Raw genomic sequence first — 56,345 nt, 5'->3', positions numbered from 1 at the left:
AGCGCCTGGGTCAGCAGAACCGTCAGACCAAGCCCGCGCAGCGAGCCTGCGTCCATCACGCGCAGGCTCTGCGCCATGAACATGATGACGCTGGCAACTGCCAGGAGCGCCAGTGCGTCACGGGAAAAAAGCTTGATCAGGTAGAGGTTTAGTCGATTCATGTGTCATTCTGCGGCCGACGCGCGCCGCCGCCCGGTCAGCCCCGGATCGACAACGGGCGGAGATTGCCCGCCCTGACCCTCGCTTGGCAAGGAAAAGCCGGGTGCAACATCTTCCGCACACCAGTTCGGTGCGTCGGTGTTGCGGGATTGACGCGGCATATCAAGCCGGTGTCTCACTGACCCAACCCAAATCCCGCGCCAATCGCTCGAGCGCCAGCTAAGGTTCGCCCCCATATGCCGCAGACCATTGAGATCAAAACCTCGGCGGGCATTCCCGCCAGCACAGGCACGCTCGTCATCTATGTGGCGGAGGGCGCCGCCCCCACTGGTGGCGCTGCCACGATCTGGGCCGCCACTGGCCTCGACTGGGCCCGCGTCACTCGAGCCGCCGGTTTCAAGGGCAAGCAGGGCCAGATGCTCGATCTGCTTGCTCCCACCGGACTCGATGCTGCACGCCTCCTCGTCCTTGGCGCCGGCAAGCCCGATGCCTCCGCGAGTCCCTCTGCCTGGACCGATCGCGGCGGGTCCCTTGCTGGCAAGCTCATGGCGCTCAAGGCCGATCAGGTCGCCGTCCTCCTCGAAGAGGCCGGCGCCACCCCCGACCGCATCGCCGAACTCGCCGCCGGCCTGCGCCTCCGCCACTACCGTTTCGACAAGTACCGCGCCAAGAAAGACGAACCCGGCGAGGCTGCCGTGCTGGCCATCACTCTCCACGTCGCCGACCCGGCAGCCACCGACGCCGCCATCGCCAATCGTGGCGCCACCGTCTCCGGCACACTGCTCGCCCGCGACCTGATCAACGAGCCTGCCAACGTGCTCGGCACCCTCGAATTCGCCGCCGCCGCCCAGCAGCTGACATCGCTCGGTGTCACCGTCGAAGAACTTGACGAGCCCGCCATGCAGGCCCTCGGTATGAACGCGCTGCTCGTCGTCTCGCAAGGCTCTGCCCGCCCGCCGCGCCTCGTCATCATGAGCTGGAACGGCGGCAAGAAAGGCGATGCCCCGCTCGCCTTTGTCGGCAAGGGTGTCGTCTTCGATACCGGCGGCATCTCGATCAAGGGCGCTGCCGGCATGGAAGATATGAAGGGCGATATGGGTGGCGCCGCTGCCGTCACCGGCCTTATGCACGCGCTGGCTGCCCGCAAGGCGCCGGTCAATGCCATCGGCGTCATCGGGCTCGTCGAAAACATGCCCTCCAGCACCGCCATGCGGCCGGGCGATATCGTCAAGGCCATGTCCGGCACCACTATCGAAATCATCAACACCGACGCAGAGGGCCGCCTCGTCCTCTCCGACGCCCTCTGGTACACGCAGCAGCGCTTCAAGCCCCGCTTCATGATCAACCTCGCCACCCTTACTGGCGCCATCGGCGTCGCACTTGGCAACGATCACGCGGGGCTGTTCTCCAACAACGACGAACTCTCAGCCAACCTCCTCGCTGCTGGCCTCGCCACCGGTGAAAAACTCTGGCGCATGCCGATGGGTCCCGCCTACGACAAGCTGATCGAGAGCCGCTTCGCCGATATCAAGAACAGCGCCGGCCGTCCCGCAGGCTCCATCACCGCCGCCCAGTTCCTGCTCCGCTTCGTCAACGACGTACCCTGGGCCCACCTCGATATCGCCGGCACCGCGCTCGGCTCGCCGACGACTGAAACCAACACCTCCTGGACCTCGGGTTTCGGCGTCGCGCTGCTCGACCGTCTCGTCCGCGACAATTACGAACCTGCACCGGCCAAGGCAAAATGACGGAGATCCTGTTCTACCACCTCGAAAACCATCCGCTTGAGCGGGTGCTCCCCGTGCTCGTTGAAAAAAGCCTCGAGCGCGGCTGGAAAGTGGTGGTGGAAACCGGGTCGGAGGAGCGCGCCGAAGTGCTCGATCTCCTGCTCTGGACCTACCGTGACGATAGCTTCCTGCCCCACGCGCGGGCAGAGGGCGACGCGGACGAATTGCAGCCTGTGCTGATCACCAGCCGGCCGCACAATCCTAACAGTGCAAACGTGCGTTTTTTCGTCGATCGGGCGGTCCCGCAAGCGGGCGACGGCTACCAGCGCATCGTCTTCCTGTTCTCCGGGCACGACCCGGATGCGGTCACCGAAGCCCGCGCTGCATGGCGCGCCCTCGGCCCCGGCAACGAGCTCACCTATTGGCAGCAGGACTCGGAGGGTCGCTGGACCAAGCGCGGATAACCGGAAATTCGATCACATCTTGCGCCATAGCTCGAAATATTTCCGGATTTTAACCCTTGCATAAGGCTGGCAGGGACTAACTCAACGCGCGTTTGAGCGAGGTTGAGTATGAGTATCGCGACGATTGACGAAGTTCTCCCCCAGGGCCCATCCCTGAAGCCCTCTTTCTGGGAGGCCTTCGAAGAAATCGCCGGCCGCACGCTGATGCTGCTCTGGCTGTTCTACGTGGTCCAGATCCAGGGCACACACCTCGTGGCGATCCTCGTCGATGGCGAGTCCGGTTCGATGGTCATCGCCGAGTTCTCGAAAACCATTCTGTTGCTGATCTTCAGCCTGATCGCCGTCGGGTTCACTTTGGCCCGCCGTCCGGCCAAGGGCATCGCCACCGGGCTTGAGCCTCGCATCACCGCCTTGCTCGGCACCTACCTGCTGCTGCTGATCCCGCTCATGCCATCAGGTGAAATCGGCGAGTTCTGGTCCCTTGTCGCCGTCGGCATCATGATTGTCGGCCTCGGCTCCTCGGCTTACAGCCTGTCGTGGCTTGGCCGGTCCTACTCGATCATGGCCAGCGCCCGCAAACTGGTCACCGAAGGCCCCTATGGCATCGTCCGGCACCCGCTCTACTTCTGTGAAATCGTGCTGGTGACGGGCGTTACCCTCATCAACTTCTCGGTCTGGGCCCTGCTGATTGCCGCTGCCGTCGTGCTGCTGCTCTGGCGCCGCATGATCAACGAGGAACGCATCCTCACGCAGGTCTTCCCCGAATATACCGCCTACGCCCAGCGCGTCCCGCGGATCATCCCGCGCCTGTCCTTCGGCCGTAAACCTGAAGCCGCAATTTAGCAGGCACCGGTCAGGCCCCAACGGCCTGACCTCACTCCTCCAGCCCTAGCCGCGCCGGATCGAAGATCAGGTCGTAGTAGAACCGGGCATACTCGTAGCAGAACGTGATTTCGCCGACCTCGCCGTTGTAGAACGCGTTTTCCTCGTCGCAAAGCTTGGCCCTGAGTGTTACCGGCGACTTGAGGACAAACTGGCGGCGCACAGTGTCGGCCACCTGCTCAAGCACCGCACGTCCCTTCAGCAGCGCTGCCACCTCGCCAAAGATCGCGCCGGCCGGCTCATAGATCACGTTGATCGCAGCGCCCTCCGGGCCACCACTGCGGAGATGCGCGGCCATCATCGCGTCCCAGCCGCGCTGCGCCGTGGCATATTCCTCGCCGCAGGACTCGATCCGCTCGGCCCCGAGTCCGACATCGTCGGCCAGCCCCTCGAACTCAGCCGGGTTCCCGCCTACGAGCAGGCACGCCATCTCATAGGCGCGCTGCACATCGAGCGCGTGCTCGTCCGCGAAGTCGACATTGCCCGCATCGGCCTCGCCATAGAGGTCTGACGACATGAAGTATCCGTCCACCGTGTCGTAGGACACTTCGGCCGCCTGGTCGTTGTTCTGTTTCAGGAGCAGCAGCGTCGAGATCGCGTCAGCCGCGTCCTCCTCATGGCCAAGGATCGGCAGCTGGAACTGGTCGATGAACAGGTGTCCGAACTCGTGGTAGAGCGCGCTCAGAGTATTGTTGACGGCAAACTGCTCTGCTTCCGCCCGCTTTTCAGGCGAGGGTTCGGGGAGAGGCCCTGCGGTCGGCACGGGGGCAGGTGACGCCCCGGCCGCCTGTGCAAGCCCGAGGCCTGCCACCACCGCCAGTATCGCCCACACCCGCATTGCGATGCCCCCATTTCGCCGAAGCCGGAAGGCAAAGCCGCGCCGCTGTCAATCCGCTGAGGGGCGGGGGAGGGCGCTCAGCTCGGTTCCCAACCCGGTGCCGCCTGCTCGAACTTCGAAAATTGGAACCCCGGCGCCACCGTGCACCCGACCAGCGACCATTCGCCTAGGCATTTCGAGCGCTGCCAGGCATTGCCGGGCACCATCAGTTGCGGCCGCTGGCCCGCTTCCAGATCCGGCCCAAGTATCGTCTCGGTCACCGTCTTGCCGTCACGCGAATAGCGCACCAGCATCGGCGCCCCGGCATACCAGTGCCAGCCCTCGGACGAATCCACCCGGTGCCAGCTGTTCTGCTGCGCATTGGTGAGCATGTAGTAGATCATCGTCGAGTGCGGCCGTCCGCCCAAGCCCGGCCCGTCGGCGAAGGTCTGCTTATAAAAGCCACCCTCGATATGCGGCTCAAGCCCGAGCAGCTTGATGATTTCGGCAGCGGTCAGCGAACTCATGCTTGTGCCTTTTCAGCCTCTTCGAGTGCGGCACTCATTTCCAGCCAGCTTTCCTCGATCTTGGCAATGTCGCCCTCAAAGCGCGCCTTGTCTTTCCCCAGCAGGATCACCCGCTCTGGCGCACCGTCGTAGATCTTGGGGTCGGCGAGGATCGCATCGACCCGCGCCAGTTCGGTCTTCAGCCGCGCAATTTTCTGCTCGGCATCCTTGATGGATTTACGCAAGGGGGCCACCTCGGCGCGCTTGGCCGCCGCGTCCTGCCGTACCAGCTTGCGGTCCTCGACCGGGGCAGGGCCGCCCTTGTCCTTCTTGCCCTTGCCATTGCTGTTCTGGGTGAGAAGCCGCTGGTAGGTATCAAGGTCCTCGTCAAACTCTTCGATCGTGCCGTTCTGCGCGATCCAGAGCTTGTCCACCGTCGCATCGATCAGATGGCGGTCGTGACTGATGATCAGCACTGCGCCCTGATAGTCGTTGAGCGCCGCCACCAGCGCATCGCGGCTGTCGATGTCGAGATGGTTGGTCGGCTCGTCGAGGATCAGCATCGACGGCCCGCCGAAGGTGATCAGCCCGAGCAGCAGCCGGGCCCGCTCGCCGCCGGAAAGGTTCTTCACCTTGGTCTCCATGCGCGATGTCGTCAGCCCCATCTGCGCCACCCGCGAGCGCCGCTTGGCCTCGCTGTCGTAAGGCATCAGCTCGACTATGTGCTCGAACGGCGTCCATTCCGGCTTCAGCTTGTCGAGCTGATGCTGTGCGAAATACGCAATATCGAGCCCCTTGCCCTTGCGCATCTCGCCGCCCATTGGCTTCAGGTCGCCCGCCAGCAGCTTGGCAAACGTGGACTTGCCGTTACCATTGACGCCAATCAGCGCAATCCGGTCGTCGGGGTCGATGCGGTTGGTGATATGCCTGAGGATCACCTTGTCGCCATAGCCCACCGACACCCCATCAAAGGTCAGCATCGGCGACGCCGGCTCCTTCTTGGGGTTGGGGAAGGTGAACGGCGCCGAACTCTCATCGAACATCGCCGCCGGCGGCTTGAGCTTGGCGATCATCTTGACGCGCGCCTGCGCCTGCTTGGCCTTGGATGCCTTGGCCTTGAACCGGTCAACGAACTTCTGCAGGTGCGCGATCTGGTCGATCGTCTTCTCGCGGCTCTTGTTGTTGAGCTCCATCTGCATCCGGCGCGTTTCTTCAAACGTGTCGTAATTGCCTTTGTAGAACGTCAGCTTCTTGTGCTCGAGATGGACGATCGAGTTGACAGATTTGTTGAGGAGGTCACGATCATGGCTGATCATGAACACCGTGTAGGGGTAGGTCGCGAGGTACTTTTCGAGCCACAGCGTGCCTTCGAGGTCGAGATAGTTTGTCGGCTCGTCGAGCAGCAGCAGGTCCGGCTGCGAAAATAGCACGCCTGCCAGCGCCACGCGCATCCGCCAGCCGCCCGATAGCTCCGAAGTCGGCGCCATCTGCCGGTCCTTCTCGAACCCCAGTCCCTTGAGGATCGTCGCTGCTCGCGCCTCTGCAGTATGCGCATCGATCTCAGCGAGCCGCGTATGGATATCCCCGATCCGGTGCGGATCATGCGCCGTCTCAGCCTCAGCGAGCAGCGCCGTACGCTCCTTGTCGGCAGACAGCACCACGTCAAGCACCGAAATGCTGCCCGCCGGCGCTTCCTGAGCCACGGCGCCTATTCGCGCCTTCTTCACCACCTCGATCGATCCGCCCTCGGGCGAAATCTGCTTGAGGATCAGCTGGAACAGCGTCGTCTTGCCCGTCCCATTCTTGCCGACAAACCCGGTCTTGCTCCCCGTAGGCAGCACAACCGAAGCGTTCTCGAACAGGGCCCGTCCCTGAATGCGGTAGGTGAGGTCAGTAATGGTCAACATGGTGCGTCGCCAAATAGCGACTCAGAGCCGCAATGTCCAACGCGCCATGGGATCGGCAGCGATGCATGTCCGGCAGGGTGCGATACGACAAGGGTAAGGTGAAGTAGAACCTGAGGTATCGCCCCGGCTCGGTCGGCTTCCTCCGCAGACGTCGGCGACTGCATCACAACAAGTCCCTTGGAGGCACTAAAGACACGCCGATATTTTCAATCTGAACTTAAGCAGTATTATCGTACCATTCTGGAGTCAGTTCATTGCGGGCAGGGCGGTCGGAACCAGTCCGGGCGACGCTGCTGCCAAAATGCTGCGAGGGTGCATGCGTATGGCCAACGAGATGCCCGCACCTGGCGTGGCAGCGCGACCGCGGTCCGGTCTGGAGGCGGTCGCCTCGTGGCGTTCGCTCGCCCGTCGGCTGCTTGTCAATTTGCTGCTCTTTGTCGTCCCGCTAGCGCTCAGCCTGGGGCTTGCCTATTTCCTCAGCTATCGCGAAATGGAGCAGCGCGCCGAACTCATGGCTGGAGCCGCGCTTGATCGCGCAGGACAGATCACGGAGCAGATTTCGTCGGCGTTCAGGGCCATGCACGTTTATGCGCCGTCGATTGCCTGCTCCGCGGCGGCTGTCGATTTCATGCGGAGCGTTGACCTTGGTTCGAGCCTTTTACAGGGCGTCGGCTACACCGCTCGCAACGCCTTGCAATGCTCGTCTCTGGGAACGGTACCCACTTTCGTCGGGCCGCCCGACTATGTCAGCGCCACCGGTACCGCGTTTCGTCGCGCGCGCACGCTGGCCGAGGCACGTCGCACCCCGTTGCTGTTGATCAGCGATGCCGATGGCTACACCGCGCTTGTTCACCCTTCGCTGCTGTTCTCGCTCGATCTAGCTGAGGACTCTGTCCCCGAGGGAATTGTCGCCTATGCCAGCCGGCAAACCATCATCTCGCGTGGTTTGGTGGCAATCGATTGGCGCGTGGCGCCGCTCGACGGCGCCACCTTCCAAGGCATTATCTCTGCTGAGGGCTATTTCATCGCCTGGAAGCGTTCAACGAAATGGGACCACTTCGCCTATGCTGCGGTGTCACAGGCCGGTCTCGAGGACGTCTTCATCTCGATGAGCCTCATTTTCGGTCCCCTGGGACTGCTCGGAAGCATTCTCAGCCTCGTGGTCGGTCGCCGGCTGGACGTGGCTCGGGCCTCGCTGCCGGTTCTGCTGCGCGAGGGCCTCAAGCGCGGTGAGGTAGATGTCGTCTATCAGCCGATTGTCGATCTGGAGACCGGCCGATGGGTTGGGGCAGAGGTTCTGGCGCGCTGGCGCCGGCCCACCGGCGAGTGGGTCTCGCCCGATGTGTTCATACCAATCGCAGAGCAATACGGCGTCATCCGCCCTCTGACGCGCTTTGTGGTCGATCGGTGCACCGCAGATTTCGCCGCCCATTTCTCCAAGCTGCCGGACTTTTTCCTCAGCATCAACATTTCCTCTTCCGATTTGGCTGCAGAGGAGTTCCCGGCCGAAATGGCGCGCGCCTGCCACGATCGCGGCCTGTCTCCGGGAGCTTTTCACCTCGAGGTAACCGAGCGTGTCGAGGTCAAGCTGGAGACTGAGCTCGAAAGCATCCGCCAGTTGCGCGGGTTGGGATTTGCCATCGGCATTGATGATTTTGGTATCGGTTTTTCTAACCTCGCCTATATCGACCGGCTAACCCTCGACTACCTGAAGATTGACCGGGTCTTTGTGGCCGACGCCACACGCGGCAACCTTGGGGGCGGCATCATCGAGCACATCATCGCCATCGCGAGCAAACGCCGTCTCACAGTCATTGCCGAAGGCATCGAACACACCGAGCAGCGCGTCACCTTGCGGGAACTCGGAGTGCGTTTCGGCCAGGGCTGGTTATTCGGCAAGCCCGTCGCTGTGGGCGAATTCGTCAAGGTGATGGCAGAAAGGGCAGCCGAAGCTCAGGCCAACGAGCCGACCGTTTCAAGCCACGGATCGGCACACTAGCCACCTTGTCGGGCAGCGCAGCATTCGGACAAGTTCACAGCCCCAGCCGCATCACCGTGCCAACCCCAAACCGCGTCTGAAACGTCCCGGACGGTTCAAACCCCACCGAGCGATAGAACCCATCGGCATGCGGATTGGCGATCACGTGCAGCGCTCCTGCGCCCAGGTCCAGCGCCAATTCCCTCGCGCGCTCCACTAGCATCCGGCCGGCCCCGATCCGCCACAACGCCGGCTCAACAAAGAGCCCGTCGAGCTCCGCGTCGCCGTCCTCACGCCGCAGTACCACCGCAAATCCCACCGGCAAGCCGTCGCGCACCGCAACACACGCCGTCGCCGCATCCAGTTGCTCCACCGGCAACTCGAACGCATCGGGGTTAGCCAGCAACGCCTCCCGGTCCCCAGGATTGGCCAACGAAGCCCGCCGCATCACCTCAAGCAATGCGATCTGGTCGGCAGGCACCGCGGCGCGGATCGTCACAGCATGGTTTTCGGATGTCTGCATTATGGGCGGTGGATAGACCTTTGTCCCGCCGCTGTCCAACAACGGTCGTTCACCTCGTTCAGTCCCGCGCCAAACGCCCGTCTTGCGTCCGTCACGGCGCTTGGGTACAAGGCGCCTCCTCCTTAAGCCTTCAAATCGATCAAGGACCATCAAATGGCCATCGAACGCACCTTCTCGATCATCAAGCCCGACGCGACGCGCCGCAACCTCACCGGCAAGATCGTTGCCACCATCGAGGAAGCTGGTCTGCGCGTTGTCGCCTCCAAGCGCATCCACATGTCCAAGAAGCAGGCCGAGGGCTTTTACGCCGTTCACGCCGCGCGCCCCTTCTTCGGTGAACTCACCGAGCAGATGAGCGCCGCTCCGGTCGTCGTCCAGGTGCTCGAAGGCGAAAACGCCATCCTTAAGTACCGTGAAGTGATGGGCGCCACCAACCCGGCAAACGCTGCCGAGGGCACCATCCGCAAGCTGTTCGCCCTGTCGATCGGCGAGAACTCGGTCCACGGTTCCGACGCGCCTGAGACGGCTGCGCAGGAGATCCACTACTTCTTCTCCGACACCGAGATCGTCGGCTGACCTGACAGGTCTCCAACACCGAGCTGTGAGGGCCGCCTCCGGGCGGCCCTTTCGCTTTTGTGATATAAGGCCTGATATGCCCTTCTCGCCGTCCTCGAGAATGTGGCCGAAGGCCGAACCGGGGTCCGCGTCGCTTTCCGATGCGTGATCCAAACGAAGTGAGGAGCGTCTGCGCCTCACGCGCCCGTCGGGCACCCTTTGCCATTTGGCACAGGGACGAAACACCGCCCACCTGAAAGAGCACCATGAGCCTTCCCGAGACCATTCATCCCGCCCTTGCCGAGGCCCTGTTTGCGCGCGGTTACGCGACGCTCACCCCCGTGCAGACCTCCATGCTGGCCGAAGGGATCGAGGAATCGGATCTGCTGGTCTCCGCCCAGACCGGCTCAGGCAAGACCGTCGCCTTCGGCATGGCCATCGCCTCGACGCTCTTGGGTGATGAAGCCGATTTCGGCCGTCCCTCGGCGCCGCTAGGCCTCGTCATCGCCCCAACCCGCGAACTGGCCATGCAGGTGCAGCGCGAACTCGAGTGGCTCTACGCGGCCACCGGCGCCACGATCATCTCCTGCGTCGGCGGCATGGATATCCGCGCCGAGCGCGTTGCACTGGGGAAGGGGGCCCATATCGTCGTCGGCACCCCCGGTCGTCTTCGCGACCACATCACTAAGCGGGCGCTGAACCTTCAGTCGATCCGCGCCGTCGTCCTCGACGAAGCCGATGAGATGCTCGATCTCGGCTTCCGCGAAGATCTCGAGTTCATCCTCGACGCCGCTCCCGATGATCGTCGCACCCTGATGTTCTCGGCCACCGTGCCGCGCGCCATCGCTGAACTCGCCAAGACCTTCCAGCGCGACGCCGTCCGCGTCACTGCCACCGCCGCCAGCGAGCGGCATGCCGATATCGAGTACCAGATCGTCGCCGTCCGCAACGACGAGCGCGAGCATGCCATCATCAATATGCTGCTGCTCCACGATGGCTCCAACACCATCGTCTTCTGTCACACCCGCGAATCCGTAAAGCATCTGACTGCCCGCCTCGCCAATCGCGGCTTCGCCGTCGTGGCGCTTTCGGGCGAACTCACCCAGGCCGAGCGTACCAATGCGCTGCAGGCCATGCGCGATGGCCGCGCCCGCGTCTGCGTCGCCACCGACGTGGCGGCCCGCGGCATCGACCTGCCCAATCTCGATCTCGTCATTCATGCCGACGTGCCGAGCAATCCCGATACGCTGCTGCATCGCTCGGGCCGCACCGGCCGCGCCGGGCGCAAGGGCATCTGCGCGCTAATCGTTCCGCTGCACCGCCGCTCCGTCGCCGCCCGCGTGCTGCGGTCCGCCAACCTCGAAGCGTCCACCCGTGGCGCCCCGACCATGGCCGAGATCGAGGCGCATAACCGCGAACAGATCCTCGCCACCGCCACCGCCATGTCGGCCCCCTCCGAAGCCGAAGCGCCCTTCGTTGCCGAGCTTCTCGCCCGTCTCACCCCGGAGCAGCTCGCCGCCGCCTATCTCCGCCGCGAACTCGCCGCCCGCCCGGCGCCGGAGGAAGTGTCCGACCAGCAGATTGGCGCCTTCACCGAAAAATCACAGCGCCGCGACAAGCGCTTCATTGAGGCCCAGGAAGGCGCCAGCGCCGCCGGCTTTGGCGAACGCGCACCGCCCATGCAGGACGGCGCCTGGTTCTCCATGAATATCGGCCGTAACCGTCGCGCTGACCCCAAGTGGCTGCTGCCGATGATCTGCAAGGCCGGTGATCTCACCAAGCGCGACATCGGCTCGATCAAGATCCTCGACGAGGAAACCCGCTTCGAGATCTCCGCCGACAAGGCCGACGCCTTCGCCGCTGCCATCGCGCGGAACGGCGGCAACATCGAAAACGGCATCTCCATCCGCAGCGCCGACGGCGCTCCGCCCCGCCAGGATCGCAAGCCCTACAAGGCCCGCGAAGATGCCCCACGCAAAGAGTACAAGCCGCGCGACGAATCCCCCCGCAAGCCGTATGCCGCCCGGGACGAGGCGCCACGCAAGGAGTGGAAGCCACGTGAGGCTGCGCCCCAGCAGGATGCGCCGCGTAAAGAGTACCAGCCGCGCGAGGATGCAGCGGCCAGGCCCGCCCGCGACGATGGTCCGCGTTACAAGGTCCGCTCTGATCGCGGCGAAAAGCTGGATACCCGCCCCGCCCGCGACATCACTCCGCCGGTGAACGATGCCCCGCGTCCGCCGCGGGCCGCTCCGGCCGAAGGCTTCAAGCCCAAGAAGAAATTCGAAAAGCCGGCCGGCAATCCAAAGGATAAGGGCAAGCCCAAATACAAGAACCGCGCCAAGATCGATCCGCCTGCAGATGCGGGGATCAAGCCACGCAAAAAACCCAAGGCATCCTACGATCCGCTGAGTTGACGCACGTTCATCAGTATTCCATCCTCATGGCCTTAGAGGAGGAAAACCAATGCCATACGTAAGAGTTGAAATTACCGACGGCGCCACGCGCGAGCAAAAGCTCGCCGTGGTCAAAGGCATCACCGATGTACTGGTGAAAGTGTTGAACAAGAACCCGGAATATACTTTCGTCGTCATCGACGAAGTGGATTCCGACAACTGGGGCCACAAAGGCATCCTGGTGAGTGATATCCGGAAGGCCGAAGCCGAAGAGCGGGCCAAGGCTGCCGCATCGGGCGCCAAGCCGAAGTCCAAACCCAAAAAATAGGGCAGGCCCATGCCCGAGATCATCGTCTACGCCGTCGAAGGCCGCAGCGCCGAAACCAAGAAAGCGCTGATGGCCGACATCACCGCTGCCGTGGTCAAAAACTTCGCCGTGCCGGCCGAAAACGTCGTGGTCCAGATCGTCGAATCACCGCGCGACAGCAAATCGCGCGGTGGAATCCCGTTCAGTGAACGCTAGTGGCGCTCAGGCTCGGTCTACAAACCATCGGCTGATCAAAATCCCCCGCAGTACGTCTCACCATCGTAATCATAGCAGTCATGGTTAGGCTCATCGCCGACAGGGGCACTGTTGGTTACCCCTGGCCCCTCCGGCGTCCCACCGACAAACGGCTTGTTCAGGCACTGTCGCGCCTTCTCGATCCAGAACTCATTCAGCAGCGGCGATTGCGACTGCGCGTACTTGAACTGGTCCTGAAGGTCGCGGCGGTCCTGTCCGGTGACGTTCGAGGTCGGCCCGATGACTTCCGCATCTGTCAGATCGAACGTACCAACCTCGCACGTGCCATCGAGCTTGATGCAGGTGTTGTCGAGGTTACACATGATGACGCCGCCGTGGTACAGCAGCACCTTGGTGCCCTCGGATGTCACGTTGAAATCGAACGCCGTTCCACGCACCCCGATCGTGCCAGTCGGCGTCTTGATCAGATACTTGTCCTTCGGCGCCGAGCCCGTAACGAACCGGAATGTCCCCGCCAGCGCGTTGATGGCCAGCTTTCCGGCTGATCCGTCGCTACGCAGCAGGTAGTCCTCGAGCAGCATCGACGAGTTCGGCCCCACCACCAGTTCGGTGCCGTCATCGAACTTGATCTGCACCTGACCGTACTCAGCCGTGATCACTCTGTCGCCGATGAACAGGTCGGATCCGACCGTCAGCACCTTGGTATCGGTCTTTGTCTGGACATTGGCCGCCGGATTTACCCCCAGCGCCTTGCCACCCGCTGCGAGGGCACCGGTGGTGCCCCCCACGGCGGCCAGCACCGCGCAAACTGCCACAGCTGTGTATAAGCGACCCGTACCCGCAAATAGCTTCATTTTTCCCTCGCCCTGGCAGGCTCATCCAAGCCGACCGTTCCATGCGTCCAAACAGATCGACAGGTTGGCCCACGAGCCAATCCCATCGCAATACGATCAAGCTAATATGACGGCGTCCAAACCATGCACTTGCCCAAAGAATAGAGCAGCGCATAATCTGCATAAATCTCAGGCACACTAGAGTCAACGATATGCAGCTTGCGCCTACGCCGCCCGCGCCCACCGTGTCGCAGGAATTGCCGGTCTGGCAATACCTGGAAGCCCTCTATCAGCGGCATCTGCCAAACACCGACGGCGCCCTCGCGAGCTACATCCCGGAACTGGCCGCCGTTAACCCGGACCAGTTCGGCATCGCCTTCGCCACCACCGACGGCTTCATCTATGAGGTCGGCGACACCAGCACGCGCTTCACCATCCAGTCGATCTCGAAAGCCGTCATCTATGGCCTTGCCCTCGAGGATCACGGGCAGGAGGCAGTGCTCAAGAAGATTGGTGTCGAACCCTCAGGCGACGCGTTCAACTCCATCACGTTCGATGAACGCAACAACCGCCCGTTCAACCCAATGGTCAATGCCGGTGCGATCGCGGCCAGTGCCCTTGTGCGCGGCAAGGACCACGCCGAGCGCATGGATCGCATCATCGATATGTTCCGCCGCTTCACCGGCCGCGTGCTCGATATCGATGACGCCGTGTACCGTTCCGAGAGCGCCACCGGCCACCGCAACCGCGCCATCGCTTATCTGGAACTCAATTCGGGGATGATCGATGGCAACGTCGATGAACATCTTGATCTCTACTTCCGCCAGTGCTCGCTCCTCGTGACCACGCGCGATCTCGCCATGATCGGCGCAACGCTCGCCAATGGTGGCCTCAATCCCTTGACCCGCGAGCGCGCCATGAGTCCGGCGAATGTCCGCTCGGTACTTTCGGTGATGAACACCTGCGGCATGTACGACTATGCCGGCGGCTGGCAGTTCGATGTTGGCCTGCCCGCCAAGAGCGGGGTAGGGGGCGGCATCACCGCCGTGCTCCCCGGCCAACTCGGCATCGGCGTCTTCTCCCCACGCCTTGATGCGGTCGGCAACAGCCTGCGCGGCGTCAAGGTTTGCGAAGATATCTCCGGCGGCTTCGGCCTCCACCTGTTCGAAGACCGCGGCAGTGGCCTCCAGCCGTTCCGCCGCATGTATCGCGGCGACGAGGTGCATTCCAAGCGCGTCCGACGCAAGGAGCAGGCCCGCGTCATCGATCGCTTCGGCCACCTGATCTCGGTCTACGAACTGCAATCCGAACTCGGCTTCATCGAGGCCGAGCGCGTCACCCGGCGCATGATAGAAGACACCTCCAGCGCCTACTATTTCCTTCTCGATATCACCCGCGTGCTTCGCATGGATGCCGTCGCGCTCGATCTGCTCAACACTGCCCGCACCAACCTTCAGGCCGCCGGCAAGGTCTTCGCCATTGTCAGCGTCTCACAGGATATCCCGGCCGCCTTCCAGCAGCACATGCACTTTTCCAATATCGACGCCGCCATGGAGTATTTTGAGGATCGGCTGCTGGAACGCGCCGAGGCGGTGGTCACCGACGCAAAGGTACCGCTTGAGGAGTTCGACCTGCTGGCGGGCCTCGATCAGGGGGCCCTACAAACCCTCGCCAGCCACCTCGAAACCCGCAGCTTTGTTGCCGGCGAAACTCTCATCGCGCAGAACAGCCGCGCCGATGAACTGTTCTTCCTGACCGAAGGGCGCGTCGATGTCGCGGTCCGCATCGGCAATGGCCCGAGCTATCGTGTCAGCACCATTGATTCAGGTACAATGTTTGGCGAGTTGGCCCTGTTCGGCACCGCGCCCCGCACCGCCGACATCATCGCCGCTACGTCTGGCGAAGCTCTGGTGCTGCATCGTGGCGCCGTGGAAGAGCTGAAAGAAAAGCACAGCGCCACCTATACCGCGCTGCTCCATGCCGTCGGCTCCAGCCTCTCCGACCGCCTCCGCCGCGCCAACTCCGAAATCCGTGCCCTGGCGCGCTGAGCCGCGGACGCGCAGTCGTCTCCCTCCCCCTTGAGGGGAGGGATCAAGGGTGGGGGTCCTTCGGCTACACACTGGAGCACTAGAGTCGGGAGCGGAGCCGTGGCGGCTTCGGGGGCTATTGCTCTGCCCCGCTCCCACGGCCTCATCGGCCGCTTCGCACGGTCAGTTGACCGTAAGCGTAAAACTCTTGCCGCTCCCGGCCGCCTGCGGAGTCGAGCCCTTCACTGTGCATGTCCACACCCTGGGCGCATCCTTGACGCACGAGCTCGTCCTGAGCAGCGTCTCGCCATCAGCCGTCTTGATCTTCAGCTGCCGCTCGCATTTCCCATTCGAGCAATGCATCTGGGCGGTTCCCGTCAACACGCCGTTGGCCGTCTGGATCGTGAAGTGCCGCTCAAACGCCGAAGCGCTGCCAATTCCGGCGAGGGCGGTGAACAGCGTCGCGGCCCCCGCAACAATCATCTTGTGCATATTGGGTCCTCCTTGCGGAACCTCGATCAGTTGTGGATCCAGGTGCCGCTATGCGACGCTGAACCACCCTTCGGCCCGACCCACTTGCCCTCGCAGGCCCAGACACCGGGCGAAGTCACGGTGCACTGGCCGCTCTGCTGCAGCGTGTTGCCGTTGATCCCGGTCAACTGCGCCTCGCGGTAGCAGGTGCCTTCAAAGCAGTAGGTGTCAGCCGAACTGGTGATCGTGCCACGGCTGGTCTGCAGGCTGCCATTCCGCTGGAAGGCGGCTGCCTCGCCAATGCTGCCGAAGGCCGCCGTACCGACGAGGATAGAAGCGATGAGAATGTTGCGCATTTGAAGTCTCCTTGCTGGGGTCTCGATGCCCATGAGACTGTGCGCCGTCCTTTGCACCGGTTTTGCAGCAACGCCCTCTCGTGTAACGATTTGTTACAGCGCCGGGGACCACGATTGCCCCTTCCGCCCCCAGCGCCCAAAAAGGTCGGTATGGACGAAACGCGCCTCCTCGTCATCGAAGACGATCCCGACATCCGGGCGCTGCTCAGCGAGTTCCTCTCGCGTGAGGGCTACCTTGTTCGCGCGCTCGACTCCGGCAAGCTCGCCACCCAGACCATCACCAGCTTCGGTCCGGCCCTGATCATCCTCGATCTGATGCTGCCGGGCGAAGACGGCCTCTCCATCTGCCGCCGCATCCGCGCCGAAAGCATGGTGCCCATCATAATGCTCACCGCCAAATCCGGTGATATCGACAAGATCGTCGGCCTCGAACTCGGCGCCGATGACTATCTCGGCAAGCCCTTCAACCCGCGCGAACTGCTCGCCCGCATCCGCGCATTGCTGCGCCGTACCAACCACCGTGAGCCTGCACCACCCAGTACCACCCGGCGCCTCTGCGGCGAGCTGGTCGTCGATCTGGATGGGCGCAGCGTCGCCACTCATTCCGGCGCCACGGTCTCTCTCACCACCGCCGAGTTTGATCTTCTCGCCTGCTTCATCGAGCGTCCGCGCCGCGTTCTCACCCGTGACCAGTTGCTGGATTGGACCCGTGGCCGCCAGGCCGATCCGCTCGACCGTACCATCGACGTCACAGTGTCGCGGTTGCGCTCCAAGCTCGCCGACACCGCCCCCAGCGTCGTCGCCGCCATCACCACCGTGCGCAATGGCGGCTACCTCTTCGCCATCTCCATCGAGACAGCGTGATGGGTCGCATCTCGCTTCCCGTCCGCCTCGTCCTCATCGTTGCCGGAGCGCTCTTCCTTTTGCAGATGGTGGCGCTAGCGGTACAGCTTTCGCGCGACGATGGACTGACTTTGGGGGGAATTCGCCCGTCTTTTGCACGCGAAGTTGCAGGCCTTGTCCGTCTTTTCGATCGCCTTCCACCCCGCCGCCAGGCCCTCGCGCTCGAGTTTCTAAACGCCGGCCGCTTCTCGGTCGAACTGGTGCAGGAGGCGCCTCCGCATCAGGATCGCGGCGTGCTTCTGCGCTTCACCGCCTCATCCATCGCCCGCCGCATCGCCGACGAGGGCATCGCGGCGCGCCGGCTCGATGTCAGCTATCTGCCCAACACCCCCGACACCGCCACCCAGCGCGGCCCCCTCGCCAACCTCTTCGGCAGCCACATGCGCATCACCGTCGCGCTGAAGGACAATGACGGTTACCTCGTCATCGTCCCAGATAGCGAGGTGGACTCCTTCGTTTTCGGCTCAATCCTCACCGTGGCTGGCGGTGTCTTCGGCCTTATCGTGCTGCTGGTTGCTGTCCTCGCCGTCCTTCGCGAAACCCGCCCCCTCAAAACTCTCGCCGCCAGTGTCGACGCCTTTGGCAAAAGCGCTGTGCCGGTTGAGCTCGAAGAGCGGGGTGCCCCCGAACTGCGCACCCTGATCCGCGCCACCAATGCCATGCAGCGCCAGATCGCGGCGCTGCTCAAGAATCGTGCCCTCATCCTCGCTGGCCTGTCGCATGACCTCCGCACCCAGGTCACCCGCCTGCGCCTGCGCCTCGAACTGCTCGATGAGGGTGAGACCCGTAACAAGGCGATCACCGATGTCGAGGCCATGCAGGCGCTCATCGAAGAGACCCTGGCCTTCGCCTCGGCCAGTTCCTCTGCCGACGGCGGCCGCACGGACGTGGCAAAGCTGCTCGACGCCATTGCCGCGCTATCCCCCGACGCCATCGACTGGTCCGGCCACCCGCCGCTGGTCCTCGCTATCGGCGAAACCCCGCTCCGGCGCCTCCTCGACAACCTCGTCCAGAACGCCATCAAGTATGGCCACGCCGCCGATGTTACCGTTTCAGCCAGCGCCGGCACGGCCAGCATCGCCATCGCCGACCGTGGCCCCGGCATCCCCACCGCCGAACGCGAACTGATCTTCGAGCCCTTCTACCGCCTCGAAACCTCCCGCAGCCGCGAGCACGGCGGCACCGGCCTCGGTCTCGCCATCGTCCGCCAGATCCTCGACCGCCACTCAGGCACCATCACCATCACCGACCGGGCAGGGGGCGGCAGTATCTTCACCGTGACCCTGCCGCTGGCAGCATCTGCTTGACGGCGTTTCGTTGATCGCTCCCATCACACCATTTCATCGCCGCACCCACTGACAACGCGTCCCCATGCGCCTAAACTCATCGCCATGAACGCCATCACCACGCCCCGCATCGCCCGCTCCGTCTGCCCGCACGATTGCCCCTCCACCTGCGCGCTCGACGTCGAGATCATTGATTCCAACACCATCGGCCGGGTGCGCGGTGCCAAGGACGATCCCTACACCGCCGGCGTCATCTGCGAAAAAGTTGCCCGTTACGCCGAGCGCGTCCATCATCCCGAACGGCTGCTCTACCCAATGCGCCGCACTGGCCCCAAGGGCTCCGGCAGCTTCTCCCGCATCAGTTGGGACGAGGCTTTGGACGAGATCGTCGCGAAATTCCTCGCCATCGAGGCCGAGGATGGCCCCGAGGCGATCTGGCCCTATTTCTACGCCGGCACCATGGGCCATGTGCACCGCGACGGCATCGAGCGCCTGCGCCTCGCCCGCGGCTACTCGCTGCAATACGATACCATCTGCACCGGCACCGCCTGGCCCGGCTATCTCGCCGGCACCGGCCTCCTCGCCGGCCCCAATCCCGAGCAGATGGCCGAGAGCGATTGCGTCGTCATCTGGGGCACCAATGCCGTGACCACCCAGGTCAACGTCATGACCCACGCCATCCGCGCCCGCAAGGAGCGCGGCGCCAAGCTCGTCGCCATCGATATCTACCGCAACAGCACCATGGAGCAGGCCGACCTCGCCCTCGTCGTTCGCCCCGGCACCGATGGTGCGCTTGCAGTCGCCGTCATGCATATCCTGTTGCGCGACAACCTTGCCGATCGCGCCTACATGGCCACCCACACCGATTTCTCGCCCGAGTTCGAGGCCCACCTCCAAACCCGCACCCCCGAATGGGCAGCCGCCATCACCGGCCTCACGGTCGCCGAAATCGAGGCCTTTGCCCACCTGGTCGGCACCACCTCAAAGACCTTCTTCCGCCTCGGCTATGGCTTCACCCGCCAACGCAACGGTGCTACCGCCATGCACGCCGCGCTGTCGATCCCAGCCATGACTGGTGCCTGGCAGCATCGCGGCGGTGGTGCGTTCCACACCAATTCCGGCGCCTGGAAGCTCGACAAATCCCTCCTCGAAGGCATCTCGCTCAAGCACGGCAACCCGCGCGAGCTCGATATGAGCGAGATTGGCCCCGTCCTCACCGGCGATCCGAAAGCCCTGCGCGGCGGCGGCCCGGTCAAGGCGCTGTTCATCCAGAACACCAACCCCATGAACGTCAGCCCGGAGCAGGGGCTCACCCGCGCCGGCTTCGCTCGCGAAGACCTGTTCACCGTCGTCCACGAACAGTTCATGACCGATACGGCGAAGATGGCGGACATCGTCCTCCCCGCCACCATGTTCCTCGAACACAACGACTACTACCGCCGCGGCGGCCATACCCGCGTGTTGTTCGGCCCCAAGGTCATCGAAGCGCCGGGCGAGGCCCGCTCCAATTTCGAGGTCGTCAACGAGCTGCTCCGCCGCCTCGGCGTCGAGCATCCGTCACTGCATATGACAGACCGCGAAATGGTCGCCGATACCCTCCGCCGCTCCGGCCTCGGCGAGCTCGACACCATCGCCGAAACCGGCTTTGTCGAAAGCAAGGTGTCCGACGCCGACTCCCGCTTTGCCAATGGCTTTGCCTGGCCCGACCGTCGCTACAAGTTCGCCCCCGCCTGGCGTGAGGTCGCGGTCAAAAAGGGCTACAACTGGGTCTGCGATCCCTCGGAAATGCCGCGCTTTGCCGACCATTGGGACGTCACCGAGCGCGTCGATGCCATCACCCCGTTCCGCCTCGCCACCAGCCCGGCACGCGCCTTCCTCAATTCAAGCTTCGCCGAAACCCCCGGCAGCCAGAAGCGCCACCCGACGCCCACACTGATGATCCACCCTGCCGACGCAGCGGAATACAGCATTGGCCAGGATACCCCCGTGCTGGTCGGCAATCACCGTGGCGAAGTCGAACTCACCGCCACCCTGTTCGACGGCATGCAACGCGGCGTCCTCATTGCTGAAGGGCTTCACCCCAACGCCGCCCACCGCAACGGCAACGGCATCAACACCCTCATCGGTTCAGACCCCGTCCGCCCCTTCGGCGGCGCCGCCTTCCACGACACGTCAGTCTGGGTGAAACGGGTCCAGTAACGGCCCCCTCCTGATCCTCCCCCGTTCACGGGGGGAGGGAACCGCCAAAGGCGGTGGAGGGGGACTGTCTACGGTGGAGGGGGTAACACGCTCTCCGCCTGACTCGGTCTCCCGGCCAATCTGGCCGTTACTTGCTGCCCGCAACGCTATTGATGCGCCGCCCGCGCTGTGTGGCGGTCGCTCCACCCCATCACCCGGTCACGGCCCGCGTCCTTGGCGATGTAGAGCGCCTCGTCGGCGCGTGCCACCAGCACCTCACCCGACCGTGCGGGTTCGTTGGCGGAGTACGTGGCGACCCCGAGGCTGATGGTCACGAGACCCTTCTCGCTGTCCGCATGCTCGATCGCCAGCCCCCGCACCGCCAGCCGCAACTGCTCTGCCAGCGCGAAAGCGCCAGCGTCGTCGGTGTCAGGCAGGATCAGGCACATCTCTTCGCCGCCATATCGCGCTGCGAGATCCGCCGGCCGCCTCGCCGCAGTTCGCAGCGTTGTCGCGACTTTCTTGATGCATTCATCGCCGGCGGGGTGGCCATACCGGTCGTTGAACAGCTTGAAGCGATCAATATCCACCATGATCAGTCCGATCGGCATCCCGTTGCGGCGCGTTCGGGCGACTTCCTTGTCCAGTTCCTCATCAAAACTGCGGCGGTTCAGCAGCCCTGTCAGGCCATCGGTGCGCGCCAGCAGTTGTAGCTGGTCCGTAAGTGCCATCAGGCCGGCCTCTGCCCGCTTGATCTCGGTAATGTCGGAAACGATAACCGTCGCGCCACCCGCCTCGATCGGCTTGGTGCGGACATAGAGCCAGCGGCCGTCGTAGAGGTGCACTTCCTCGACTCCGCCTGTCTTCAGCGCGCCCAGAACGCTCTCAATCCAGGGCTGGAGTCCGGCCGGGGGGATACTAAGCTGTTCGCCGCGCCGATAGGCGGCGTCCAAAATGTCACGCAGCTGTGCCCCCGGCACTCGGAGGTCCGACGTCAGCGGGAACAACTTGCGATACTGGTCATTGGCGAAAGCCAACCGGCCTGTGTCCTCAAACAGCGCGATGCCGTCCGACATCTCCGAAAGCACCAGGTTCAACTGATCGCCGCTTCGGATGAACGCCTCTTCGAGCCGCTTTTTCTCGGTGACATCGCGCGTCACGCCCGTCAGCCCGAGCACCTCGCCGTCAATGTTCCGAACAGCAGACTTCGATGTGATAAACCAGCGGTCGACACCGTCGGTTTCGACCATCTCCTCGACATCAAGGGCAGCTCCATCCGATCCCATGACGCGCTGCTCTTCGGCGAACAGCCGGGCGGCGCGCTCTGGTGCCACCAGGTCGAAATCCGTCTTTCCATACAGCTGATCGGGAGAGGTCACGCCGTTGACCCTCGCCACCGCTTCATTGACCGCCACAAACCGGCTCTCGCGGTCCTTCACATAAAGGTAGTCCGGCGCCTGGTGCAGCGCTGCCAGTAGCAGCTTGCGCTCTTCAACATGCCGCCGTGACCGCGCAATGCTCAGTGCCGCAAACAGCGTGGCGGCAAAGCCGACCAGAACCATGGGCAGCACCGCCCCACTCAGCGCGTGGTCTCTCACCACCGGCGACAGCACCGCAAGGCTCACCAACGGCAGCGTGGCTGAACCCGCAGCAAACGCAATGGTTTGAATGAGGGTAGGGGTCTTTCGCCCAATCAGCCGCTGCGCGGCCAAACCGGTCAAAGCCGCAACCGCGACACCGACCAGTCCGCCCGCAAGGCCCGCACCGCCCAGCGTGACCCGATAGGCAATCGCAATGATCGCCGCGACTCCGGCACCAAGCGGTCCACCTAAAAATCCTGCGAGGGCAATGAACGTCGAGCGAAGGTCAAAGAACACGCCAGGCTGGAACTCGATTGCCAGCAACATCGATGCGATCGCGCCGCAACCCATGAACAGTCCAAACAGCAACCGCCGGCCGCGACGCCGCACAGTCCTGAGCCTGTCCTGTGCCTGCAGCCATGCCGACACGAACAGCCCCACTACGGCAAAGTTTGCGAACAGCGTCTGCCACATCGGACGGCCTCTTTTCTTGAGGCACTCTAGACGTCGCAAACTAGTGAGGGGTTAACGGTGATCTATAACCCCGCCCAGGATTTGCCGAAACGCTGCTCGATTACAACTGGACCTGAAAAATAGCGAGCTTTGCCGGATCAGAAATACTCGGGTCCGGCTGTCTTTCTAGATCTGTCATACCGAGGCGAGCAGCCTACAGGACGACCTGCGTTCCGATTTCGACGACCCGACCTGTCGGAATGTGGAAGTACTCCGTGGCATCGGTCGCGTTCTTCGACAGGGCGATAAAGACCCGGTCCATCCAGAGTGGCATGCCACCCTTCGAGGAGGGTTTGAGGGTGCGACGGGACAGGTAGGGGCTCACACTCAACAGAATCTGCGGCTGACCGACGATCTGTGCTAGGCCGAAAAGGCCAAGACAGATGAACCAGAAAGCCATTACCGGACCAAAAACCGCTGAGATACTTGCGTGCCAAAGCGGGCCGGGCACCGGCTCACACACCTGTCACCAACCGCGCCAAAGTGTTGCGGCCAAGCGCAGCCATCGGCGGGTTACTGGTGCAGTAATACCAGGGGAGGCCCATGGCCTGCACAAAGGCCCACGCCGCGCCGCGCTGCCATTCGACATCGTCGGAGCCAAGGTAGTCGCGAATGAGCCTCCGGCGGTCTCCGTCGAAGAGATGCCAGGCCACGACCAGATCAAGCGCCGGGTCAGCCGGCCCGAAACCGCCAGCATCGAGCACGCCCACGAGCCGGCCGTCGCGCACCAGGAGGTTGGCTGGGATCAGGTCCTGGTGGTTCATCCGGTTCGCGCCACCGGCGGGCAGGTCCCGCCAGCGCGCCCACAGCTCGCGCAGCCTCGGCAGGTCGCTGAGGTCGCCGCTGTTGGCAAAGCAGGTTGCCATCCACGTGTCATGTTTCTTGAGGTCGCCGCCGCGACCCACACCGCTGAATGGCCGTCCCCGAACATCAACGCTGCGCAACTTGGCAATCAGCCGGGCAATATCGGTCGCGAACGCATCCGATGCGGCAAGCCTATCCGGCGTTGTCATCTCGCCCTCGATCCAGCTCTGCAGCGTCCAGGGCATCGGATAGCCAGGCCCGGGCCGACCGAGTCCAAGCGATCGCGGTGCCGAAACAGTGGCATTGTCAGCAAACTCGTCGGCCGCCGCGGCCTCAGCCGCCAGCTGAGCTGCCGCTGCTGTCGGCTCTTGCGGCTGCAGCGGAAATCGCGCGGTGACGCTATCTCCCACACGGAAGATCGCGTTGACGGTGCCAAAGCCGCGAAGCTGCACGACAGGTTCGCTCCCGTAGTGCGGAAACTGCGATGCGATCATCTCGCGCGCCATCGCCGCGTCTATGTGAAGCTGATCGTCATGCATCGTTCGAGCACCAATTTGCAGGCAGCCGCCAGCAGCCTCACGGACATAGAGCCATCATAGCTCCGGCCGCCTTCCATCCCAGAGCTGGTCTGGTTCAAGCCGTGCCGCCAGCGCCAGCAGACGGGCCTCGTGGTACCACGGCGCAACGAGTTGAAGCCCGACCGGCAGCCCTTGACCGGTGAACCCGCACGGAACTGACAGGGCCGGATGCCCGGTCAGGTTGAACGGATAGAGCGCCGCCGCCGCAACGGCATATGCGTCGCTGCCGACCGAACTCTCCGCCTCAACGAGAAACGGCGGCGTCGTCGATACGGGCGACGCAAGCACGTCGATGCTCTCGAACAGCGCCTGCATGGCACGAAACAGCCCCGTCCGCCGCTGCTGGGCGACTTCGTAGTCCACCGCCGAGTAGGTCACCCCTTCGGCCACCAGGGCCCGAAAGCTCTCCGTCCAGAGCGCCTGGGCCGCAGCCGGCGTGGTGCGCAGCCGCGTCGCCTGGCCCACTGACGAGATCACCCGGTAGCAGTCGAACGCGCCATCGAGGATGCTGCCATCGAAGTCAACGATCTCCGCCCCGCCGTCCGCCAGCTGGCCGATGGCCGCGTCGGTCGCTCGCCCCACCTCTGCATCGACATTCGCCAACCGCAGCACGCCGATCCTCAACCGCTGGGCAGCGTCGTGCGCCACCACGGTCCGGCCGATGCTTGCTGAGTCGGCCGCTGCCGGTCCCGCCATCACATCGAGCATGGTGCTCAGATCGCGGACATTTCGGGCCATCGGGCCGATCGTCGAGTAATTCGAGAACGTGTTGGAAAAGCTGCCATGCGGCACGCGCCCCATGGTCGGCTTTATCGCCACCGTCGCCGTCCATGCCGCGGGACAGCGGAGCGATCCACCACCATCCGACCCCACCGCCAGCGCGCCAACCCCCGCCGCCAGCGCTGCCGCCGCGCCGCCGCTCGAGCCGCCAGGGCTGTGCGCCAGCGACCAAGGATTGCGCGTCACGCCGTAGAGAGGGGAGTCGGTGGTGATCCTGTGGAAGAACTCGGGCGCCGTCGTCTTGCCGATCAGGATGACGCCAGCCGCTTTCAGCCGCTGCCACACGATGTCGTCTACTGCGGCGATGTCGTTCTGCTTTGACGCCGACCCGAAACTGTTCACATGCCCGGCAGTAGCGACGCCGTCCTTGATGGTGATCGGCACGCCATGCAGCGGCCCGAGCACCTCGCCCCGCGCCTGCCTCGCATCCGCCGCCCTCGCCGCCGCCAACGCCTCGTCATGGAGCGGGATGGCAATGCAGTTGACGCGCGACTGCACCGCTTCGGCGCGTTCGATTGCAGCGGAGACGACCTCCACCGCACTGATCTCACGCGCAGCAATTTGCGACGCGAGCACATGCGCCGATGCATAAACAAGGTCTGTCATGCCAGCTTATTGCCCGGCCGTGACGAACTGAAGTGAGCACGCCATCTTGTAATCCAGTCTCTCTGCAATGTCGTCGAGCCTATGCCGGACCTCGCGCCGACACCACCCGACAAGTGCACTCTACGCCGGGTCAATATGCGTGGGGCAGGGTCCCTTCGCGCCAGCAGCGAACGCCCACACGCCCTTGCATTGCTCTGGTCCCTATTGGCCATTGCCAGTTAGTCCCTAGGGAGCGCAAAATGTCGTTGCGCCTCCCACCGGACGTCCCGCAAGCGACACAATCGTCATGGCAAAGGCTGAACCATGAGCGAACTCACGCCGCCCGAGCCGACGCTCCCCGAGCCGCCAAGGCGTAACTCCTCGACCGTCTGGGGCACGATGGTCTCAGCAATGCTGCATGTGGGGCTGCTGGCGTTCTTTCTCTGGCAGCCGCCGCCTGGCCGCGCCGATGCCGCACCACCGCCGGCCATCGACGTGGAACTGGTGCCGCCGCCCGATCCCGTCAGCGCCAGCGCGCAGCCTGCGGAAAAGCCAAAGGAGGAAGAGTCGGCGGCGACCGCGCCGCCAGCCAAGCCGACTTCGGCCCAACCGCCACCGGCGGAGCAAGCACCGCCTCCAGTTGCATCGGCGGCGGTGATAACTCCAACGGAAACGCCATCCGAAACGGCGGCCCCCAAGCCCGTACCCAAGGCCCCAGCCCCCGAAGCATCGGAGCCGGTGCGGGGTGCGGAGACCCCCACAGCGGAGGTGCCGCCGATCCCGCTAATGCGCCCCAGAGTTAAAGGGCTGACGGCCCCAGCCAGCGTGCCGGATCAAGCCGTCGCCGCGGTCACGGCCGACACCGGCGAGGTGGTGGAAGGAACAGCCTCGCCCGCCCCGTCTGCGGAGCCTGATGTCGCGACCCTTGAACTGGGCGCGCTGCACAGCGCCAAACACTTCTATCTCAAGTCGATGCTGAGTGTGCCCAGCATGGCGCGGGCGCGCGCGATGCTCGAAACGCTGTCGCCCGAAAAGCGGCTCGCGCAAACCTGCAATATTGAGGCCCTGGCCCAAATCGGCAATGCCGGGCAGGGCTTCGCGCCCGACGTGGTGATGGCGGAAGCCTATGCCAGGTCAGAGATCACAAGCACGCGCCTCGCAGCGAGCGGCGCGATCTTCCGCTCCGGAGAAAGGTGGTATGGCCTCGCCTTCGACTGCACGCTCAGCGACGACCTCACGCGTGTCACCGCCTTTTCTTATCGGCTCGGCACCGACGTAACGGACGCGGTGCTCGCTCGACTGAACAAGACCTAGCCGGAACGGCAGGCGCCAGGAACCACGCACGCCGCCGCTCGCTCGTTCGGTACAGACGCGCCGTGTCCGCGTGGACCCGGATATTTGGTTTGGGCGATCGCTACAGGTTCTCGACCGCGTTACGATCGGCGATAGCCTCGGACATAGTGGTGGGTTCTTTCACAAAAAGGATGTCGAGGATGGAGACGACAAGGGCCGCCACAAGCGTACCGGCTATGGTCAGGCCGGCGCGCTGAACGAAGGCGAATGTCGGCTCTGCGGTGGCCAAGGCACTGAAGACCAGCGACAACATGACCGAAGTGGCGTCCTGATAAGCCATCGGCGGCAGGCGCCCGGTCATCATCTTGTGGCCCAGAAAATAGGTTCCGAGGAAAACCAGGCACATCAGCACGCTGAGATGGCCGGCTACCGTCATGATCGTCAGGATGGACAGCCCGATAGTGCCGCCCAGAAACACCGAGAACATCCGTTGCCCGGTCTCGGCCCAGATTGAGCGCCGCGTCGAATGAGCGAGCACGAACATGCCGGCGACGGCCAGCATCATGTTGGAGAAGTCGATGAAGGTGTAGAGAAACACCGAATAGCACAGCAGCACGCCGGTGCGGATGGCGGCACGAGTACCCCAGCCGTAACCAACTGCAGGCTCCGGTTTGTCGACCTTTAGCTCGGCGGTGGTCGGCGGCAACAGCGTATAAAGAATGGGAATAACCACTGCGCTGCAAAGCGCTGCTTTGGTTAGTTCCGCTCGCAGAAAATTCATCGCGGGATAGGACCCTAGCCCCATAACCGACATCAGCACGCCCGCAACAATGATCAGAATGCCCATCGGATTGCCGGTCTTCTGGATCAGATAGAAGGCAAGGAAATAAATTGTCCCGATGACCAGTACCAAGGCGGCAGGAATGGGTTGAAGCAGAACGACAATACCTGACATCAGCCAGATGGTGCCGCCGAAGGCAATCGGTGCGGCAAACACCCTCGTAGGATTAAAGGCGCCGCGATTGCCGGCGATGAGGGAAAACATCATCGCCGGATAGATCATCGGCAGGGGCGAACGCATGAATGCGGCCAGAACCATGCCGATGAGCGGCATGAGAGCTGCGCGTAAGGCAAAATGTGGGTCTTCGTCCAACAACGGCCGTGGCGCGAGAAACATCGCCGGTTAGTACAAGAACGAGAGATAGGACGAGAACTTCTGCATCATGGCGGATGCAGCAGCGACGAAATTGTCACGGCCCTCAGAGAATACCAGCGCGCTGACCTTGGAGCCGACGCGCACATTTGCGGGCCAGATGTGGGGGTCGAGTAATTCAATATGAACCGGAATGGTGCGGGCTGGCTCGAACCAGCGGCTCATGGCCTGGTTCTGGGGCAGACCATTGGCGGCAGTCCGGCCCGGATCGATGCCCCAGGCGACGCTTCGCACCCGGGCCTCGAAGCTTTTGCCGGGCACGCCGTCGAACACCAGATTGGCCTCGTCGCCAACTTCAACATTGGCGAGCTGGTTTTCCCGCATGTCCACGATCACCCACAGGCTGTTGCTTTCGATAAAGGTCAATGCGGGTGTGCCGGCATTCACGAACTGGCCTGGGGCTAGTTTAAGATTGGTGACAACGCCGTCAGCGGGGGCGGCAATGGTAGCAAAAGAGCGGTTCAGCCGCGCCTGCTCCAATTGCACCTGTGCAGTTTCGACCTGAGGATTGGTCGATGCCGTTCCGCCGGCCCGTAACGTGGCACTGCCGAGATCGGCTTCCGCTGCGGCCACCGCCGAAGCCGCCGACACCAGCTGCGCGTTGGCTGCGTCGAGTTGAGCCTGCGAGGTCAGCCCACGATCAAAAAGGCCCTTGGTCCGCTCGGTGGTCACCCGCGTACTTTCAAGGGCTGCCCGCGCCTGATTAACCTTTGCCTCGGTCGATGCCAGTGAGATCACGGACGCGCCGACCGTCTGGTTCACGGATTCCAGATTGGCCTCAGCCTGCCGCACGGCAAGGTCAAAGGGCGCTGGGTCCAAGGCAAACAATGGATCCCCGGCCCTGACGCTTTGGTTGTCTGCAACGAGCACTTCGAGCACTTGGCCCGCAACCCGAGGCGCTACGAGGGCGGTAACGGCCGTGACCGATCCGGTCGAGCTAGTGGGGGCGAGTTGATCCGCAGCGACATGCCAAGCGATCGTGCTAAGCAGCAGCGCGATGATGGTGAGGCCAATTTTTCCAGCCCCACCTTTGCGCTTCTTATCGGATCCGATGGGGGTATCCAACGCGGCGGCATGCGCGACCGCGGAGCCGGCTTGATCCAGAACTGCCGGGGTTGGCATCGGCGGGCTCGTCTGTGGAAGCCTTTCCGTACTATTGTCACCCATGTCGCTACTCTCGCTTGCCACTGAACGTTCGACCGTATTAACTCGGCCGAACATTAACTTGAACACAAAGATAATAGATGAACAAGCCATCGTCAAGGTACCAGTCCGAACACCAGATCATGTTGGAGCGGCTCCAAATTGCGCTGCGTGAGGTCGTTGACATTGCTCAGACAGCCAGAGATCGCGCTGCCAAAGCCTTGGACCTTCATCCCACCGACCTTGCCTGTATCGGGTATCTACAACGAGTGGGGATGCCGGTGAGTCCTAAGCAGATCATCACCCATCTAAACTTGACGTCGGGATCTGGCACGGCACTGCTAGACCGGCTCGAAACAGTCGGCTTCATCCGCCGGCTACCAAACCCGGAAGACCGCAGAAGCCTGCTGATTGAGCTAGATATCGATAAGGCGGCTGAGCCGCTTGAGCGCCTGAAGGCAATCGAACAGAGCTACAACGAAGTTACCCAGTCGTTCTCTGCAGAAAACCTGCATACGATTGCCCGGTTCATGGAAGATATTGCGCGGTTTGCTAAGACTCTTGCAGATTGAATTTCAGCGCTTGGCGTTTCATGATCAGTTCGCACTTCAACTATTAACCTGGCCATTTTGGCTTGTCAGCGCCAGACACAACGTTATTGGCGCAAATGCCGCGTGGTTCAAAATTGGTAGGCAACAGTGCGCGGAACAGACGAGATAGATCGCCTTGTCGGAGCTCGATGAAATGAGATCGCAACACTCGGTTCATGTGCTGAAGGTCGGCAATCTCGACACGAGTAATACCATAGGGGCGTCGTCATCTCGTCGGGACATCAACCAAAATCTCCCAATTGTTACAGTGCCCATCTATGTCTCTTAGGGCGCACCAAAATCTCATTGAAATTCGCAGAATAACTCCGTTCTCGGAAATTCCGAGCTGCTCGATGGCCGTTACCTTTGGCCGCTTGCACGTGATCGCGCATCTGCCTGCCTTCCTCGCACTCAATCCGCAGTTGAGCTCGTAGCTGATGGCCTGCGCTCGGCGGTGCTTGCCGGTCTGGGCTTGGCTGCTAGTTCCGGATGGCTCTTTTCGTCGGAGCTGGCGAGCGGTCAAGTTCGTCGGGTCATGCAGGACTGGGCCCTGCCGCCTCTCGAATTGTCGGCGGTATTCCCGACAGGACGTCTTGCCAGCGCGAAGGCCCGCACTTTCACGACGTACATTGAACAGGTTCTTCAGAATGCCCGCACATCCGAGAAATGACCGCTGCGCCGGAACTGGCATCTAGCTCGATGATCCGAGAAGGGGCGGGCTAGTCCCGCGATGCCAGTCCGAAACGCTTCACGGGGAGATCAAAATGCTTCCCGGACGAAAAGGTTAAATCTTCGCTTGGGGCCGGCAGCCAGAGCCGACTTGGGTACAAGCGCGCCATGAGTGTAGTCCAACGGCTTTGGATCGTGCCAATATCGGCTCGTACACCCCCACACCGTCTGTGGGGGTGATGTCCGCTTCGGGCTAAGAGCGGCCACAGCCGAACTAAGTTCGGCTGCCTTTGCAGTCCAGGGAGTTCCCCTTCACCCTGCATACTCCTTCCAGAAAAACCACGCCGTCAGCCCGGCGCTATACACAATCACCAGCAGCCGGATGTATTGCGTCGGCACCCGGTGGGCGAGGCGGGCGGCTGCGTAGGCGCCCACGGTCACCCCCACCAGCGCGATCGAGCCATGGTACCAGTCGATCGAGCCCGAGACCGCAAATCGGATCACCGCGACGATCGCCACCACCGTCGAGATCCAGAGCTTCATGCCGTTCATGGCGTGGATGTCGCTCATCCCCGCCACCGCAACGAACGCCAGCAGCAGGATGCCGAAGCCGGCATTGAAGAACCCGCCATAGACCGAAAGCGCCGCGAGCAGCAGCAGGATCAGGATTGTCCCGGTCAGCTTCGCACCGCGCATTCCGGCAGATTTCCGCACCACAAACCGGTTGATCGCTCCGCCATAGGCAAACAGCAGCGTCGCAAACAGCATCAACCAGGGGACGATCTTGCTGAACGTCGCATTCGACACGTGCAGCAGCAGTTCGGCACCGAGATAGCCGAAGATCAGCGCCACCACCGAATAGGGCAGTAACCGCTCCTTGTACTTTCTGAGGTCCTTCCAGAACCCCAGCGCCCCACTGGCATAGCCCGGCAGCGCCGCGTAGGTGTTGGACGCATTGGCAATCACCGGCGGCACACCAACCGCGAGCAACGCCGGAAACACCACAAACGAGCCGCCCCCAGCCAGCGTATTCAACACTCCGGCAATCAGCCCGGCGACCAGCAACAGCAGTTCAGACACTTGGGAGCCCTCGGCGAGCCGCCTGTCTAGTGCCCTCGACGCGGCGCGGCCAACTCAAAACATTGATCTCTGCCATCGCCATCGCAAATGGGCCCGGCTTGACAATTGTGGGGCAGGGGCCCATTTACGCCTCGTGCTGCTGGCGCCTGCCGCTCGCCGGGGAAACCCGATGGTGAAGTCCAGCCGCGGAACCCCCGCGTCCCTTTCGTGATCGCTCCCCTTTGTGAGGCGGTTCATGGCAAGGCGAGCCCCATGGATGATCCGCCTCGTCAAAGAGGACTGTCATGAACTTTTCACTCGATACCCCCAGCGCCACCACCCTAAAGGCTGAGGCCAAGCACCTCCGTGCCGAACGGGCTCTCGCTGGCGCGCCGCTCACCCACGGTGCCGCACTCGAAGAAGTCGCCCACAGCCACGGCTACCGCGACTGGAACACTGCGGTCGCGGCTTTGCCTGAGCGGGTAGCCACGCCCGTGCAGGTCGGCCAGCGCGTCAAGGGCACGTACCTGAAGCAACCCTTCACCGGCCTCGTCATCGGCGTGCAGCTGCTCAGCGACATGCAGCACTACAAGGTGACCGTGAAGTTCGACAAACCCGTCGATGTGGTCACTTCCGAGCTGTTCTCCAGCTTCCGCCAGCGCGTCACCGCCACGGTGGATATCCACGGCATCTCGCCCGCCCACACCAGCGATCGCGAGCCGCACATGCGGATCAGCCGGCTGTGATCACCAAGCGTTGACGGCGGCCGCGAGCGGCCGTCAACGATTTTCGGGCCTCAGCGCTTGTCTTTCCATCGGCAAATGCCGATACATGGCGGACAGCGCCTTCCAACCAGCCCGGATTTGTCCATGACCACCCAGACCAAGCCCATCGAGCTCTATTACACCCCGACGCCCAACGGGAAGAAGATCTCCATCATCCTCGAAGAGCTGGGCGTGCCCTATCACATCAACTGGATCGACATCGGCAAGGGCGACCAGTTCAAGCCCGAGTTCCTCGCGATTTCGCCCAACAACAAGATCCCCGCCATCGTCGACCCCGAGGGTCCGGGCGGCGAGCCGATCTCGATCTTCGAGTCCGGCGCCATCCTGAAGTACCTCGCGCTGAAGTTCGGCAAGTTCTACCCCGCCGGCACGCGTGACCAGGTCAAGGTTGACGAGTGGCTCTTCTGGCAGGTCGGCGGCTTCGGCCCCATGCTCGGCCAAAACAACCACTTCTCGGTCTACGCCCCCGAAAAGATTCCCTACGCCATCAAGCGCTACCAGGACGAGACCCACCGCCTGTTCCGCGTCCTCGATGGCCAGCTAGGACGCCAGTTCGCGCTGGGCAAGGACTACATGGCCGGCGACTACTCCATCGCCGACATCGCCACCTTCGATTGGTCCTCGAGCTATCTCCGCTACGAGATCGATCCGGTCGAGTTCGCAAACTTCGCCACGTGGCGCGAACGCATGGCAGCACGCCCCGCCGTGCAGCGTGCACTGGCGATCAAGCGTGACGTTCCGACGTCCGATCTCGCCACCGACAAGGACGCCCAAAAGGTCCTCTTCAACCAGCGCTGAGGCGCTGTTCAACTACCATTCATCGATAGGGCAGAGCTGGGGCAAACCATTCATTTTCCCCAGCTCTGCCCCATCGGCCAAAAACCGCTTGCCCATCGCCGGTTCAACGGCTAGACCGCCCATCGACGGAGAGGTGGCCGAGTGGTCGAAGGCACGCCCCTGCTAAGGGCGCAGACCTCTAAAGGGTCTCGTGGGTTCGAATCCCATCCTCTCCGCCACCCCCACACATCACTGCGTTTCACAGCTTCTCAGCACGTCTCGAAAGCCCAGCATAATCAGGCTTTAGCGTTCTCGGCGCGACTCATTCTGTGTCGACAGAACGCTCCGGATCTCATAACCTGTGTTGGGAGAAGTGTTAGGAGACGGCCGGTTTGGGCAAGCTTACGACAAGGGCCGTCGCGTCACTGACAGCGCCTGGACACCACGTCGACGGCGAGGGACTCGCTCTCGTCATCGGTCCACGTGGTGGGAAGTCGTGGATCCTGCGCACCATGGTCAGGGGCAAACGTCGCGATATCGGACTAGGAGGCGTGTCGTGGGTGTCACTGGCTGAGGCCCGTGAGAAGGCGCGGATTGCTCGCAAAATCGCCAGGGACGGCGGTGATCCTCTCTTTGTGCGCAAGGCCGCGTGCCCGACATTTGAGGAGGCGGCGCGACAGGTCCATGCCGAGCAGGTTATCGGGCAGGCCAAGAACGACAAGCACCGGGCGCAATGGATCAATACGCTCCGCGACTATGCATTTCCTTTGATCGGGTCGATCCCGGTGCGAGATGTTGTGCAGGCGGACGTGCTTAAGGTTCTGGCGCCCATCTGGACCGAGAAGGCCGAGACCGCACGCCGGGTCCGCCAGCGCGTCAGGACCGTTATCGACTGGGCCAGGACGGCTGGGCACTTCGAGGGCGTAAACCCAGTCGAAGGGGTCGAAAAGGGCCTAGCCCGGCAACGTGATCGTGTCACCCATCATGCAGCGATGCCTTGGGGCGAAGTGCCGGCGTTTCTGCCCACTGTCGGTGGAAGCACTGCGGCGCTGGCGCTGCATTTTTTGATTCTGACCGCCGCCCGAACTGGCGAAGTGATCGGCGCTCGATGGTCCGAGATCAACTGGAACGAGAGGCTTTGGATCGTGCCCGCCAATCGAATGAAGGCGAAGCGTGAACATAAGGTTCCGCTGAGCGACGTGGCGATGGCGGTGTTGGAGCAGGTCAGTGACCAAGACCCTGTTTTCGTGTTCCCCGGCGCCCGGCGGGAGAGCGGCCTTTCCAACATGGCGATGACCCAGCTCATGCGGCGCCTAGGGCGCGGCGATGTGACGGTTCACGGATTTCGGTCGAGCTTTCGTGACTGGGCCGAGGAACAGGGCAACGTGGCGCGGGAAATCGCCGAGATGTGCTTGGCGCACGAGGTGGGCAACGCCGTTGAGCGAGCCTACCGACGATCCGACCTCATCGAGAAGCGACGCGACCTAATGGCGCGGTGGGCGGCGTTCTGCGTGACTGACTCGGAACATGCCGTAGTAGGAGACCGTGGGGAATGACCGAAGTACACTTTCTACAGGGGGAGGTACTCGGCAGAAGCTTAGTCGAGTGGCAAGAAAAGGTCAGGCAAGCACTCCAACAGTTGGAGGTGCGCGGCGGGCCCCGGCTCGACGACAAACACCTCCTGGTGTTTGGGCTCGGTAGCGATTTGGCCTTTGAAAGGAGGGGCGATGCCACCGAGGCACTAAGGTCCCTAGAAACTGCGATCGGGCTTACGGGCCAGCTCAGCGTCGAGCTCGGTTCACTTCCACCATCCGTGCTTGAGCGGCTGGATGAACATTTGGGAATCATTGTCGGGGAGTTCGACGAGCGGGGCCAAGCAAGACTGGCAGTAAATGGACGCCAAACGTATCGCGACCTCATGCAGACGGTGAAGGCAGAACTCCAGGCTGAGCGCGATCGGGTGACGCAGGAGAGGAATGAATATTGGTCGGGGTCTGGAAAGAGCCCCCATATGGAGGCTCGGCTGATCGCTGTCCAAGTTGCCGAGATATATGTCGAACTGAGGCCAGGAAAAACACCCAGCATCGGCAAGAACTCATACGAGCCCACGACTCCGTTTACTCGTGCGGTTAGCGCCGTCTTCAAGCTGTTAGGCGTTGAGGTCTCATTCCGTAGCCCGTGCGCCTACGCGATCGAGGAGTTGAAAAGGCGCCAAGGGCCAAGTACCGAGGCCGGGGCATAAACTGCGCCGATTTATTGAGTTCGTGCAGGTACCGCCCGAGCCGCTGACAGCCGATCTTCCCTGATGACGCCGCGCACCTCTGTCCGGCGCAACTCATCTAGGAAGGCATCAAGATGGAAACTGACCGACTTCTGACTTTGCGTGATGTATCGCGATTGCTTGGAGGCACAAGCCGCGCCTCAATCTATCGACTCATAAAAGCCCGTCCGGGCTTCCCCCAACCCGTAAAGTTAGGTGCCTCGACCCGCTTTCGGGAGTCCGACGTTCAGGGCTTCATTGCTGGCCGGAACGCCTCAACCGGCGGGGCGGCCAAATGAACCAGGAAAACGTAACACGAGCGGCAACTTGTGCGAACTGCCGAGCGTTCGAACCGCAGCCTCAACGGGGCGGCCACAACGGCTCCTACGGACGGTGCAGACTCCACCCGCCCAAACCCTGCGATGACTTCGAACGTACGGCTTGGGTTTGGCCAAAAGTCGAGGACTCTGACTGGTGTTGCGACTGGTCCGCAGAGCCCAACAATCGTTGATGCCGACCACATCGACCTTCAAACTTCTCTCCCCCGCGGACATCGAGGCTCTTCCTGACTTGGAGTGGCTGGTCCGCGGGGTGCTGCCTGCGCCCGCGTTCGCTGTGCTGTACGGCGAGCCAGGCTGCGGCAAGTCGTTCGTCGCCCTCTCGATGGCTCTGGCCGTCGCGAGCGGCGGTGAGTGGCTTGGTCGTCCAGTGAAGCAGGCGAAGGTGCTCTATGTCGCCGCAGAGGGCGTGCTCGGTTTGAAAAACCGGCTTCGCGCCAATCGTCGCCTTCGAGGGATAAGTGAAGAGAATCTGCGCTTTGTAGCGGACCCCGTGATGGTCGCTGACTCGACTCAAGTTATTGCTCTAGTCCGCGACCTAGCAGCGGAGGGCTTCGCGCCTGGCCTCATCATCGTCGACACGCTGGCCAGAGTGGCAGTCGGAGTCGATGAAAACAGCGCCAAGGAGATTGGCGTCGTCATCGCCGGCTTTGACGACCTTAAGCGCGCGACTGACGCTACGGTGTTGGTGATCCATCACACCCGTAAGGATGGAGTTTCGGAACGCGGCTCTGGCGCCCTTCGGGGTGCAGCCGACGTCATGATCCAATGTGAAAAGTCTGGCGACGACATGTCGAGGGTAAGTCTCTCATGTTCCAAGATGAAGGACGATGAGCCATTCAAGACAGTTACGGCATTTCTGGAGAAGGTTGACTTGTCGAACGGCGCCAGTTCCCTTGTGCTCGGGGGACTTGCCGAGGCGTTCGGACTGGAGAGCGCCCACGCCGACGCGATCATCTGGATCCTCGAAACCCAATTTGCGGACAAGGGTGCGACGCATGGGGCTCTGAAGAAGGCTTTTGTCGCTGCAGGAAATGGCTCGGAGTCGAAGTTCGATCGGGCTTGGAGGGATCTGAAGGACACCGCCCGCGTGCGCCTCGAACGGGTCGGTGGCAAGGCTCTGATCTTCACGGGCAGTGTCAGTGTCAATCCAGTGTCAAACCAGTATCAGACACCTACTCAAACTAGTGTCATGTCACCCCCCTCTCTAGGGGGTGACACTGACACCAAGAGCGCGACATAGCGGAGGCTCCCTAGACAAGTACCGCTGCTTTTCGAAGCCATATGTGGCGCCATGCGACCGAGAAACACGGCAGGCGCATATAAGCTGGCTGGTAAGAGTTTCGGGCTCTACGGGCTTGCAAGCGAAGTGCATACGCCTAGTTGCAACCTTTCACAGGGCAGCCTTCGCCAAAGCCACTTTAGGGGTGTTGATCAGAGAGCGTAGGCTGTTAGGCTATTTCTAGTTTGGGAGGTCCAGCTACCGTGAACAACAACACCGCTTGGATGGTGATCGCCGTGCTCGCGATCCTCGTTTTTGCCTGGCTATCTAGGTATGAGATATCAACGGGTCAGGCATTTGCAATGCGGCTGGATAAGTGGACAGGCCAAGTAGCCAGTTGCCCTGGCGACGGATGTTGAAGGATGGTCGCTCCAATTCGAACATGACGGCTGGGACTGACTAAATGCGCCCCCAAAATGTACACTTCGAAACTATAGGGGCAACCGGCCGGACCACAAGGTCGCGTTGGCACGCTGCTAGAAGCAAGCCTCGAAAATAGCTACCTAGAGTTTGGACTATCTCGCGAGCAGCGGGCGGGAACTTACGGCGAGCAGGTCACAGCGTAGGAGACGACGCCTGGCACATTGCCATCGAATAACTCGCCGGCCGTCGTCACATCGAGGTGCGCACCGTTTATCTTGTATGCGTAGCTGCAGAAAGCGAAGCCGGTGCCAGAACAGAACACCGCCTCGGTGATACCGAGGTCATGCAAGTCGACCTGCTGGCCAAACTCCTCCCTAGCCTGCGGGACCGGTTCCCATCCCGCCGCCTGCAGTTTGTCTCGAGCTTCTGGGATCGGCAACTCGTAGACGTTTGGCACCACGACTGTGCCCTTACAGAAAGTGTCCTCGGCAGCGACCTTGTCGACAATCAGGCCTATGCTGCCCACCGAGATATCTGCCACCGGGTAGCCAAGATAGTCGCCACTCCAGAGCCGAACGTTGCCTCCCTCAAGCGGAACGAGGGCACCGATGACTGCGTCAGACTTACTTGCGGTGTATAGGATGGCTTTCAGTCGAGATCCGTCAAAGACGCCGATGTTGCCTTGTCGAACGGCGCAGGTCCCGCTGGTGCCGGGAATGAACTCACCGGCAAAGCTCACCAGTTGATATTCGCCGATGTCGACTTCTGACAAGACACCCCAACCGCGTTGCAGCACGTACCGACCGGCATCGGTCGTCGGACTCGACAAGTCGCTTGAGCAGTTGTCGTCGCTCCTAGATGGATGAGGTCCTTCTGGAAGTTTGGAAGCCTTTACTGCCATGATCTCCGGTATCTCAGAGACCACTTCCTGCCCGATCACCGCCTCAGGACCAGAGACAACCAAAAGTCCGACAAAGATGGAAAGGGCACCGACAACCTTGCTGAACTTCATCGAGAGGCTCCTTCTTGTGGTGAACCTCTTAGCATGCCGCTACAAAGCGCGCTGGACACTCGTATCCTTTCTGATCGTCCATCAAACCGGCAGCATCTCAAGAGTCCGTCAGATGGTTGGCAGTCCCGTCGATTTCTAGCAAACCTCGTGCCTGCTCTGCGCGCTTGCGCGCCGCACCAAGCCGGTCAGCAAAGTCAAAGGTGATATCGACTCGACCCTGCACCGCTGACAACACAGGCTTCTCCACCCGCAGTGCACGGCCGGCCGCTAGAATGCGGATCTCGAGGGGAAGCTTCGTGTTCTTGTAGATCGACGAAAGGAAGGCGTGGGCGTCGCCTTCAAAGACGTCAGGCAAGTCGGCGATTGCTTGGGCGGCGGCCGCTTCGAGTTCCAAGGTTCGGTTGTTCTTCCGACCAGGCGGACGGCCTGGTCCGGCGCGGTAGTTGCCGGTGCGTTTTGTCGGTGAAGAGGCCATAGGCGAACCTTTTCCGGGTTTCAACGGTATTATATTACCACATTTTGCGGTGATTCCAAGTGCGCCTTCCTCCTGACGCTCATCATGGTGGCAATTGAGCGCGACAGCTGTTGATAGCGGTGGACTGCATCGACCTTTCCTCGCACGGTGTCTTTGAATGTCACCTTTCCCGATCACCATAGTGCGTCCGTCAAATGAGACGTATCTTCGATGTCGAGCGTCACGCTTGTGGCGGCGCCTTATGGTTTTGCAGCCCTAGATCGATTTGGAATGCCGGATGATGAACCTGGTAGAGACGCTCGTTTGGCCCGTCCACCGGAGGGGCCGTGGCGGCGACGCCCACCTTGGCCCAAAGGCTTGCTATGACTAATGTCAAACTGGGACCACCCTACGGGGACCGACCAACTCTCACTTGTGAAACATAAATTCGAAAGATCGAGCGATGAACAGATATATGGTGAGTGTGCTGTGCGTCCTATTAGTTTGTTGCTTTTCTATCGTCCATTTTCCCGCGATGGCAGGAGATACGAAACTAGATTTCGGTCGCTACGGATCGGATCCAGCCTTGCTAGCTGCTGTCGTATCGGGCCTTTCGTCGGTTACTCCTTGCAGTGGAGACGTTGAATACATTGAAACAAAACTCGAAGATAAGTTAACGCTAAACATAATATGTAACGGTAAGAATGATGACGATTCAAACGTAATAATAACATTTATAGACTATGGAGATTATATCTTGTTATCCGAGTTCAATTACGCTGGATGATATAACTATTGGCGACGCTCCTCCCGTTTGAGGTGCTGATCATTTCTCAGACGGACTGGCGGACACGATGGGAAGTGATGGCGCAGTTGATCCCGGATGCGCCCTCTGGCGGTCGAACTTCGAAAGCGAAATCGCGCGAACTAGTCGACACCACCCTGTATTTCCCTTCGCGCCAAGGTCGCCTGGCGACTGCCCCTTGCCGCTAGACCTTCCACCGCTGCAGACCGTCTACTGCTAGTACCTGCGACGGCGGCAGGCCGCCGCGCACAAGAGCAAAGCCGCCGCTTGGAGACTTATGTGCGCCAGAACACTAGATTTGGTTTGATCTGGCTCTCGCAGAACTCCCGGAAGCCCAGCACGTTGCAGTGGCCTTCGTACTCGGCGAGCTTTGATTTCTTCAGGCTCTCGGGGATAACGAGGTGAACTCCGAGGCTTGCCATGTCCTCGATAGCGTTGCCGGCGATGTTTTCATCTACTGTTGAGAGGAAAAGGCGGCGCTTGCCGCCCATCTCACGCTCTACCTGCTTCCAGCGTTCGCGTAGGGTGGTCTTGGCACTCAGGATCAGGCCGGTTGCGGCGCTATCGCTTTTGCTGCTCAAGAAGGTGAGAGAGGGAAGGATGAAGTCGGGCCGCTTCTTTGCCTCGATGACCACCTGCTTCTCGAAGGGGATGTTGCCCCCGAGGAGCATTGCCTCGATGTGATGTTCGTAGGAGTAGCCGGCGCGTGATTTGCGTTGCTGGCTGGCGGAGAGCATGAGCGCATCAACGCGCGGAAACTCGTCGACGAGAGCTCTTATGATCTCGGAGGGGCTGAGATTGTTAGGCGTATCACCAAAGACAATACGCACCAGCTCGACAGAGCGTTCGCGGCGTTGATATTCACGAAAGAGTTCCCATTCGATGCTGCGGCTGATCTCACGCAGAACATCGCCAGGATTGTGCAGGGCGAAGGGATCCATATTTGGTTGGCCGGTCTTTTCGAGCCAAGCGCCTTGCGCCTTCAACGCGAGCTGCAGTGTAGTAGGCATCGCGGCATGGCCGCTGGCGAAAGAGGCGATTTTCCCATCGAGCCAGGCCGCGATGACCTGATCGGCAAAGTCGAAGACCTTGTCGCGTTCAGCGCCGCGGACGGCGGCAGGATCAAAGACCTGCACCAGAAACTCGGGATCGAGACTAAAACTCTCGGCGAGCAGCTCCGCTTCGTCGCTGCCTGAGTCGATGGTTAGGCACTCATACTCGTGGCCGGTCTTGCCTGTGATGCGTCCTATCACAATGAAAGAAGCGGGAAGGAGATCGCTGAAGTTTTCCTGAGGCAGGCGGGTCAGATGGGTCTCCTGTCCCTTGCTCGTGTAGTGGACGAGCCTTGTCTCGCGAACCTCATTTACCTGCGGCCAGAAGGTTCGAAAGAATGTCTCTCGGATAGTATGGCCATCCGGGTCCCTCAGGGGCTTCTCGGCGAGCTCGGGGAAGAAACCACTGTCACGCTCGCGGTGCGGGATATAGACACCGGCTTGGTGCTTGTTGGCAAAGCGCGCCCAATCTCGATCGTTGTTCGACAACTTTTTAACGAAGACGAGGTCAGCCTTACCAATAAGGGCGACAAGAAGGTCCGCATCGGGGCCTGATTGCTCAAACGCAAATTCGCTCTGCTGGCTCATAAGTAGCCTCTGATCTCGCCAGTCACGGCGTTGCCGCGCAGGAAGGTTTCCGTGCGGTCCACAACCTCCCCAAAAGCAGGCCGTGTCTTTCCTTTGAGAGCGCACTCCCAGATGACTAGGTCGCGCCAGCCTGCGGCATCGAGCTGTCTTCTTACCGTTGCATCGCGGGTTCGGTTGCGCTCGATCTTGGCGCTCCAAAATTCTGGTCTGGTAGAAGGCATCTTGAAGAGGTGGCAATCATGGCCGTGCCAAAAGCAGCCATGGACGAAGATCGCGGTATGCCAGCGTGGCAGTATAAGGTCCGGTTTGCCTGGAATGTCCTTCGCGTGCAATCGAAAACGAAAGCCGCGAGCATGAAGTCCTTTTCGAATCTGCAGCTCGGGCTGCGTGTTCGCGGCCCTGATGCTGGACATCATGCGGCTGCGTGTAAGCTGGTCTACGACATCAGGCAATTTCGTGGGCCTTCTCCTCTTCGACGATGCGCACTTCCGGCGCCAGTACGAAAGGTAGCATGTGTTTTGCAACAGCTTCGACGACGGGGACAACAACCGCGTTGCCGAACTGCCGGTAGGCTTGGGTGTCTGAGACTACGATGTTGAAAGGCCCGCTACCTTGACTCTCAAAGCCCATCAGCTTCGCACACTCGCGTGGCGTGAGCCGGCGCGGATTTCTGAGCGGCTGAGCGATGAGGATTTCCGAGCCGTCCTTGTGATAGCGAGCGGAAAGGGTACGTGCGACATCGCCCTTTCCAAAGAGCCCAAAACCAAAGCCGTTTCCCGCCTTACGGTGTTTCTCGGCATAAGCTTGGAGATAACTCCAGAGGTGATCTGAAAGCGTATAGCGCTCATGCACCTTGCCTTCTGGGCCGAATGTATAACGCTCATCACCTTCGATGCTGCCGTCCTCGGAATGAAGGATGGAGGCCAGCGTTGGCCGTGAATCGGGAAGCTCAAGCTTTGAAAAATCAAACGCATTCTTCTCACGCCAGCCGACAATAAAGATGCGCTCGCGGTGCTGGGGCACGAAGCTGCGGGCATCTATGATCCGCGTCTCGACGTGGTAGCCAAGATCCTCCCTGAGGGTCTTCATAATGATGTCGAACGTGCGGCCCTTGTCGTGGCTCTTCAGGTTCTTGACGTTCTCCAAAAGGAACGCCTTGGGGCGGTGATGCTGGATGATGCGGGCTACATCGAAGAACAGCGTTCCCTGGACGTCGCACTGAAAGCCGTGCGCACGGCCCAGTGAGTTCTTCTTTGATACGCCGGCGAGACTAAAGGGTTGGCAGGGGAAGCCTGCGAGCAGAACGTCGTGCGCGGGGATATCAGCCGCGTCGATTGCCGTGATATCGCCCGCGAGTTCATGATCGAGCTGGTAATTCGCGCGGTAGGTCTCTTGCGAAAAACGGTCCCACTCTGACGTGAAGACGCAACGCCCCCCGAGTGGCTCAAACGCGCGGCGGAATCCGCCGATGCCGGCAAAGAGGTCAACAAAGGTAAAGCTGGAAGAGGGAGGTTGCGGCTGTCCCATGATGCGAAGCAGATCAAGGACACTCTTTCTTGGCTCCTGCTCTCCCGCCTCAAACCGGTAAACTTGGCGCTCCGTGTAGCCAAGTTGGCGCGCTGCCTCCCTAATGGTGAGGCCGGCTTGAAGCCGAAGGTCTGAAAACAACGTCATAGGCCACCCTTTCCTCAGCACGATTCGCTGGGTCGATTTATGACATTGTGTCATAAGAACAAAGAAAGAACAATAGTTAAAAATTGAAAATCCACAACGAATTCAATGGCATCCATTTCATTTTTGGGCGCCTCAGACCGTCACGGATTTGCCGGAAGGGAGAGAGGTCAGACGGTGGTTTCGATACATTATCAAAATGTATGAAGCTGGAATCGTGTCCATATTGAAAATCTTTCTGGAAACAGCTACATTCTTGCAAACAAGGAGAAGATCTGTGCGTGATAAAAGACAAAAGTTTGTGGAACTAGCCGAGGCCCGCGTTGGCAAGGCCTTGAAAGACCTGCAGCTTATTGGCAACCTTTCGAACAAGGCGGCCTACGAATTTACTGACGCTGACGCGAAGAAGATTTTTGCGGCGCTACAGAAAGCGATTGATGGGGCTAGGAGCCGGTTCACAAATGACGGGGAGAGTGGCGGGGGCGGATTCAGACTATGAGCAGCGCGCACGCCTGGCAGTGGCCCGATACGGGTCCGACGCCGGTCAGCTATGGCCTCGATACCGAGATCTATGACTCGGAAAAGTTTCCGCATGCAGAGACGTTTGTGCGCGAGGCGATCCAGAATAGCCTCGATGCACGCGCGGACAAGAAACAGCCGGTGCATGTCCGCTTTGGCTTCTTCGATGGTCCACTCGGCCCCCGCGCGGCGTTTCTGGCGGATCTCCAAGCTCATAAGCATAGCTGCGGTCTGTCATGGCCCGAAGAATGGGCGGAGGGGCGCATGTCGTGGCTTCTCGTCGAGGACAGCAATACGTCCGGATTGAAGGGAAGCTTGACCAGTCGCATCAGCGACTTCTGGAACTACTGGCTCAACTTCGGCATATCAAACAAGACGGGGGCAGGGCGAGGCGGACGCGGTATCGGCCGTGTAACGTTCCTCATCGCGTCCGGCATCAGCACAGTCATTGGCATCACTCGTCGCGCAGATGGCAGTGTTGCCGCGTGTGGCATGAGTGTTCTAAAACCGGTGATGGAAGGAGAGGCTTTCAAGAGCAGCTTCGCCTATCTTGCCAAGCCACCGGCCGGCAGCATTTATCCGCTCTATGACGACCCAAAGTTTTTGCAGGCGCTCATCGAAAGTTTCAAGGTCACCGACTACAGACCTTCGGGGAAGAGCGGCCTTTCACTGATCGTTCCGTATCCGCACCAGAGCCTTACTCCCGATCGTCTGATAGCAGCAGCAATCGCACACTTTGCCCCTGCGATCATTTCCGGAAGCCTGGCTCTTGAAGTCAACGGCCAGGTTGTCGACCACTCCAGCATCGACGTTCAGGCCCAGAGGGTTGCCGCGGAGTTTCCTCCAGGCCCGATGCGCGAAGATGCTGTTCGGTTGTTGGCCCTAATCCGCCATTCGAGTCAGCCCCCCCATCTGGTGATCGCAGTCGCCGGCATGAACCTGGAAAAGTCATTGACGCAGGAGGCGCACGAAAAGCTGCGTGCCGACTTCCAGCAGGCAGATCGACTCTGCCTAGCAATCGACATTCCTGTCACCCGCAATGGAAAGACCACAACCTCGCGGCTGCACGCTGCCATTGGTCATACCCCGATGGCGCGTCGGCCGGCCGACCTGTTTTTCCGGGAGGGTATGTGTCTTCCTGAGGTGTCTGCCCGAAACTCTGCTGATGTTGATCTTGCCATTCAGTCAGATGACGGCGAGATCGTTTCCTATCTCAATTTCTGCGAGGGCAAGGCCCACCTTGGCCTGATGGAGAATAAGGAGGTCCGAGAAAAGCTCATCGAGAACGGATTTGGTGACAATGTTACCATCAAACGTTTCGTGCGCAACCTCATGGACACACTGCGGGCGCTGGTCCTTCCCGATGCAACAAAGCCCGATGCGTCTGTATTCAGCACTTTTTTCTCGCTGCCGAAACTAGATGGCGTGACCAAAAAGGGACAAGGTGGCGTCAAGGGGCCAAAGGGCAATCCGCCACCTCCTCCAACCCCGCCGGTTGTGCCGAAGCAACCGACCATTTTCATCGTCGATGAACTTCCCGACGGATTTCGCGTTCGTGCGAACAAGGAACAGGCCAACTGGCCTGCCAACCTTTGGGCTCAGGTTGCTTACTCTGATGGTTCGCGCAGCCCGGCTTGGAGCGAGTTTGACTTTGACCTGAACAAGCTGCCAACCGAGCAGCAGGGCGCTGCCGGCAAAACCACTATTACCAAGAATGTCTTGATCGTTCGCGATTGTGGCTCCGACTTCCAGATGGAAATTCGGGGCTTTGATGCGCGACGCGAACTCATCACTAACGTGAAAGGGTTCCGCAATGCGTAAGACCATCCGGCTGACCGGGCGAAAGCAACTTGCCCAGTCGGCGTTCGAATTCCGGTTCTCGGAAGTGAACGGCCGGCAGGTCGGGACACTGGCCGTGGCGGACCTGGCTGCACTGAAGAGTTTTCAGGTAGACTCCGAAATCCGCGTCAAGATTTCTGAGAACAAGCTGGTCCGGATTCTCCGCTTCGGGACCGTGGGTCGCCCGGTCACTGTTTGTGATGTCGACAGTGGTACGTTCCGCGCGCCATCGTGTCAGGTACGCATCGTGGACCGGTCCAAGGACAAGGACGGTTTGCTCCTTGGAAGCACTAACACTTGGACACTTTCATCGGCAGGCGATCCAGATGGAATTCTTCTCTTCCAGCCCGCCGCGATCGCGCCGCGTCTATGGAAGCTAGACATTCGTGATCAGGACAAGCCGGTTCTCTACATCGATGAGAAGATCCCTGACGCGGCCCTGTGGGCCAAAACGGACCCGATCTTCGCTGCCTGCGTTCTGCCGGCGGTGATAGCCGAGCTCATGGGCGTGATCCTCGATTCCGACGAGCCGCCGGAATCCGGCTGGGAATCCGACTGGATGAAATGGGCCGATGATTTCATGCCCGGCGGCGTGCCCCCGTACAAGGGATCTGCACAAGAACAAAAAGCTTGGATCGATGAACTGGTGGGCGCCTTTGCCGCTCGTCACAACCTGTCAGGCAACGTACTGCAAAATCTCGCGACTACTGGAGAGAAGGCCCAGCCATGACAACATACCGATCGCTCTATCAACTTACGTCCGAAGGTCTACGGCTCTACGAACTCGTGATGACGCGTCAGATTGCGGAGGAAGTTCTGGAGATCGCCAATCCGCTACACGCAACTCCGGTAGCGGGCACCCGCTCTTTCGAGGTCAAAGACTTCAAGACCGCCAAGGAGATGGCAGTCGCTGTGTGTGCCGCCTTCGACAAACTCGATCCGCAAGAAAGTGCTTCTAATACAGGTCTTTGGGCGTGGCTGACCTTTGTTATGATTGACGTCATTTTCCCTTTGACGAAAGCTGTTCGGGAGTTCAAGGCCTATTATCGCTGGTATCCCAGTCCTCCGAATGAATACGACGTTGCCCAAAGACACCTCGTGCGAATGCCCGTGCTGCTCTACGCGGCGTTCGGTGACGATGCTGATCATATGATTTGCGGAAAGCCATACATCGGCCCGGAGATCCGTGAGCAACTGACCAGTCAGCAGGACATGTTTACGCTGAATTTTCAGCGTGCCTGCCGTGCACTCTACTACGATGAGAAGGCGGCACGGGTGAAACGCGGTGTTTCCTCTAAGAAGCTGCCCGGTACCAGCCGCCGGCTAGCCGCGGTTCGGAAACAACTCGACGTTACCTGGGACATGACAGATCTTTCATCAGAACGAATCCTTGAGCTGCTGCCGGCTGAGTTCTCGCAGTTTCTTGAGAGCAGGGCGGCGCAATGAGTGAACCATATTCAATAGCTCAGCAGGCAATGGCCCAGCTCAAGTCTGCAATCTGGCTTCTGCTCAGCCAGTCACCAAGCGGGCTGACCAATGCCGTGATAGGACGCTCTCTCGGGATCTACTCCGGGCACGTTGGACATGAGGGACATATATCCCGAACGCTGCTCGCGATAATGGAAGCTGAGGGCGTCGTTGAGCAGGCCCCCTCGGACAAGACATGGAAGCTTCGCGACCATTCGGCAGACCCAAAGGACGTGTAGTTTGATTTGACGGCTTCCTAGTCCCTTGCGATGGGCGCGATGGCGCGCATTTGCCAAATCAGGCCCAAAGTTTCTTGCAACCATTTCGCGTCAACTTCACATTTCTTCAGCAGGTCATGGAGCGCGAAGGAGGGGGGTGGGGCCAGCGAAAGGCCTCCTGCCTTGCAAAAGAACATGGGGGTGGGGGGTATGAGAATTTGGCGGTGATAGCTTGGTGCAATCAGCGGCTGCTCGTCGTCTTTGCTCCTTCAACTCGAGCCCCCCGCATTGGCAAGGCAGTTCCGACACGAGGAGAACGAGAGTGTTGGTGCATTTGTTGGTAGAAACCAAACAGTAGGAACAAATAGCTAACAAAAACATATACTTATAGACTATGTACTATTCCCATCCTCTCCGCCACTCCATCCACAGCTTCGACCCACCACCGCCCCTGCCTCTTCGCGAGAGGGTCGACGCGTCGTGAAACAATGCCTGTAGCGCATAAACTATTGATTTAACGGCTAGAATTGGATCAACCAAGATCCCGGTGGTGGCATTGAGTTGAGTCTGATGCAGTGTGGCACCGAGTTTTCGGTCACCACCGAGCTGCTGAACATCCGCCTCAGCGGCTCCAAGGAATCGCGGCGTGGTCCGCGTGGGTGATCTGGCTCGCCCACCAAAAAAATGAAAGGCCCAGCAAGGAGGTGGACTCCCGCTGGGCCTAACCAATTCGAGACGGCGAGGTCTCGAACCGGCAGGCGGACCCCTACGCTCTTCGGGCCCCGTGCGCAAGCACTAAGCGGGCGCTAGAGGTGATGGCACCGCGCCGTGTGTCCATCGCCCACCACCGTGGCCTCGGGCATGGTCTCGCGGCAGATGTCGGTGACCCGGGGACAGCGCGAGGCAAAGGGGCAGCCCCGGCTCTCAGCGGTCCACAGCGGAATATCCGTTGCACGGCGGGCACTTGAGCCGGTGATCTTGTTCTTCGGGTTGGGCACGGACTCGATCAGCAACTGCGTGTAGGGGTGCAGGGGGTTGGCGGTGATCGCCTCGCTTGGTCCTTGTTCGACCACATGCCCGGCATACATTACCGCCGTGTCTTCCGCGAAGTAACGCGCCGTCGCGATATCATGCGTGATGTAGAGGCTCGCGACCTTCCGCTGCTGCTTCAAATCCTCGAGCAGGTTGAGGATCCCCAGCCGCACCGACACATCCAGCATCGAGGTCGGCTCGTCCGCGAGCAGCACCGACGGCTCTACTGACAGCGCCCTTGCAATCGCCACGCGCTGCCGCTGCCCACCCGAAAGCTCATGTGGCCGACGTTTGAGGAACTCCGCCGCGGGCACCAGCCCGACCTGCAAGAGTAGCGCTTCGCTGGCCTCGCGTACTTCCTTGCTGGAGAGCCCGTGCCGGTGGATTTTTAGGGGCCGCTCAAGATGATAGGCGATCGATTGCGTCGGGTTGAGCGAGCCGAACGGATCCTGGAAGATCATCTGCACCTGCGCCCGATAGGCATCCAGCGACTTGCCCCTGAGGGGCGCCACGTCGCCATCGCGAAACAGCACCTGGCCCGCAGCGGGCGAATAGACCCGCGACAACAGCCGCGCGCAGGTGCTCTTGCCCGAACCGGATTCGCCCACCAGCGCTAGCGCTCGTCCTGCCTCCAGCCGCAGCGATACGCCCGACAGCGCGCGCAACGTCGTGCGTTTGCCGACCAGCCCGCCGAGTTGGAACTCCATGTCCACGGCGCGCATCTCGAGCACGGCGCTCACTTCAGCAGATGACATGCCGCTTGCCCTCCCGTGACTGGCGTGGGCTGGAGCAGGGGCACCCGCGTCATGCAGATCGGTATTGCCTCCCCGCAGCGCGGCGAGAACCTGCAGCCCCCGGGCAGCGCGGAAAGGCTCGGCGGCGTCCCTTCAATCCCTTCGAGCCGCACCCGCGGTCCGGTCAATGGCGGAAACGAGCGCCCAAGCGCCCGAGTATAAGGGTGTTGCGGCGCGGTGAGGATGGAACTGGCCGGCGCCACCTCCACCAGTTCGCCAGCATACATCACCCCGATGCGGTCGCAGAATTCGATCATCAGCCCGAGGTCGTGGGTGATGAACAGCACCGAAAAGCCAAACCGCGCCTTGAGATCGCAGATCTGTTCGATGATGTCGCGTTGCACCACCACGTCGAGCGCGGTGGTCGGCTCGTCCATGATGATCAGCTTCGGTTCCAGCGCTAGCGCCATGGCGATGCAGATGCGTTGCCGCATGCCACCCGAGAACTGGTGCGGATAGTCGTCGAGCCGTCGTGGGCTAATGCCGACCAACTCGAACATTTCCGCTGCGCGAGCCCTGACAGCCTCGCGGCCGAGATGCGGGCGGTGGGCGACGATGCCGTCCTCGATCTGCTCGGACACCGGGATCACCGGGTTCAGCGCGTTCATGGCGCTCTGGAACACAAAGCTCACCTCGCCCCAACGATAGCGGCGGAGGCGGTCCTTGCTGAAGGCCAGCACGTTCTCGCCGTTGAAGCGGACCTCTCCACCGGTCACCAGCCCCGGCATCCGCGTCAGGCGCGCCAGAGCAAAGGCGACGGTGGATTTGCCGCAGCCGCTTTCTCCGGCCAGACCGAACGCTTCACCCGCTTTGATGTCAAAGCTGATGCCGTTGACGGCGCGCGCTACGCTATTGTCGCCGACATAGTCGACTGTTAGGTCACGAACTTCTACCAGTGCGGGATCAGACAACGTCCACACTCCTGCCACGGCGCCGGAGGAAGCGGCGCATCGGTCCGGCGCGGCGTGCTGCTCGCAGCTGCGGGCTGGTGATTTCGTCCACTGCGAAGTTGATCAGCACCAGCGCCGCGCCGGTGATCATGATGGCGATCGCCGGTGGCCAGATCTCGTACCACGCGCCGGTCTGCAAAGCCTGCGCCCGCATCGCCCAGTAGAGCATCGTGCCCCACGTCACGGAGTTGGGGCTCCCAAGCCCGATGAACTCCAGCCCGGCTTCCGCGAGGATGCCGTAGATTGTCGCCAGCACGAAGCCGCCGACCACGAACGAGCTCATGTTGGGCAGGAGCTCCATCAGAATAATCCGCCACTTGCTCTCGCCCATCAGCTCGGCCGCCAGCACGAACTCGCGGTTCTTCAGCGCCAGCGTCTGCGTGCGAATGGTGCGGGCACTCCAGCCCCACCCGGTAAAGGCGAGGACGAGGCCGATTATCGTCGGCGACGCCTCCTCGATGAACGAGGCAAACACAATGATCAGCGGTAGCGCTGGCAACACCAGAGACACGTTGACGAAAAACGTCAGGATCTCATCGGCCTTGCCGCCGAAGTAGCCCGCCGATATCCCCACCGCGAGCCCGATCAGCGTTGCGCTGATGCCCGCAACAAATCCCACCGTGAGGCTGGTGCGTCCGCCCTCCAGCAACTGGCTGAACACATCCTTGCCCTGTCGCGACGTGCCCAGAAAGTGCTCCACGCCAGGCTGGATGTGCGGCTTGCCCGAGCGCCTGTAGGGATCGTACGGCGTGATCAGCGGCGCGAGTGCCGCCAGCACGACGAAGATCAGCAGGATCGCCAGGCCGAACAGGCCCTTACGATTGGTCACAAATGTCTGCAGCGGCGCTGGCCAGCGGCTGATCAGGCTGGGTTTGACGTGGATGCCAAGCTCAGCCATCAATGCAGCGGGTTCCGGAGCCCTTGCGGTGCTCATGTGCTCATTCATCACGAACGCCCTCCAGAGCGCAGGCGGGGATCGAAGATGACGTTCAGCACATCCGACGCGAGGTTGGCGACAAGGACGCTTCCGGTGAGGAGGATCAGCTGTGCCTGGATGAAGGTGTAGTCACGCGCCTGGATGGCATTGAGGGTGAACTTTCCCAGCCCCGGATAGTTGAACACCACCTCAGTTATGAACGCGCCGCCAAGCACATAGCCGATCGAGAGGGCCAGCGAGGTGATCTGCGGCAGGATGGCATTCCGCGCCACGTAGCGGTAGCGCACCCTGCGGTCCGAGAGGCCCTTGGCCTTTGCCAGCACCACGAAGTCCTCGTTCAGGAGGTTGATCATGGTGTTGCGCATCCCGAGATGCCACGAGCCGAAATTGACCAGCACGATCGACGCCACCGGCAGCACTGCATGCCACGAGACACTGGCGACCGTCTCCCAGTTGAAGCCAGGCGTGAGGTTGATGTCGTGCGCGCGGCCGAGCGGAAAAATCGCCCATTCGAGCGAGAAGCCGTACCAGAGCAGCAGCGCCACCACTGCGGGCGTGAAGGCATTCATCATCACGTTGATCGGTGTGAACACGGTGTCGAAGAACCCGCCGCGATGCCACGCTGAGTAGATGCCCATGGTGATGCCGATGACGAAGGAAATGGCTGTAGCAATGCCAACCAGCAGCAGCGTCCAGCCGGCAGCGTAGAACAACAGGTCAGACGTCGGCTCCGGAAAATTCACCGTCGAGATGCCGAAATCGAAATGCGCCAGCTTCCAGAGGTAGTTCCAGTACTGGTCCCACAGCGACCCTTCGAAACCATAGGTCTTGCGAATGGCCTCGACCTGGTCGGGACGGAGTTTCCCTCGCAGCGCCAAGAGGATACGCGTCGTCGGATCGCCCGGCATCCAGCGCGGAATGAAGAAGTTGAGGGTCACCGCCACGAAGAACGCTGCGAGATAAAAACCCAGTCGTCGCGCCAGAAATCGCATCTTCGATCAAGCTGCCCGCTACCGGTCCCTCACCTGAGGGATACGAGGAAGATGGCCCTGTCCCCAATGGGGGCAGGGCCGGTTGAAGGCTACTTCGCTACCGGGGTGAGGCTCAGCAGCACCTTGACGCGCTCGTGCACGCCCGACGGGTTGTTCGGCCGTGCCCAGGCGTTCGACGCATCCGGCCAGCCGGTGAAGTTGCGGGTCGAGTACTCGTACCAGGCGGGATTGGAGAACAGCGTGATCAGCGGCAGGTTCTCGGCCACCTGCTTCATGACATCAGTGATCTTGGCCTTCTGCACGGCCACGTCGGCCGTGGCGCTGATATCGGCCAGATCGGTCTCGATCGCGGGGATTTTCATCTGGTGCATGGCCTGCTCATTGAGCGTGCCGGGGTTCATTGAGCGCGGGTTGAACATTGAGTAGTAGGTGAACCACGGCGTCGACGAGAGGTTGGTCCACATGATGTAGACGTCAAAGTTGCCAGTCGGGATGTTGTCGAACCAGGCACCCTCATCGGGCGTCTTCATGTCGGCATTGATGCCGATATCCTGGAGGTTCTCCGAGACGGTCTGGAGGGTGTTCACCCAGTCGTCCCAACCAGCAGGGACTTCCATCGAAAACGCGATGGGCGTGCCGTCGGGCTCGTCGCGCCAGCCGTCGCCGTCCTTGTCGATGAACCCGGCATCGTCGAGCACCTTCTTGGCGGCCTCTGGGTCGTAGTTCATCAGGTACTGGTAGGGGGCCAGCGCCGCATCATCGATCCAGTCCTTGTAGAACATGCCTTCGCCGATCGGGTACTTGGCAGGTGTGGTCAGGCCGAACGTCGCCACATCGACCAGAGTTTGCCGGTCGATTGCCATCGACATGGCCTTGCGGAACTCGAGGTTGTTGAACGGCGCCTTGGTGGTGTTGAGCTGCAGGTTGGTGCCCGCGTCTGGCGGCAGCCAGTAGTGATTGTCCGCGCTCTTGGCGGTGAAGGTCACGTCCGGATCGGTGATGCCGTCAGTGGCCCAATCAAGATCCCCATTGGTGATCGCTGCAATCACCTGCAGATTGTCCGAAAGCTGCGGATACTCGATGCAGTCGATCTTCACGTCGGCTGCTTCCCGATAGAGCGGATTCTTGCACAGTTTGAAGGAGTTGCGGGAGAAGTCGCGCACTTCAGTGAAGGGACCGGTCGCCACGACCTTGGGGTTCGCGTAGTTCGCCGGGTCGGCGATGTCTTTCCAGATATGCTCTGGCAGCGGGAAGACGGGGCCGATGTTCAGCCGTGCCAGGGAATCTGGCTTCTTGAGCTCAAAACGCACCGTGTGATCGTCGACGGCCACCACATTCACCAGGCTGCCGGTGTCTGCTTCCGCGTTGTAGATGTCATATCCGACGGGGAAATCGGGGTGGGCCTTGGCGTACTTGAAGGTGAAAACCACGTCGCTCGCCGAGAACGGCTCGCCGTCGGACCACTTAACCCCTTCCTGGAGGTGATAGGTGACGCTCTTCAGGTCGCTGCCGAGTTCATATGACTTTGCGAGCGCCGGGAAATCGTGGTCGGGGTGCCAGACGTTGTCGATCCACAACGGTTCGTATGCAAAATCCTGAACGTAGGCGTGCGGGCCGGCGAGATTGTACGGGTTGTAGTTCTCAACCATCGCATCGGTGTGCACCGGCGCCATGCGGATGATGACTACCGCGTTTGCAGCGCTGGTCAGCGCGGTTCCGGTCAGTGCCGTGGCAGTGAGGAGTGTCAGAAGGCGCAGTCGGCTCATTTCAGGTCTCCTATGGGATCGATCTCATTAAAGTGTCAGAACGGCAAAGGCGAAGTCACGAGGGGCTATCCAGACAGGCTGGCTGGGGCGGGGCCCACACTGTCACGGATGATCAGTTCGGTGGGAATGCTGAATTCACGTGCCGTAGGGGCCTCACCGTCGAGCAGCGACAGCAACAGCCGTGCCGCCAGCCGCCCAGCCTCATCGACGGGCTGTCGGACGGTGGTCAGCGCCGGCGTCAGGTGCCGGGCATGAAAGTTGTCATCGAAGCCAAGGAGAGAAATATCCTCCGGCACACGCTTGCCGGCGCGCTTCAGCGACAGCAGGGCACCGGCCGAAATGTCATCGTCACCCCCGAATATCGCCGTGATTCCAGGATGCTCGACCAGCAACGTGGCAGTCGCTTCTGCTCCGAACCGTTCCTCGAAATTGCCGTGGATGACGAGGATATCGTCAATCGTCAGCCCATGCCGCGCTAACGCATCTGCCGTCCCCCGAAGCCGTTCGCGCATGTCGCGATAGACCAGCCCGCCCGAGAGGTATGCGATGTTGCGGTGACCGGCGCGGAGCAGAAACTCCATGCCGTCGCGGGCGCCCGAGAAGTTGTCGATGGCAATCGCCGCCCGCGCCGCCGGGCACTCGTCGCCGCCGATGCTGACCACCGGGATGCCTGATTGCTCAATGACCGCCAGCACATCCTCGCCCAGCGGGTTCTCGAGATAGAGGATCAGCCCGTCGCATGAGCGGTCGATCAGCTCGAGGATGGCGCGCGCCTCCTGGTCCGGGTCGGCGTAGCCCGAGGAGACGAGAAAGCTCTTGTTGGCGCTGCGGCAGGTCAGCTGGATGCCGCCGATCATCTGCGCATAAAACGGGCTGCCGACATTGACCACCACGCCACCAATGAGATTGGAGCGGTTGGAGCGCAGGCCGCGCGCCATCGTGTTGGGCCGGTAGCCCAATTCCGCAATCGCTGCTTCGACGGCTTTTCTGGCGCTTTCGGAGACGTAGCCGCTGCCCGCGATCAGACGAGAGACGGTGGAGCGCGAGACCCCTGCCTTTCTCGAAACGTCGGTGATTGTGGGCATGGGCGCCTCGCCATGAGATCGATCCCACATTTGAGCGCGTGGTTTCCCGGCTTGTCAATATCGATACTGCGCAGATGCTCGCCTAGCTGAAAGCAGACGCCCCGACCAAGGCGGCAAAACCGACGAGCACGACCGAGGCCACACGGGGCAGCAGATGCGAGCGCGTGCTCCCAGACAGCGCTCCAATCGACCGTCCCAGGACGATCCAGCAAAAGCCGACCGATGGCACGGCAGTGGCAAAAGCGACGAGGAACCAGGCGACGGAAGGCGAAGCGAGGGGGATAATGCTCAGCGCAAAGATCAGGGCCTTGGGGTTGAGCAGCGTGGCAATAAACACCGTCCTTACGCCCACCACCTGCGTGGCTGCCGTCAGTGTCCCATTTCGCTGCCAGAGCCGGACTGCAGTCCACACGAGGTAGATCGCAACTGCCAGTTTCAGCCCGGCACCCAGCAGCGGAAAACTGTGAAACACCGGCGCAAGAATGAGCCAGATCGCGGCAATCGCAATGAGATAACCGGCCAGTTCACCAATGAGGAGCGGCAGCGATCGCTGCACGCCCGCAAGGGCCCCCGAGGTCGCCAGCAGCGTATTGGTGGGGCCGGGCGTTCCCAGCAGCGTGAGCACCGCCAGGAGAAATAGGACTGGATCCGTCACGAGAAGGCGCCTCCCGAAGTCGCGCCTATCAAGCTGAGATCCATCAATGAGGCAAGCGGTGCATCAGCGCAGGTAGTGGGCACGCATTTGTCGAGGCGTGAGCCCGTAAGCGTTGCGGAACTGCACATAGAACTGGCTCAGCGCGGTGAAGCCCGATTCGAACGCCACGTTCTCGATCGACAGACTGCCCTCGAACAGCAGCGAGCGGGCCCGGATCAGCCGCATCCGGACCACGAACTTGTGCAAGGGCACGCGCATGACTTCGGTGAAGAGGTTCAGCGCGTAGTTCGGATGGAGGCCAACGACCTTGGCGACGTCCTCTGCGCGCAAGGGTTCACTGAGGTTTTCAAGAATGTGCCGGATCATCGCCACAACGTAGCGGAGCGGCGATGCGGCGCGCGCCGCAGTGCCGACGCTCTCGATCCATGGCGCCATCAAGATGTCCCAACCCGTTACTGCCGCTCGGCGCAGCATCAGCGCAATCTCTTCTTTCAGGATGTCCGCGCGCTCAGCGTCGCCACTGCGATAATCCTGATACCAGCGCTGCAGCGTGTCGGCACCGAGCGTTCCAGGATTCAGCGCCACCACACCGCCCCCCATCATGGTTTCGGTGAGTTTGCCCAGATTGTGCATGTGCAGGAAACTGTCGAGCGGCAGGTAGACGTTGCACTGCCGGCTCTCGCCATTTGCCCCGGTATCAAGCGCCACCGTCTGGTGCGGAATGCCCGCCCAGAACATCACCAGCCGCTGCGACGGCACGCGGATCGGGCGCCCGTCGATAACGTAATCCATGCTGCCGTCGGTCAGCCAGTTCAGTTCGATATGACCATGCAGATGCTCATGCGGCATGATCTGCGGATCAAACCAGCGGATGCCGAAGCGGCCGAACGCCTGCGTCTGGGCATAGAACTGCCGGTCGGGGCGGGGAACCGGCGCAGCGGCCTTCTCGCGGGGGCGTGCCGGAGGGAAGTGCTGGAGAGCTTCGTTCATCTTGTCTTTAAAAACCGGAAATACTCATTCAGATAATCGGATTGTTCCTGCCTTGGCAAGGGCTACCATTTTGTAGCGGAGACAATCGTCGGTGGGTGGAGGCCCGCCGCGAGCGCGCGTCGCGCCGTCTCATGCATAGGGAGGAATCATGCGAAAACACCTTATTGCCCTTGGCGGGGCAAGCCTTTTGCTTGGCGTGTCGATGCTCGCCGCGCAGGCTCAGTCGGTGACTCCGGGCGAGTTGCCCGACCCACCGCAGTTTGACGCCCAGGGGACACCGAACTTTGTCGGCGTCTCTGACATCATCGAATACAAGGCGCTGCCCGAGTACCACGAACCCGATTTCGTCAAGGCGTTCGTCGATGCCGGCAAGCTGCCGCCCGTGAAGGACCGCCTGCCCAAGGAGCCGATGGTCTTCA

The 56,345-nt window shown here is 61.5% G+C and carries 54 protein-coding genes and 1 tRNA gene (2 of these 55 running past the window's edge); 27 read left to right on the top strand and 28 right to left on the bottom strand.

Translation table 11 applies throughout. From position 1 onward, the window contains the following. Positions 1-161, bottom strand: the beginning of a protein-coding gene (locus ACO06J_RS08970; protein WP_421760358.1) for an LptF/LptG family permease. The gene continues 925 nt to the left of window position 1, outside the view; 161 of the gene's 1,086 nt are visible here — the first part of the coding sequence; it begins with the start codon at positions 159-161; its stop codon lies off the left edge, out of view. Between the two features lie 234 nt (positions 162-395). Here ACO06J_RS08970 and ACO06J_RS08965 point away from each other — a divergent pair, with 234 nt between their 5' ends. The 3 genes from ACO06J_RS08965 (at position 396) to ACO06J_RS08955 (ending at position 3,193) form a co-directional block, all read left to right on the top strand. After that, entirely contained in the window at positions 396-1,907 is a 1,512-nt protein-coding gene (locus ACO06J_RS08965) for a leucyl aminopeptidase (RefSeq protein WP_421760357.1), read from the top strand. Then, positions 1,904-2,350 carry a DNA polymerase III subunit chi gene (locus tag ACO06J_RS08960; RefSeq protein ID WP_421760356.1) on the top strand — a complete coding sequence of 149 codons (447 nt, stop codon included), beginning with the start codon at positions 1,904-1,906 and terminating at the stop codon, positions 2,348-2,350. Before ACO06J_RS08965 ends, ACO06J_RS08960 begins: the two co-directional genes overlap by 4 nt. 108 nt (positions 2,351-2,458) lie before the next feature. Beyond that, positions 2,459-3,193, top strand: a complete 735-nt coding sequence (locus ACO06J_RS08955; protein ID WP_421760355.1) for a methyltransferase family protein — start codon at positions 2,459-2,461, stop codon at positions 3,191-3,193. Between the two features lie 31 nt (positions 3,194-3,224). On the opposite strand, the gene ACO06J_RS08950 is transcribed toward ACO06J_RS08955, so the two are convergent. The 3 genes from ACO06J_RS08950 to ACO06J_RS08940 form a co-directional block, all read right to left on the bottom strand. After that, on the bottom strand, positions 3,225-4,070 hold the full coding sequence (locus ACO06J_RS08950; protein ID WP_421760354.1) for a DUF4344 domain-containing metallopeptidase: 846 nt from the start codon (positions 4,068-4,070) through the stop codon (positions 3,225-3,227). 77 nt (positions 4,071-4,147) lie between these two features. After that, positions 4,148-4,576 (bottom strand): cupin domain-containing protein, encoded by a 429-nt coding sequence (locus ACO06J_RS08945; RefSeq protein ID WP_421760353.1) that lies wholly within the window; start codon positions 4,574-4,576, stop codon positions 4,148-4,150. Then, a complete protein-coding gene (locus ACO06J_RS08940) occupies positions 4,573-6,462 on the bottom strand; it encodes an ATP-binding cassette domain-containing protein (protein ID WP_421760352.1) in 1,890 nt (629 codons plus the stop codon). The genes ACO06J_RS08945 and ACO06J_RS08940 overlap by 4 nt, the downstream gene beginning before the upstream one ends. 316 nt (positions 6,463-6,778) lie before the next feature. Between ACO06J_RS08940 and ACO06J_RS08935 the strand changes: the two genes are divergently transcribed. Further along, entirely contained in the window at positions 6,779-8,461 is a 1,683-nt protein-coding gene (locus tag ACO06J_RS08935; RefSeq protein ID WP_421760351.1) for an EAL domain-containing protein, read from the top strand. A gap of 34 nt (positions 8,462-8,495) precedes the next feature. On the opposite strand, the gene ACO06J_RS08930 is transcribed toward ACO06J_RS08935, so the two are convergent. Next, positions 8,496-8,963, bottom strand: a complete 468-nt coding sequence (locus tag ACO06J_RS08930; protein ID WP_421760350.1) for a GNAT family N-acetyltransferase — start codon at positions 8,961-8,963, stop codon at positions 8,496-8,498. Positions 8,964-9,116: 153 nt separating this feature from the next. Here ACO06J_RS08930 and ndk point away from each other — a divergent pair, with 153 nt between their 5' ends. From ndk to ACO06J_RS08910, 4 genes are all read left to right on the top strand, one after another. After that, complete coding sequence (gene ndk / locus ACO06J_RS08925) at positions 9,117-9,539, top strand: nucleoside-diphosphate kinase (protein ID WP_421760349.1); 423 nt, start codon at positions 9,117-9,119, stop codon at positions 9,537-9,539. A gap of 245 nt (positions 9,540-9,784) precedes the next feature. Beyond that, positions 9,785-11,932 carry a DEAD/DEAH box helicase gene (locus ACO06J_RS08920; RefSeq protein ID WP_421760348.1) on the top strand — a complete coding sequence of 716 codons (2,148 nt, stop codon included), beginning with the start codon at positions 9,785-9,787 and terminating at the stop codon, positions 11,930-11,932. Between the two features lie 49 nt (positions 11,933-11,981). Then, a complete protein-coding gene (locus ACO06J_RS08915; protein ID WP_421760347.1) occupies positions 11,982-12,239 on the top strand; it encodes a tautomerase family protein in 258 nt (85 codons plus the stop codon). Positions 12,240-12,248: 9 nt separating this feature from the next. Then, positions 12,249-12,434, top strand: coding sequence for a tautomerase family protein (locus tag ACO06J_RS08910; protein ID WP_421760346.1), 186 nt, complete (start codon positions 12,249-12,251; stop codon positions 12,432-12,434). A gap of 35 nt (positions 12,435-12,469) precedes the next feature. Here the strand turns inward: ACO06J_RS08910 and ACO06J_RS08905 are convergent, their stop codons facing one another. After that, entirely contained in the window at positions 12,470-13,288 is an 819-nt protein-coding gene (locus ACO06J_RS08905) for a FecR family protein (protein WP_421760345.1), read from the bottom strand. Between the two features lie 191 nt (positions 13,289-13,479). Here ACO06J_RS08905 and glsA point away from each other — a divergent pair, with 191 nt between their 5' ends. Beyond that, positions 13,480-15,315 carry a glutaminase A gene (glsA, locus tag ACO06J_RS08900; RefSeq protein WP_421760344.1) on the top strand — a complete coding sequence of 612 codons (1,836 nt, stop codon included), beginning with the start codon at positions 13,480-13,482 and terminating at the stop codon, positions 15,313-15,315. 162 nt (positions 15,316-15,477) lie between these two features. Here glsA and ACO06J_RS08895 read toward each other — a convergent pair whose 3' ends face one another. Next, positions 15,478-15,786, bottom strand: a complete 309-nt coding sequence (locus tag ACO06J_RS08895; protein WP_421760343.1) for a hypothetical protein — start codon at positions 15,784-15,786, stop codon at positions 15,478-15,480. Positions 15,787-15,812: 26 nt separating this feature from the next. Continuing rightward, positions 15,813-16,121 carry a hypothetical protein gene (locus ACO06J_RS08890; protein WP_421760342.1) on the bottom strand — a complete coding sequence of 103 codons (309 nt, stop codon included), beginning with the start codon at positions 16,119-16,121 and terminating at the stop codon, positions 15,813-15,815. 150 nt (positions 16,122-16,271) lie between these two features. Here ACO06J_RS08890 and ACO06J_RS08885 point away from each other — a divergent pair, with 150 nt between their 5' ends. From ACO06J_RS08885 to ACO06J_RS08875, 3 genes are all read left to right on the top strand, one after another. Then, the gene (locus ACO06J_RS08885; RefSeq protein WP_421760341.1) at positions 16,272-16,985 is read left to right on the top strand and encodes a response regulator; all 714 of its coding nucleotides are present in this window, start codon (positions 16,272-16,274) and stop codon (positions 16,983-16,985) included. Continuing rightward, positions 16,985-18,331 carry a sensor histidine kinase gene (locus ACO06J_RS08880; protein ID WP_421760340.1) on the top strand — a complete coding sequence of 449 codons (1,347 nt, stop codon included), beginning with the start codon at positions 16,985-16,987 and terminating at the stop codon, positions 18,329-18,331. Before ACO06J_RS08885 ends, ACO06J_RS08880 begins: the two co-directional genes overlap by 1 nt. A gap of 84 nt (positions 18,332-18,415) precedes the next feature. Beyond that, positions 18,416-20,509, top strand: coding sequence for a molybdopterin-dependent oxidoreductase (locus ACO06J_RS08875; RefSeq protein ID WP_421760338.1), 2,094 nt, complete (start codon positions 18,416-18,418; stop codon positions 20,507-20,509). A 146-nt stretch (positions 20,510-20,655) separates the two neighbouring features. On the opposite strand, the gene ACO06J_RS08870 is transcribed toward ACO06J_RS08875, so the two are convergent. The 4 genes from ACO06J_RS08870 to ACO06J_RS08855 all read right to left on the bottom strand — a co-directional run bounded on the left by ACO06J_RS08870 (position 20,656) and on the right by ACO06J_RS08855 (position 25,349). Then, positions 20,656-22,542: a diguanylate cyclase gene (locus ACO06J_RS08870; RefSeq protein ID WP_421760337.1), complete on the bottom strand. Its 1,887-nt coding sequence runs from the start codon at positions 22,540-22,542 to the stop codon at positions 20,656-20,658. Between the two features lie 193 nt (positions 22,543-22,735). After that, positions 22,736-23,032, bottom strand: a complete 297-nt coding sequence (locus ACO06J_RS08865; protein WP_421760336.1) for a KUP/HAK/KT family potassium transporter — start codon at positions 23,030-23,032, stop codon at positions 22,736-22,738. A 4-nt stretch (positions 23,033-23,036) separates the two neighbouring features. Then, positions 23,037-23,924, bottom strand: coding sequence for a phosphotransferase (locus tag ACO06J_RS08860; protein WP_421760335.1), 888 nt, complete (start codon positions 23,922-23,924; stop codon positions 23,037-23,039). Between the two features lie 54 nt (positions 23,925-23,978). Next, positions 23,979-25,349: an amidase gene (locus tag ACO06J_RS08855; protein ID WP_421760334.1), complete on the bottom strand. Its 1,371-nt coding sequence runs from the start codon at positions 25,347-25,349 to the stop codon at positions 23,979-23,981. A 303-nt stretch (positions 25,350-25,652) separates the two neighbouring features. Between ACO06J_RS08855 and ACO06J_RS08850 the strand changes: the two genes are divergently transcribed. Then, positions 25,653-26,642: a DUF930 domain-containing protein gene (locus ACO06J_RS08850; protein ID WP_421760333.1), complete on the top strand. Its 990-nt coding sequence runs from the start codon at positions 25,653-25,655 to the stop codon at positions 26,640-26,642. Between the two features lie 100 nt (positions 26,643-26,742). Here the strand turns inward: ACO06J_RS08850 and ACO06J_RS08845 are convergent, their stop codons facing one another. Further along, positions 26,743-27,735 (bottom strand): hypothetical protein, encoded by a 993-nt coding sequence (locus ACO06J_RS08845; protein ID WP_421760332.1) that lies wholly within the window; start codon positions 27,733-27,735, stop codon positions 26,743-26,745. 69 nt (positions 27,736-27,804) lie between these two features. Beyond that, positions 27,805-29,001: an HlyD family secretion protein gene (locus ACO06J_RS08840; protein WP_421760331.1), complete on the bottom strand. Its 1,197-nt coding sequence runs from the start codon at positions 28,999-29,001 to the stop codon at positions 27,805-27,807. A 77-nt stretch (positions 29,002-29,078) separates the two neighbouring features. On the opposite strand from ACO06J_RS08840, the gene ACO06J_RS08835 reads away from it, so the two are divergent. After that, complete coding sequence (locus ACO06J_RS08835; RefSeq protein ID WP_421760330.1) at positions 29,079-29,549, top strand: MarR family winged helix-turn-helix transcriptional regulator; 471 nt, start codon at positions 29,079-29,081, stop codon at positions 29,547-29,549. 364 nt (positions 29,550-29,913) lie between these two features. After that, positions 29,914-30,237, top strand: coding sequence for a LysR substrate-binding domain-containing protein (locus tag ACO06J_RS08830; RefSeq protein ID WP_421762476.1), 324 nt, complete (start codon positions 29,914-29,916; stop codon positions 30,235-30,237). A 311-nt stretch (positions 30,238-30,548) separates the two neighbouring features. On the opposite strand, the gene ACO06J_RS08825 is transcribed toward ACO06J_RS08830, so the two are convergent. Then, the gene (locus ACO06J_RS08825) at positions 30,549-31,316 is read right to left on the bottom strand and encodes a sulfite exporter TauE/SafE family protein (RefSeq protein WP_421760329.1); all 768 of its coding nucleotides are present in this window, start codon (positions 31,314-31,316) and stop codon (positions 30,549-30,551) included. A 284-nt stretch (positions 31,317-31,600) separates the two neighbouring features. Here ACO06J_RS08825 and ACO06J_RS08820 point away from each other — a divergent pair, with 284 nt between their 5' ends. The 7 genes from ACO06J_RS08820 to ACO06J_RS08790 all read left to right on the top strand — a co-directional run bounded on the left by ACO06J_RS08820 (position 31,601) and on the right by ACO06J_RS08790 (position 36,698). After that, positions 31,601-32,041 (top strand): glyoxalase superfamily protein, encoded by a 441-nt coding sequence (locus tag ACO06J_RS08820; protein WP_421760328.1) that lies wholly within the window; start codon positions 31,601-31,603, stop codon positions 32,039-32,041. Positions 32,042-32,164: 123 nt separating this feature from the next. Next, on the top strand, positions 32,165-32,878 hold the full coding sequence (locus tag ACO06J_RS08815) for a glutathione S-transferase N-terminal domain-containing protein (RefSeq protein WP_421760327.1): 714 nt from the start codon (positions 32,165-32,167) through the stop codon (positions 32,876-32,878). A gap of 127 nt (positions 32,879-33,005) precedes the next feature. Beyond that, positions 33,006-33,096 (top strand) — tRNA-Ser (locus ACO06J_RS08810). Between the two features lie 153 nt (positions 33,097-33,249). Further along, positions 33,250-34,413, top strand: a complete 1,164-nt coding sequence (locus tag ACO06J_RS08805) for a tyrosine-type recombinase/integrase (protein ID WP_421760326.1) — start codon at positions 33,250-33,252, stop codon at positions 34,411-34,413. Then, the gene (locus tag ACO06J_RS08800; RefSeq protein ID WP_421760325.1) at positions 34,410-35,099 is read left to right on the top strand and encodes a hypothetical protein; all 690 of its coding nucleotides are present in this window, start codon (positions 34,410-34,412) and stop codon (positions 35,097-35,099) included. The genes ACO06J_RS08805 and ACO06J_RS08800 overlap by 4 nt, the downstream gene beginning before the upstream one ends. Before the next feature lie 113 nt (positions 35,100-35,212). Next, complete coding sequence (locus ACO06J_RS08795) at positions 35,213-35,416, top strand: helix-turn-helix transcriptional regulator (protein ID WP_421760324.1); 204 nt, start codon at positions 35,213-35,215, stop codon at positions 35,414-35,416. Positions 35,417-35,627: 211 nt separating this feature from the next. Further along, the gene (locus ACO06J_RS08790; RefSeq protein ID WP_421760322.1) at positions 35,628-36,698 is read left to right on the top strand and encodes an AAA family ATPase; all 1,071 of its coding nucleotides are present in this window, start codon (positions 35,628-35,630) and stop codon (positions 36,696-36,698) included. 580 nt (positions 36,699-37,278) lie between these two features. Here the strand turns inward: ACO06J_RS08790 and ACO06J_RS08785 are convergent. From ACO06J_RS08785 to dcm, 5 genes are all read right to left on the bottom strand, one after another. Beyond that, positions 37,279-38,112: a hypothetical protein gene (locus ACO06J_RS08785; protein ID WP_421760321.1), complete on the bottom strand. Its 834-nt coding sequence runs from the start codon at positions 38,110-38,112 to the stop codon at positions 37,279-37,281. A 97-nt stretch (positions 38,113-38,209) separates the two neighbouring features. After that, on the bottom strand, positions 38,210-38,506 hold the full coding sequence (locus ACO06J_RS08780; RefSeq protein ID WP_421760320.1) for a hypothetical protein: 297 nt from the start codon (positions 38,504-38,506) through the stop codon (positions 38,210-38,212). Between the two features lie 1,140 nt (positions 38,507-39,646). Then, positions 39,647-41,011 (bottom strand): type II restriction endonuclease, encoded by a 1,365-nt coding sequence (locus tag ACO06J_RS08775; RefSeq protein ID WP_421760319.1) that lies wholly within the window; start codon positions 41,009-41,011, stop codon positions 39,647-39,649. After that, complete coding sequence (locus tag ACO06J_RS08770) at positions 41,008-41,463, bottom strand: very short patch repair endonuclease (RefSeq protein ID WP_421760318.1); 456 nt, start codon at positions 41,461-41,463, stop codon at positions 41,008-41,010. The genes ACO06J_RS08775 and ACO06J_RS08770 overlap by 4 nt, the downstream gene beginning before the upstream one ends. Further along, on the bottom strand, positions 41,456-42,685 hold the full coding sequence (gene dcm / locus ACO06J_RS08765) for a DNA (cytosine-5-)-methyltransferase (protein ID WP_421760317.1): 1,230 nt from the start codon (positions 42,683-42,685) through the stop codon (positions 41,456-41,458). The genes ACO06J_RS08770 and dcm overlap by 8 nt, the downstream gene beginning before the upstream one ends. Before the next feature lie 196 nt (positions 42,686-42,881). On the opposite strand from dcm, the gene ACO06J_RS08760 reads away from it, so the two are divergent. From ACO06J_RS08760 to ACO06J_RS08745, 4 genes are read left to right on the top strand one after another with little or no spacing between them, the layout of a single operon-like run. Next, the gene (locus tag ACO06J_RS08760) at positions 42,882-43,181 is read left to right on the top strand and encodes a hypothetical protein (RefSeq protein WP_421760316.1); all 300 of its coding nucleotides are present in this window, start codon (positions 42,882-42,884) and stop codon (positions 43,179-43,181) included. Next, on the top strand, positions 43,178-45,022 hold the full coding sequence (locus tag ACO06J_RS08755; protein ID WP_421760315.1) for a hypothetical protein: 1,845 nt from the start codon (positions 43,178-43,180) through the stop codon (positions 45,020-45,022). The genes ACO06J_RS08760 and ACO06J_RS08755 overlap by 4 nt, the downstream gene beginning before the upstream one ends. After that, a complete protein-coding gene (locus ACO06J_RS08750) occupies positions 45,015-45,770 on the top strand; it encodes a hypothetical protein (RefSeq protein ID WP_421760314.1) in 756 nt (251 codons plus the stop codon). Before ACO06J_RS08755 ends, ACO06J_RS08750 begins: the two co-directional genes overlap by 8 nt. Next, entirely contained in the window at positions 45,767-46,486 is a 720-nt protein-coding gene (locus ACO06J_RS08745) for a hypothetical protein (RefSeq protein WP_421760313.1), read from the top strand. The genes ACO06J_RS08750 and ACO06J_RS08745 overlap by 4 nt, the downstream gene beginning before the upstream one ends. Positions 46,487-47,531: 1,045 nt before the next feature. On the opposite strand, the gene ACO06J_RS08740 is transcribed toward ACO06J_RS08745, so the two are convergent. The 8 genes from ACO06J_RS08740 to ACO06J_RS08705 form a co-directional block, all read right to left on the bottom strand. Continuing rightward, a complete protein-coding gene (locus ACO06J_RS08740) occupies positions 47,532-48,512 on the bottom strand; it encodes an ABC transporter ATP-binding protein (RefSeq protein WP_421760312.1) in 981 nt (326 codons plus the stop codon). Further along, complete coding sequence (locus ACO06J_RS08735; RefSeq protein ID WP_421760311.1) at positions 48,494-49,462, bottom strand: ABC transporter ATP-binding protein; 969 nt, start codon at positions 49,460-49,462, stop codon at positions 48,494-48,496. The genes ACO06J_RS08740 and ACO06J_RS08735 overlap by 19 nt, the downstream gene beginning before the upstream one ends. After that, entirely contained in the window at positions 49,455-50,435 is a 981-nt protein-coding gene (locus ACO06J_RS08730) for an ABC transporter permease (protein ID WP_421760310.1), read from the bottom strand. Before ACO06J_RS08730 ends, ACO06J_RS08735 begins: the two co-directional genes overlap by 8 nt. 11 nt (positions 50,436-50,446) lie before the next feature. Next, positions 50,447-51,430, bottom strand: a complete 984-nt coding sequence (locus ACO06J_RS08725) for an ABC transporter permease (protein ID WP_421760309.1) — start codon at positions 51,428-51,430, stop codon at positions 50,447-50,449. Between the two features lie 89 nt (positions 51,431-51,519). Further along, a complete protein-coding gene (locus tag ACO06J_RS08720) occupies positions 51,520-53,196 on the bottom strand; it encodes an ABC transporter substrate-binding protein (RefSeq protein ID WP_421760308.1) in 1,677 nt (558 codons plus the stop codon). A gap of 65 nt (positions 53,197-53,261) precedes the next feature. Beyond that, positions 53,262-54,281 carry a LacI family DNA-binding transcriptional regulator gene (locus tag ACO06J_RS08715; protein ID WP_421760307.1) on the bottom strand — a complete coding sequence of 340 codons (1,020 nt, stop codon included), beginning with the start codon at positions 54,279-54,281 and terminating at the stop codon, positions 53,262-53,264. An 82-nt stretch (positions 54,282-54,363) separates the two neighbouring features. Then, complete coding sequence (locus ACO06J_RS08710; RefSeq protein ID WP_421760306.1) at positions 54,364-54,936, bottom strand: LysE family translocator; 573 nt, start codon at positions 54,934-54,936, stop codon at positions 54,364-54,366. Between the two features lie 63 nt (positions 54,937-54,999). Then, positions 55,000-55,926 (bottom strand): helix-turn-helix domain-containing protein, encoded by a 927-nt coding sequence (locus tag ACO06J_RS08705; protein ID WP_421760305.1) that lies wholly within the window; start codon positions 55,924-55,926, stop codon positions 55,000-55,002. Positions 55,927-56,074: 148 nt separating this feature from the next. Between ACO06J_RS08705 and ACO06J_RS08700 the strand changes: the two genes are divergently transcribed. Next, positions 56,075-56,345: the 5' portion of an ABC transporter substrate-binding protein gene (locus ACO06J_RS08700; protein ID WP_421760304.1), read on the top strand. 1,823 nt of this gene lie beyond the right edge of the window; the window shows 271 of its 2,094 coding nt (coding positions 1-271); the start codon lies at positions 56,075-56,077; the stop codon falls past the right edge of the window.

It is taken from the genome of Devosia sp., assembly GCF_965229025.1.
Taxonomy (GTDB): domain Bacteria; phylum Pseudomonadota; class Alphaproteobacteria; order Rhizobiales; family Devosiaceae; genus Devosia_A.
Note: the sequence above shows the minus strand (reverse complement) of the source record. Positions and strands in the feature narration are given on the sequence as shown.

Excerpts from the sequence above, each read along its gene's own strand:
- ACO06J_RS08835 (WP_421760330.1), top strand. The coding sequence starts at position 29,079 with ATGAACAAGCCATCGTCAAGGTACCAGTCCGAACACCAGATCATGTTG.
- ACO06J_RS08845 (WP_421760332.1), bottom strand. The coding sequence starts at position 27,735 with ATGCCGCTCATCGGCATGGTTCTGGCCGCATTCATGCGTTCGCCCCTG.
- dcm (WP_421760317.1), bottom strand. The coding sequence starts at position 42,685 with ATGACGTTGTTTTCAGACCTTCGGCTTCAAGCCGGCCTCACCATTAGG.
- glsA (WP_421760344.1), top strand. The coding sequence starts at position 13,480 with ATGCAGCTTGCGCCTACGCCGCCCGCGCCCACCGTGTCGCAGGAATTG.
- ACO06J_RS08790 (WP_421760322.1), top strand. The coding sequence starts at position 35,628 with ATGCCGACCACATCGACCTTCAAACTTCTCTCCCCCGCGGACATCGAG.
- ACO06J_RS08890 (WP_421760342.1), bottom strand. The coding sequence starts at position 16,121 with ATGCGCAACATTCTCATCGCTTCTATCCTCGTCGGTACGGCGGCCTTC.
- ACO06J_RS08800 (WP_421760325.1), top strand. The coding sequence starts at position 34,410 with ATGACCGAAGTACACTTTCTACAGGGGGAGGTACTCGGCAGAAGCTTA.
- ACO06J_RS08725 (WP_421760309.1), bottom strand. The coding sequence starts at position 51,430 with ATGCGATTTCTGGCGCGACGACTGGGTTTTTATCTCGCAGCGTTCTTC.
- ACO06J_RS08920 (WP_421760348.1), top strand. The coding sequence starts at position 9,785 with ATGAGCCTTCCCGAGACCATTCATCCCGCCCTTGCCGAGGCCCTGTTT.
- ACO06J_RS08720 (WP_421760308.1), bottom strand. The coding sequence starts at position 53,196 with ATGAGCCGACTGCGCCTTCTGACACTCCTCACTGCCACGGCACTGACC.
- ACO06J_RS08705 (WP_421760305.1), bottom strand. The coding sequence starts at position 55,926 with ATGAACGAAGCTCTCCAGCACTTCCCTCCGGCACGCCCCCGCGAGAAG.
- ACO06J_RS08740 (WP_421760312.1), bottom strand. The coding sequence starts at position 48,512 with ATGTCATCTGCTGAAGTGAGCGCCGTGCTCGAGATGCGCGCCGTGGAC.
- ACO06J_RS08915 (WP_421760347.1), top strand. The coding sequence starts at position 11,982 with ATGCCATACGTAAGAGTTGAAATTACCGACGGCGCCACGCGCGAGCAA.
- ACO06J_RS08955 (WP_421760355.1), top strand. The coding sequence starts at position 2,459 with ATGAGTATCGCGACGATTGACGAAGTTCTCCCCCAGGGCCCATCCCTG.
- ACO06J_RS08815 (WP_421760327.1), top strand. The coding sequence starts at position 32,165 with ATGACCACCCAGACCAAGCCCATCGAGCTCTATTACACCCCGACGCCC.
- ACO06J_RS08950 (WP_421760354.1), bottom strand. The coding sequence starts at position 4,070 with ATGCGGGTGTGGGCGATACTGGCGGTGGTGGCAGGCCTCGGGCTTGCA.
- ACO06J_RS08755 (WP_421760315.1), top strand. The coding sequence starts at position 43,178 with ATGAGCAGCGCGCACGCCTGGCAGTGGCCCGATACGGGTCCGACGCCG.
- ACO06J_RS08945 (WP_421760353.1), bottom strand. The coding sequence starts at position 4,576 with ATGAGTTCGCTGACCGCTGCCGAAATCATCAAGCTGCTCGGGCTTGAG.
- ACO06J_RS08935 (WP_421760351.1), top strand. The coding sequence starts at position 6,779 with ATGCGTATGGCCAACGAGATGCCCGCACCTGGCGTGGCAGCGCGACCG.
- ACO06J_RS08850 (WP_421760333.1), top strand. The coding sequence starts at position 25,653 with ATGAGCGAACTCACGCCGCCCGAGCCGACGCTCCCCGAGCCGCCAAGG.
- ACO06J_RS08875 (WP_421760338.1), top strand. The coding sequence starts at position 18,416 with ATGAACGCCATCACCACGCCCCGCATCGCCCGCTCCGTCTGCCCGCAC.
- ACO06J_RS08785 (WP_421760321.1), bottom strand. The coding sequence starts at position 38,112 with ATGAAGTTCAGCAAGGTTGTCGGTGCCCTTTCCATCTTTGTCGGACTT.
- ACO06J_RS08760 (WP_421760316.1), top strand. The coding sequence starts at position 42,882 with ATGTATGAAGCTGGAATCGTGTCCATATTGAAAATCTTTCTGGAAACA.
- ACO06J_RS08870 (WP_421760337.1), bottom strand. The coding sequence starts at position 22,542 with ATGTGGCAGACGCTGTTCGCAAACTTTGCCGTAGTGGGGCTGTTCGTG.
- ACO06J_RS08940 (WP_421760352.1), bottom strand. The coding sequence starts at position 6,462 with ATGTTGACCATTACTGACCTCACCTACCGCATTCAGGGACGGGCCCTG.
- ACO06J_RS08715 (WP_421760307.1), bottom strand. The coding sequence starts at position 54,281 with ATGCCCACAATCACCGACGTTTCGAGAAAGGCAGGGGTCTCGCGCTCC.
- ACO06J_RS08730 (WP_421760310.1), bottom strand. The coding sequence starts at position 50,435 with ATGAGCACCGCAAGGGCTCCGGAACCCGCTGCATTGATGGCTGAGCTT.
- ACO06J_RS08885 (WP_421760341.1), top strand. The coding sequence starts at position 16,272 with ATGGACGAAACGCGCCTCCTCGTCATCGAAGACGATCCCGACATCCGG.
- ACO06J_RS08750 (WP_421760314.1), top strand. The coding sequence starts at position 45,015 with ATGCGTAAGACCATCCGGCTGACCGGGCGAAAGCAACTTGCCCAGTCG.
- ACO06J_RS08895 (WP_421760343.1), bottom strand. The coding sequence starts at position 15,786 with ATGCACAAGATGATTGTTGCGGGGGCCGCGACGCTGTTCACCGCCCTC.
- ACO06J_RS08745 (WP_421760313.1), top strand. The coding sequence starts at position 45,767 with ATGACAACATACCGATCGCTCTATCAACTTACGTCCGAAGGTCTACGG.
- ACO06J_RS08840 (WP_421760331.1), bottom strand. The coding sequence starts at position 29,001 with ATGGGTGACAATAGTACGGAAAGGCTTCCACAGACGAGCCCGCCGATG.
- ACO06J_RS08860 (WP_421760335.1), bottom strand. The coding sequence starts at position 23,924 with ATGCATGACGATCAGCTTCACATAGACGCGGCGATGGCGCGCGAGATG.
- ACO06J_RS08775 (WP_421760319.1), bottom strand. The coding sequence starts at position 41,011 with ATGAGCCAGCAGAGCGAATTTGCGTTTGAGCAATCAGGCCCCGATGCG.
- ACO06J_RS08820 (WP_421760328.1), top strand. The coding sequence starts at position 31,601 with ATGAACTTTTCACTCGATACCCCCAGCGCCACCACCCTAAAGGCTGAG.
- ACO06J_RS08795 (WP_421760324.1), top strand. The coding sequence starts at position 35,213 with ATGGAAACTGACCGACTTCTGACTTTGCGTGATGTATCGCGATTGCTT.
- ACO06J_RS08910 (WP_421760346.1), top strand. The coding sequence starts at position 12,249 with ATGCCCGAGATCATCGTCTACGCCGTCGAAGGCCGCAGCGCCGAAACC.
- ACO06J_RS08960 (WP_421760356.1), top strand. The coding sequence starts at position 1,904 with ATGACGGAGATCCTGTTCTACCACCTCGAAAACCATCCGCTTGAGCGG.
- ACO06J_RS08855 (WP_421760334.1), bottom strand. The coding sequence starts at position 25,349 with ATGACAGACCTTGTTTATGCATCGGCGCATGTGCTCGCGTCGCAAATT.
- ACO06J_RS08930 (WP_421760350.1), bottom strand. The coding sequence starts at position 8,963 with ATGCAGACATCCGAAAACCATGCTGTGACGATCCGCGCCGCGGTGCCT.
- ndk (WP_421760349.1), top strand. The coding sequence starts at position 9,117 with ATGGCCATCGAACGCACCTTCTCGATCATCAAGCCCGACGCGACGCGC.
- ACO06J_RS08880 (WP_421760340.1), top strand. The coding sequence starts at position 16,985 with ATGGGTCGCATCTCGCTTCCCGTCCGCCTCGTCCTCATCGTTGCCGGA.
- ACO06J_RS08905 (WP_421760345.1), bottom strand. The coding sequence starts at position 13,288 with ATGAAGCTATTTGCGGGTACGGGTCGCTTATACACAGCTGTGGCAGTT.
- ACO06J_RS08965 (WP_421760357.1), top strand. The coding sequence starts at position 396 with ATGCCGCAGACCATTGAGATCAAAACCTCGGCGGGCATTCCCGCCAGC.